Annotated in this window: 50 protein-coding genes (2 of these 50 cut by a window edge); 26 read left to right on the top strand and 24 right to left on the bottom strand. The window is 71.7% G+C overall.

Translation table 11 applies throughout. The annotated features are described in order from the left end of the window. Positions 1 to 953, bottom strand: partial view of a serine/threonine protein kinase gene (locus M1L60_RS25610; protein ID WP_253240058.1) — the start only. The gene continues 1,057 nt to the left of window position 1, outside the view; only the first 953 of its 2,010 coding nucleotides appear in the window; the start codon lies at positions 951 to 953; its stop codon lies beyond the left edge, outside the window. Between the two features lie 67 nt (positions 954 to 1,020). On the opposite strand from M1L60_RS25610, the gene M1L60_RS25605 reads away from it, so the two are divergent. Genes M1L60_RS25605 through M1L60_RS25595 form a run of 3 tightly spaced genes read left to right on the top strand, consistent with a single transcriptional unit; the run spans position 1,021 to position 3,880 of the window. Then, the gene (locus tag M1L60_RS25605) at positions 1,021 to 1,647 is read left to right on the top strand and encodes a type IV pilus modification PilV family protein (protein WP_253240057.1); all 627 of its coding nucleotides are present in this window, start codon (positions 1,021 to 1,023) and stop codon (positions 1,645 to 1,647) included. Further along, positions 1,644 to 2,273, top strand: coding sequence for a type II secretion system protein (locus tag M1L60_RS25600; RefSeq protein ID WP_253240056.1), 630 nt, complete (start codon positions 1,644 to 1,646; stop codon positions 2,271 to 2,273). The genes M1L60_RS25605 and M1L60_RS25600 overlap by 4 nt, the downstream gene beginning before the upstream one ends. Next, positions 2,270 to 3,880: a ricin-type beta-trefoil lectin domain protein gene (locus tag M1L60_RS25595; RefSeq protein WP_253240055.1), complete on the top strand. Its 1,611-nt coding sequence runs from the start codon at positions 2,270 to 2,272 to the stop codon at positions 3,878 to 3,880. The genes M1L60_RS25600 and M1L60_RS25595 overlap by 4 nt, the downstream gene beginning before the upstream one ends. A gap of 61 nt (positions 3,881 to 3,941) precedes the next feature. On the opposite strand, the gene pgfA is transcribed toward M1L60_RS25595, so the two are convergent. From pgfA to M1L60_RS25575, 4 genes are all read right to left on the bottom strand, one after another. Then, positions 3,942 to 5,009 (bottom strand): cell envelope lipid trafficking protein PgfA, encoded by a 1,068-nt coding sequence (pgfA, locus tag M1L60_RS25590; RefSeq protein ID WP_253240054.1) that lies wholly within the window; start codon positions 5,007 to 5,009, stop codon positions 3,942 to 3,944. Positions 5,010 to 5,109: 100 nt separating this feature from the next. Next, the gene (locus tag M1L60_RS25585; protein ID WP_253240053.1) at positions 5,110 to 5,862 is read right to left on the bottom strand and encodes a class I SAM-dependent methyltransferase; all 753 of its coding nucleotides are present in this window, start codon (positions 5,860 to 5,862) and stop codon (positions 5,110 to 5,112) included. Continuing rightward, on the bottom strand, positions 5,786 to 9,955 hold the full coding sequence (locus tag M1L60_RS25580) for an alpha-(1->3)-arabinofuranosyltransferase (RefSeq protein ID WP_253240052.1): 4,170 nt from the start codon (positions 9,953 to 9,955) through the stop codon (positions 5,786 to 5,788). Before M1L60_RS25580 ends, M1L60_RS25585 begins: the two co-directional genes overlap by 77 nt. Beyond that, entirely contained in the window at positions 9,952 to 11,637 is a 1,686-nt protein-coding gene (locus M1L60_RS25575) for a substrate-binding domain-containing protein (RefSeq protein WP_253240051.1), read from the bottom strand. Before M1L60_RS25575 ends, M1L60_RS25580 begins: the two co-directional genes overlap by 4 nt. Positions 11,638 to 11,726: 89 nt before the next feature. Between M1L60_RS25575 and M1L60_RS25570 the strand changes: the two genes are divergently transcribed. Further along, the gene (locus M1L60_RS25570; RefSeq protein ID WP_253240050.1) at positions 11,727 to 12,908 is read left to right on the top strand and encodes a glycosyltransferase family 4 protein; all 1,182 of its coding nucleotides are present in this window, start codon (positions 11,727 to 11,729) and stop codon (positions 12,906 to 12,908) included. On the opposite strand, the gene M1L60_RS25565 is transcribed toward M1L60_RS25570, so the two are convergent. From M1L60_RS25565 to M1L60_RS25550, 4 genes are all read right to left on the bottom strand, one after another. Further along, complete coding sequence (locus tag M1L60_RS25565; RefSeq protein ID WP_253240049.1) at positions 12,893 to 13,054, bottom strand: hypothetical protein; 162 nt, start codon at positions 13,052 to 13,054, stop codon at positions 12,893 to 12,895. The genes M1L60_RS25570 and M1L60_RS25565 overlap by 16 nt on opposite strands. Before the next feature lie 34 nt (positions 13,055 to 13,088). Then, positions 13,089 to 15,005 (bottom strand): MmpA family trehalose lipid delivery protein, encoded by a 1,917-nt coding sequence (locus M1L60_RS25560; protein ID WP_253240048.1) that lies wholly within the window; start codon positions 15,003 to 15,005, stop codon positions 13,089 to 13,091. Positions 15,006 to 15,144: 139 nt separating this feature from the next. Continuing rightward, the gene (locus tag M1L60_RS25555; protein ID WP_253240047.1) at positions 15,145 to 17,016 is read right to left on the bottom strand and encodes a hypothetical protein; all 1,872 of its coding nucleotides are present in this window, start codon (positions 17,014 to 17,016) and stop codon (positions 15,145 to 15,147) included. Then, complete coding sequence (locus M1L60_RS25550) at positions 17,013 to 17,771, bottom strand: FkbM family methyltransferase (protein ID WP_253240046.1); 759 nt, start codon at positions 17,769 to 17,771, stop codon at positions 17,013 to 17,015. The genes M1L60_RS25555 and M1L60_RS25550 overlap by 4 nt, the downstream gene beginning before the upstream one ends. 92 nt (positions 17,772 to 17,863) lie before the next feature. Here M1L60_RS25550 and M1L60_RS25545 point away from each other — a divergent pair, with 92 nt between their 5' ends. From M1L60_RS25545 to M1L60_RS25530, 4 genes are read left to right on the top strand one after another with little or no spacing between them, the layout of a single operon-like run. Further along, the gene (locus tag M1L60_RS25545; protein WP_253240045.1) at positions 17,864 to 19,042 is read left to right on the top strand and encodes a nucleotide sugar dehydrogenase; all 1,179 of its coding nucleotides are present in this window, start codon (positions 17,864 to 17,866) and stop codon (positions 19,040 to 19,042) included. Then, entirely contained in the window at positions 19,039 to 19,818 is a 780-nt protein-coding gene (locus tag M1L60_RS25540) for a glycosyltransferase family 2 protein (RefSeq protein WP_253240044.1), read from the top strand. The genes M1L60_RS25545 and M1L60_RS25540 overlap by 4 nt, the downstream gene beginning before the upstream one ends. Then, complete coding sequence (locus M1L60_RS25535; RefSeq protein ID WP_253240043.1) at positions 19,815 to 20,840, top strand: NAD-dependent epimerase/dehydratase family protein; 1,026 nt, start codon at positions 19,815 to 19,817, stop codon at positions 20,838 to 20,840. Before M1L60_RS25540 ends, M1L60_RS25535 begins: the two co-directional genes overlap by 4 nt. Continuing rightward, positions 20,804 to 22,045, top strand: coding sequence for a lipopolysaccharide biosynthesis protein (locus M1L60_RS25530; protein WP_253240042.1), 1,242 nt, complete (start codon positions 20,804 to 20,806; stop codon positions 22,043 to 22,045). The genes M1L60_RS25535 and M1L60_RS25530 overlap by 37 nt, the downstream gene beginning before the upstream one ends. On the opposite strand, the gene M1L60_RS25525 is transcribed toward M1L60_RS25530, so the two are convergent. Together M1L60_RS25525 and M1L60_RS25520 are read right to left on the bottom strand one after the other, a co-directional pair. Next, on the bottom strand, positions 22,002 to 22,391 hold the full coding sequence (locus M1L60_RS25525) for a nitronate monooxygenase family protein (RefSeq protein ID WP_253240041.1): 390 nt from the start codon (positions 22,389 to 22,391) through the stop codon (positions 22,002 to 22,004). The genes M1L60_RS25530 and M1L60_RS25525 overlap by 44 nt on opposite strands. Positions 22,392 to 22,442: 51 nt before the next feature. Then, positions 22,443 to 23,426 carry an SLAC1 family transporter gene (locus M1L60_RS25520; protein WP_253240040.1) on the bottom strand — a complete coding sequence of 328 codons (984 nt, stop codon included), beginning with the start codon at positions 23,424 to 23,426 and terminating at the stop codon, positions 22,443 to 22,445. A 155-nt stretch (positions 23,427 to 23,581) separates the two neighbouring features. On the opposite strand from M1L60_RS25520, the gene M1L60_RS25515 reads away from it, so the two are divergent. The 4 genes from M1L60_RS25515 (at position 23,582) to M1L60_RS25500 (ending at position 33,200) form a co-directional block, all read left to right on the top strand. Continuing rightward, positions 23,582 to 26,308, top strand: coding sequence for an ATP-binding protein (locus M1L60_RS25515; protein ID WP_253240039.1), 2,727 nt, complete (start codon positions 23,582 to 23,584; stop codon positions 26,306 to 26,308). An 89-nt stretch (positions 26,309 to 26,397) separates the two neighbouring features. Continuing rightward, on the top strand, positions 26,398 to 28,995 hold the full coding sequence (locus M1L60_RS25510) for a helix-turn-helix transcriptional regulator (protein ID WP_253240038.1): 2,598 nt from the start codon (positions 26,398 to 26,400) through the stop codon (positions 28,993 to 28,995). A gap of 16 nt (positions 28,996 to 29,011) precedes the next feature. After that, entirely contained in the window at positions 29,012 to 31,540 is a 2,529-nt protein-coding gene (locus tag M1L60_RS25505) for a helix-turn-helix transcriptional regulator (RefSeq protein ID WP_253240037.1), read from the top strand. Next, entirely contained in the window at positions 31,533 to 33,200 is a 1,668-nt protein-coding gene (locus M1L60_RS25500; RefSeq protein ID WP_253240036.1) for an FAD-dependent oxidoreductase, read from the top strand. The genes M1L60_RS25505 and M1L60_RS25500 overlap by 8 nt, the downstream gene beginning before the upstream one ends. Here the strand turns inward: M1L60_RS25500 and M1L60_RS25495 are convergent. Further along, the gene (locus M1L60_RS25495) at positions 33,161 to 33,424 is read right to left on the bottom strand and encodes a hypothetical protein (RefSeq protein ID WP_253240035.1); all 264 of its coding nucleotides are present in this window, start codon (positions 33,422 to 33,424) and stop codon (positions 33,161 to 33,163) included. The two genes, M1L60_RS25500 and M1L60_RS25495, sit on opposite strands and share 40 nt — an antisense overlap. Positions 33,425 to 33,433: 9 nt before the next feature. Here M1L60_RS25495 and M1L60_RS25490 point away from each other — a divergent pair, with 9 nt between their 5' ends. The 8 genes from M1L60_RS25490 (at position 33,434) to M1L60_RS25460 (ending at position 40,672) form a co-directional block, all read left to right on the top strand. Further along, positions 33,434 to 33,994: a YciI family protein gene (locus M1L60_RS25490; protein WP_253240034.1), complete on the top strand. Its 561-nt coding sequence runs from the start codon at positions 33,434 to 33,436 to the stop codon at positions 33,992 to 33,994. A 138-nt stretch (positions 33,995 to 34,132) separates the two neighbouring features. Next, positions 34,133 to 35,788: an ABC transporter substrate-binding protein gene (locus tag M1L60_RS25485; protein ID WP_253240033.1), complete on the top strand. Its 1,656-nt coding sequence runs from the start codon at positions 34,133 to 34,135 to the stop codon at positions 35,786 to 35,788. A 58-nt stretch (positions 35,789 to 35,846) separates the two neighbouring features. Then, positions 35,847 to 36,854, top strand: coding sequence for an ABC transporter permease (locus M1L60_RS25480; protein ID WP_253240032.1), 1,008 nt, complete (start codon positions 35,847 to 35,849; stop codon positions 36,852 to 36,854). Further along, positions 36,851 to 37,810, top strand: a complete 960-nt coding sequence (locus M1L60_RS25475) for an ABC transporter permease (RefSeq protein WP_253240031.1) — start codon at positions 36,851 to 36,853, stop codon at positions 37,808 to 37,810. Before M1L60_RS25480 ends, M1L60_RS25475 begins: the two co-directional genes overlap by 4 nt. A gap of 5 nt (positions 37,811 to 37,815) precedes the next feature. Then, on the top strand, positions 37,816 to 38,802 hold the full coding sequence (locus tag M1L60_RS25470; protein WP_253240199.1) for an ABC transporter ATP-binding protein: 987 nt from the start codon (positions 37,816 to 37,818) through the stop codon (positions 38,800 to 38,802). Beyond that, positions 38,799 to 39,896, top strand: a complete 1,098-nt coding sequence (locus M1L60_RS25465) for an ABC transporter ATP-binding protein (protein ID WP_253240030.1) — start codon at positions 38,799 to 38,801, stop codon at positions 39,894 to 39,896. The genes M1L60_RS25470 and M1L60_RS25465 overlap by 4 nt, the downstream gene beginning before the upstream one ends. 10 nt (positions 39,897 to 39,906) lie before the next feature. After that, entirely contained in the window at positions 39,907 to 40,035 is a 129-nt protein-coding gene (locus tag M1L60_RS47155) for a hypothetical protein (protein ID WP_256517064.1), read from the top strand. Between the two features lie 151 nt (positions 40,036 to 40,186). Beyond that, positions 40,187 to 40,672 (top strand): SRPBCC family protein, encoded by a 486-nt coding sequence (locus M1L60_RS25460; RefSeq protein ID WP_253240029.1) that lies wholly within the window; start codon positions 40,187 to 40,189, stop codon positions 40,670 to 40,672. A gap of 25 nt (positions 40,673 to 40,697) precedes the next feature. On the opposite strand, the gene M1L60_RS25455 is transcribed toward M1L60_RS25460, so the two are convergent. Then, complete coding sequence (locus M1L60_RS25455; RefSeq protein WP_253240028.1) at positions 40,698 to 42,737, bottom strand: amidohydrolase family protein; 2,040 nt, start codon at positions 42,735 to 42,737, stop codon at positions 40,698 to 40,700. Between the two features lie 175 nt (positions 42,738 to 42,912). On the opposite strand from M1L60_RS25455, the gene M1L60_RS25450 reads away from it, so the two are divergent. Further along, positions 42,913 to 44,490, top strand: coding sequence for a methyl-accepting chemotaxis protein (locus M1L60_RS25450; RefSeq protein WP_253240027.1), 1,578 nt, complete (start codon positions 42,913 to 42,915; stop codon positions 44,488 to 44,490). Here M1L60_RS25450 and M1L60_RS25445 read toward each other — a convergent pair. Together M1L60_RS25445 and M1L60_RS25440 are read right to left on the bottom strand one after the other, a co-directional pair. Then, the gene (locus M1L60_RS25445; RefSeq protein WP_253240026.1) at positions 44,475 to 44,870 is read right to left on the bottom strand and encodes a protein kinase family protein; all 396 of its coding nucleotides are present in this window, start codon (positions 44,868 to 44,870) and stop codon (positions 44,475 to 44,477) included. The two genes, M1L60_RS25450 and M1L60_RS25445, sit on opposite strands and share 16 nt — an antisense overlap. Positions 44,871 to 44,971: 101 nt before the next feature. Then, positions 44,972 to 46,126 (bottom strand): epoxide hydrolase family protein, encoded by a 1,155-nt coding sequence (locus M1L60_RS25440; RefSeq protein WP_253240025.1) that lies wholly within the window; start codon positions 46,124 to 46,126, stop codon positions 44,972 to 44,974. A gap of 62 nt (positions 46,127 to 46,188) precedes the next feature. On the opposite strand from M1L60_RS25440, the gene M1L60_RS25435 reads away from it, so the two are divergent. Continuing rightward, a complete protein-coding gene (locus tag M1L60_RS25435) occupies positions 46,189 to 47,139 on the top strand; it encodes a helix-turn-helix transcriptional regulator (RefSeq protein ID WP_253240024.1) in 951 nt (316 codons plus the stop codon). Between the two features lie 107 nt (positions 47,140 to 47,246). After that, positions 47,247 to 47,381, top strand: coding sequence for a hypothetical protein (locus M1L60_RS47150; protein WP_256517063.1), 135 nt, complete (start codon positions 47,247 to 47,249; stop codon positions 47,379 to 47,381). On the opposite strand, the gene M1L60_RS25430 is transcribed toward M1L60_RS47150, so the two are convergent. After that, positions 47,378 to 47,806 (bottom strand): SMI1/KNR4 family protein, encoded by a 429-nt coding sequence (locus M1L60_RS25430; protein ID WP_253240023.1) that lies wholly within the window; start codon positions 47,804 to 47,806, stop codon positions 47,378 to 47,380. The genes M1L60_RS47150 and M1L60_RS25430 overlap by 4 nt on opposite strands. Positions 47,807 to 47,817: 11 nt before the next feature. After that, positions 47,818 to 48,273 carry a hypothetical protein gene (locus M1L60_RS25425; RefSeq protein ID WP_253240022.1) on the bottom strand — a complete coding sequence of 152 codons (456 nt, stop codon included), beginning with the start codon at positions 48,271 to 48,273 and terminating at the stop codon, positions 47,818 to 47,820. 275 nt (positions 48,274 to 48,548) lie between these two features. Between M1L60_RS25425 and M1L60_RS25420 the strand changes: the two genes are divergently transcribed. The 3 genes from M1L60_RS25420 (at position 48,549) to M1L60_RS25410 (ending at position 51,601) form a co-directional block, all read left to right on the top strand. Further along, a complete protein-coding gene (locus M1L60_RS25420) occupies positions 48,549 to 49,139 on the top strand; it encodes a hypothetical protein (RefSeq protein WP_253240021.1) in 591 nt (196 codons plus the stop codon). A gap of 220 nt (positions 49,140 to 49,359) precedes the next feature. Then, the gene (locus tag M1L60_RS25415; RefSeq protein ID WP_253240020.1) at positions 49,360 to 50,646 is read left to right on the top strand and encodes a hypothetical protein; all 1,287 of its coding nucleotides are present in this window, start codon (positions 49,360 to 49,362) and stop codon (positions 50,644 to 50,646) included. Between the two features lie 85 nt (positions 50,647 to 50,731). Beyond that, positions 50,732 to 51,601, top strand: coding sequence for a DUF8757 domain-containing protein (locus tag M1L60_RS25410; protein ID WP_253240019.1), 870 nt, complete (start codon positions 50,732 to 50,734; stop codon positions 51,599 to 51,601). Here M1L60_RS25410 and M1L60_RS25405 read toward each other — a convergent pair. From M1L60_RS25405 to M1L60_RS25375, 7 genes are all read right to left on the bottom strand, one after another. Further along, on the bottom strand, positions 51,591 to 51,902 hold the full coding sequence (locus M1L60_RS25405) for a DUF4326 domain-containing protein (RefSeq protein ID WP_253240018.1): 312 nt from the start codon (positions 51,900 to 51,902) through the stop codon (positions 51,591 to 51,593). The genes M1L60_RS25410 and M1L60_RS25405 overlap by 11 nt on opposite strands. A gap of 529 nt (positions 51,903 to 52,431) precedes the next feature. Next, the gene (locus tag M1L60_RS25400; RefSeq protein ID WP_253240017.1) at positions 52,432 to 52,701 is read right to left on the bottom strand and encodes a YciI family protein; all 270 of its coding nucleotides are present in this window, start codon (positions 52,699 to 52,701) and stop codon (positions 52,432 to 52,434) included. After that, complete coding sequence (locus M1L60_RS25395) at positions 52,698 to 53,618, bottom strand: amidohydrolase family protein (RefSeq protein WP_253240016.1); 921 nt, start codon at positions 53,616 to 53,618, stop codon at positions 52,698 to 52,700. Before M1L60_RS25395 ends, M1L60_RS25400 begins: the two co-directional genes overlap by 4 nt. Next, positions 53,605 to 54,768: a vWA domain-containing protein gene (locus tag M1L60_RS25390; RefSeq protein ID WP_253240015.1), complete on the bottom strand. Its 1,164-nt coding sequence runs from the start codon at positions 54,766 to 54,768 to the stop codon at positions 53,605 to 53,607. Before M1L60_RS25390 ends, M1L60_RS25395 begins: the two co-directional genes overlap by 14 nt. Then, positions 54,755 to 55,624 (bottom strand): AAA family ATPase, encoded by an 870-nt coding sequence (locus M1L60_RS25385; RefSeq protein ID WP_253240014.1) that lies wholly within the window; start codon positions 55,622 to 55,624, stop codon positions 54,755 to 54,757. The genes M1L60_RS25390 and M1L60_RS25385 overlap by 14 nt, the downstream gene beginning before the upstream one ends. Then, positions 55,621 to 56,625 (bottom strand): xanthine dehydrogenase family protein molybdopterin-binding subunit, encoded by a 1,005-nt coding sequence (locus M1L60_RS25380; RefSeq protein ID WP_253240013.1) that lies wholly within the window; start codon positions 56,623 to 56,625, stop codon positions 55,621 to 55,623. Before M1L60_RS25380 ends, M1L60_RS25385 begins: the two co-directional genes overlap by 4 nt. Continuing rightward, positions 56,622 to 57,671: the 3' portion of a xanthine dehydrogenase family protein molybdopterin-binding subunit gene (locus M1L60_RS25375; RefSeq protein ID WP_253240012.1), read on the bottom strand. Its footprint extends 330 nt past the window's final position; the window shows 1,050 of its 1,380 coding nt (coding positions 331–1,380); its start codon lies beyond the right edge, outside the window; it ends in the stop codon at positions 56,622 to 56,624. The genes M1L60_RS25380 and M1L60_RS25375 overlap by 4 nt, the downstream gene beginning before the upstream one ends.

Below are 57,671 nucleotides of genomic sequence, written 5' to 3'. Positions count from 1 at the left end.
GCCGTCAGCGCCGTCGCCACCGCGGTCACGGCGGCGGCGACCGCCCAGCGCCGGCGCCGCCGCGGCCGTTCGGGGCGGGTGGCGAGCCGGGCCGCCTCCGCCGCTTCCCGCAGGGGGCCGCCGATCCCGCCCGAGCCGGTGTTCTGGGCGAGCAGCAGGTTGAGCAGTTCGGGGGCAGTCGGCCGGTCCTCGGGCTCCTTGGACAGCGCGAGCGCGACCAGCTCGGCCAGCGGCCCGGTCAGTCCGGTCAGGTCGGGCGGCTGGGTCAGGATCTTGGCCGCGGTGGCGACCGGCGAGTCGGCCCGGAACGGGGTGCGGCCGGTCCCGGCGTACGCGATGACCGCGCCCCACGCGAAGACGTCGGCGGCCGGGGTGATCTCGCGGTCATCGCCGTCGAAGCGTTCCGGGGCCATGTAGGCGACCGTGCCGACCATCTGATCGGGCCGCGTGTGCCGGCTGGTCACCTCGAGCGGCCGGGCGATCCCGAAGTCGATGACCTTGGGCGTGCCCAGCGCGAACAGCACGTTCTGGGGCTTGAGGTCGCGGTGGATCACCCCCGCCCCGTGGATGGCGGTCAGCGCGGTGGCGACCCCGACGGCCACGCCGTGCAGGCGGCTGTCGGCCAGTGGGCCCTCGCGGTCCACCACCTCGTCCAGGCTCGGGCCGTCGACATATTCGACCACCAGGTACGGCGTACGGTGTTCGGGGTCGGCATCGAGCACCGCGGCCGTGCAGAACGGCGGCACCTGCCAGGCCCGCTTGACCTCGCTGCGGAACCGGCCCCGGAACTCCTCGTCGTGGGCGTACTCGGGCTTGATCATCTTGATCGCGACGAGCGGGCCGTCGTCGCGCCGCCCGAGGAAGACCGATCCCATGCCGCCCTCGCCGAGCCGAGCCAGCAGTCGGTAGCCACCCAGTGACGGCGGGTCGGCCGGGCGCAGCGGGCTCTTCATGGCCGCCTACAGTACGGCGCGAACGCTCGGCCTAAGCAAAGTGCCGGCCCCGGCCGAATCTTCAGGAGTGGGGTCAGGCGGGCGGCGCGTACGGGACGACGGGTTCACGCTCGTCGAGGTCGTGGTGGCCATGGGGATCATCACGCTGGTGATGACGTCGCTGACCGTGTTCCTGGTCGGCTCGCGCAAGGCGGCCCGGCACGCGGCGCAGCGGGACACCGCGGTGCGGCTCGCCCTCGACGGCATGGAGAAGGCCCGGGGTCTGCGGGGCTCGGCCCTGCTCGGCGGGCGGCAACAGTGCACGGCGACGTGTGTCGACGCCGTGTCGACGCAGGTCGACACGTTGCTCGGCGCGGCCACGACCCGGTGGGACGCGGCCGGTCCGGGCACCCTGGCCGTGCCCCAGGCCGGCGCTCAGCCCGACGGCTCGACGGTCGCCGCGCCGGGCGATCCCGAGGTCGTGCTGCTCGACGGGGTGCCGTTCAAGCGCTACTACTACCTCGGCGCGTGCTGGCAGCCGACCGTCTCGTTGGCCTCGAGCCTGGCCTGCGGCGCGACGGCCACCGCGGCGCCGCTGGTCCGGCTGGTCGTGGCGGTCGCCTGGCGGGACGGGCAGTGCCCGGCCGGCACCTGCGCCCACGCCGAGGCGGCCCTGTTCAGCACGGCCATCGTCGACCCCTTCCTCGTCGGATGAAGAAGGACGCCGGCTACAGCCTCATCGAGATGCTGGTCGTGCTGGGGATCGTGTCGGTGATCGGCTCGATCTTCACGACGGCGGTGCTGCAGATCTATCGCACCGCGTCCGCCATCGAGGCCGAGTCGACGGTGCAGGCCCAACTGAGCAACGCGTTGCTGCAGCTGGACAAAACCATTCGCTACTCGTACTCGATCTCGGCCGTGCACACGGAGAACAGCATGCCGTACGTCGAATATCTGGTCCTGGCCATCGCGCCGGGTGGGACGGCGCCGGTGAAACGGTGCGTCCAGCTGCGCCTGACCGGTTCGGATCCGCAGAGCCTGCAACTGCAGTCGCGGTCGTGGACGGTGGCCTCGTCGATCAGCCCGAGCGCCTGGACCCCGCTCGCCTCGAACCTCATCACCCCCACCAGTGGCGCGGTTTTCGCCCGCACCCAGCCCACCACCGCGCTCAACCACCAGATGCTCGGCATCCGGCTGTCGGCCAAGGCCGGAACCTCGAATCGCACCAGCGCCGTCACCTACACCGCGCTCAACACGTACGCCAGCACAGCCCTGGACGCGGCCGGCCAGCCCTTCCCGCCGGCCGCGGAACCCTGCTACCACGCGTCGGCCCGCTCATGATCCGGCTCCGGGACTCCCGCGGCTCGCTGCCGCTGGCCATGCTGCTGAGCCTCGTCGGCGTCGGCGCGGCCGCCCTGCTCGGCGCGGTCGTGGCCAGTCAGGTCAGCACCACCCGGTACGACATCAACCGCTCGGCCGCGATCAGCGCCGCTCAGAGCGGGATCGAGACCAGCCTGGCCCAGATGCGAGCGGTGCCGGTCAACGCGTCCGGCGACGCCCTGCTGGCCACCGTGCCGTGCGCGGCCACGGTCACCGGCCCCAGCCTCAAACTGGCCGGGACGGTCAGCCCGGGCCAGCTCGCGAACTTCGCCGTCAACATCTACTACCTGACGTCGACCCCGCCCGCCGGAACCGATCCGGAGACCTGGGCCCGCAGCAACCGCCTCGGCTGCGGCGGCGCGGGCGGGCCGTCGATCGTGCCGATGTACGCCCTGATCTCGTCGACCGGTACGGCCGGCGGCTCGACCCGCACGCTGCTGGCCACCTATCTGTTCCAGAGCCGGACCAAGCCCAACGTGCCGGGCGGGACCATCAAGGTCTACAACAGCGACCAGTGCGTGACCGCCCCGCGCGAGGCCACCGGCACGACGCCGCTCACCGTCGGCGCGCCCGTGGTCCTGGCGACCTGCGACGCCTCTGACCCGAAGCAGAGCTTCACCTACAACCCGACGCTGCAGGTGCAGTTGAAGGGCAGCGAGGGCTCGCCCAACTTCCCCAACGGCGCCTGCGTGTCAGCGGTCAGCGTCAACCTGACCCCGGTCACGTTCGCCGACTGCGACGCGACCAAACGCGTGCAGATCTGGAGCCTGAACAACCGCGACAACTTCGAGGGCACCACCGACGGCATCAATCCGAACGGCAAGTGCTTCAACGTCGACTGGACGACCGTGCCGCCGAGGGTGCTCATCAACAACGTCATCGCGGGCAACGCCAACCGGGTCGCCGGCACCCAGGGCGACGGCACCGACGGCACCCCGTGCAGTGGCACCTCGGGCGACTACACCAAATACAAGACCTTCTTCCCGGACGCCAGCGCGGGCACGGGCGCCGCGGGCGACGTGACCAAACAACTCGTCAACTACGACCAGTTCGGCCGCTGCCTGGACGTCACGGCCAACACGTGGACCTACGCGTTCATGGTCATCTTCCCGTGCAAGCAGGCGCCCAACAAAGTCATCCAGTGGAACCAGGTGTGGTTCCTGCCCCAGGTGGCGGTGGGCGGCACCTCGGCCACGGGCCGCGTGTACGTCAAGGGCAGCGACGGCGTCACCACCTACTGCCTGTACAGCCCCGGCTCGACCGCGTGGGGCCAGTACGTCAAGCTGGCCGTCTGCAACGTGAACAGCGCGATCCCGGCCAACCAGCTGTGGACGCGCACGGTCTTCACCGGGATCAGCCAGAACTCGTACCGGATCGAATCGACCTTCAACACCTCGGCCGCCGCGCCCTACTGCCTGATGCCCTCCCCCACCGACTACTGGGACCAGTTCACCGCCATGCACATCAGCAAGCTCGTCCTCGGCGTGTGCAGCGGCATCAACCTGCAGAAATGGAACGCGTCGCCGAGCATCCTCAGCTCAGTAGTCTCCGACTACCAGGAGAAGTAGACCGCGGACAGCAAGACGCTCCGGTCCACGAGGGACCGGAGCGTCGAGGGAGAGCGTCAGGTCAGGACTTCTTGCTCGTGTCGACCGTGGTGTCCGCGTCCGCGTCCGCGTCGGCGTTGGTGTCGGTGGCTGAGTGGCGCGGGTTGTGCTTCGGGGCCGCGGTGGTGGTGGCGGTGGACGGGCGGCGGGCGAGCAGGAACAGGGCGGCGATGATGAGGATGGCGCCGAGGACGGCCAGGACGATCGGGCCCCACAGGCCGACCAGCTGGAGCTTCTGGCGGTTGGCGCCGGCGGTGTCGGCCGCCTTCTTGATCGTGTCGTCGGTGTAGGTGAAGGTGGCGTCGAGGATCGACACGGACTGACCGTTGTCGCCGACCAGGTTCTTGCTCTGCTTCTCTTCCACCTTGAGGTACTGGCCCGTGGTGGGCTCGACCCACACCGTACGGGTGTTGTTGTAGTGGACCTTGCTGGTGGCCGCGCCGTCGAGGAGCTGGCTGGTCAGCACCGACAGCCGGTCCTCCGGGATCTCCTGGATGCCGTCACGGATCTCTTGCGTGAAGACGTAAGTCTCGAGGCCCTCGATCTGCTCGGTCCGGACGAACCGGGCCGGCTGGGTGGCCAGGATGTCCCGGTCGTAGATCTCGTAGTCCTTCTTCTCGGTGCCGAAGGGGAACTTGTAGATCTGGCCGGAGTACTTGACCGGTTCCTGGTTGTTGCCGGTGTCGAGCCAGTGCTTGTCCCAGTCGGCGGCGGCGCCGGTCTCGCGGTCGAGGGCCAGGGACGTGCTGTACGCACTGATCAGGGCGTTGGTGTCGGTGCGCATGACCTGCTGGCCGACGAGCCACACGACCGCCTCGCCGTCGAGCGGGCCGGTCAGCTCGCTGGTGGCCTTGGCGTCGGGCGTGACGGTGATCGTCGAGCGCAGCTCGACCCCCTCGACGACCTCGGCCTTGCCCGTGGTGATCTGCAGGAAGCGCGCGTTGGGCGCCACGGCGACCGACTGGGTGGGCTTCAGGTCGTAGGGCAACTGCTCCACTGTGGGTGCCACGACGTAGGCCAGGCCGCCGGCAAATACCAGCGCCAGGACGCCGAGAGCGAAGAGGGCGGCGCCGAGGACGCGGGACTTCATATGTTCCTCCACGAACGGGGAAGGGAGGTCGGCAAAAGACGGGGGGTTGGCGGAAGGTTACTACTCAGTAGGCCTGGAAGCGACCCCTGAGCGGCATCATTTATTCATCTGCGGCACGGCGTCGTAACACAACGGTGAAATTCCACGTCAGGGCCTCACGCAGCCCCGGCACCCGGGCCACCCAGCAGGCCCAGCCGGGGTGGTAGCGCGGCAACACATCGACGACGGTCACCTCGCCCGAGCGACGGGCGGTCCGCACCCAGCGCATGGTGCGCGCGGCGCTGATCGCGAACAGCGTCTCGCCGATGCGGTTCTTGGGCTGGCGGCCGTGGCGGCGCACGTAGCGGCGCCGGGCGCCCTCGCCGCCGAGCAGCAGGTGCCACGGCCCGGTCTCGTGGCCGCCGTGCGGCGACAACCAGGGTGTGTACGAGACGAAAACCGTGCCCCCGGGCCGGGTCACCCGCACCATCTCGGCCAGCATCGCCTCGGGGTCGGGCACGTGTTCGAGCACGTTGGACGAATAGCAGACGTCGACCGAGCCGCTCCGGATCGGCAGGGCGGTGCCGCTGCCCCGGATCATGCCGCGCACCTCGGCCCCGGACGCCGCGAAGTCGCCGACCGCCGGGTCGAGCCCGTGGTAGGTGGCGCCGGCCTTCGCGAACTCCTGGCCGAAGTACCCCGGCCCGCCGCCGACGTCGAGCACCACGGCCCCGTCGAGGTCGACGTACGACCCGAGCTGGCGCACCGAGTCGCCGGCCAGCTCGGAGTAGAACCGGTCAGGATCGCTCTGCTCCACCAGGAACGCTTGGAAGAGCGAGATCGACCGGCTCAGCGTCGCCTCGTGCACTGCCACCTGGTTCCTCCACGTCGCTCTCGGTCTTCGTTGCGGTCGGCGCGGACGGCCGTCGACTGGTCGGCGCGGCGGTGGCGGCGACCGCGCACACGGCGGCCAGCATGGCGATCTGCACGCCGGCCCCGTACGCCCATTCCTGCCCGTGCCCGAGCAGGCGCCCGCCGACCGCGACGGCCAGCCCGGTGGCGGCGCTGACGAAGGCGATCGCGGGCAGCGCGCGCGGGATCAGCTGACGCACGATCAGCGCGGCCAGCAGCAGCGCCACCCCGGCCACCCCGCCGAGCGCGATGATCAGCACCAGCAGCGGCAGGACGATCCACCCGGCCCCGCCCGGCACCCCGCAGAACATCCAGGCCGGGGGCGGCTCAATGGTCGGCATCCGCCGCTTGCGCACCGGGATCAGGGCCGTCAGCAGCACGAGCAGGATGCAGGCGGCCCCGGCGGCGAGACCGATCCGGTACGGCCGGTCCGGCGTGAACTCGAGGGCCACGGACCCGCCGGTGCCGGCCGGCACCACGAACGCCTGCTGCCAGCCGTCGACCCGGACCGCGCGCAACTTCTGCCCGTCCAGCGTGGCCGTCCAGCCCGCGTTGTAGTTCTCGTGCACCAGCAGCAGCGACTCGACGCCGTCGCCGACCTCGACCTCACGGTCGGTGGCGTTCCAGCGGGCGACTTCGACCGGCCGTGACGTCACCGCCGCGGGCTTGCCCCGGGCGAGGGTGGCCGATTCGATGACGTACGCCGCTGAAGGCACTGTGCGCAGGCGGTGCTCCCCTGCCGCGAGTTGCACCGACTCGCTCACGAAGTCGTCGCACACGGTCACCGCGAGCGCGCGTCCGGCCCGGACGTCGCCCAGCGTCCCGGCCACCGAGGTCGGGTAGGACACCCCGTCGATCTCCACACTGGGCCCGGTGCCGCAACGTGCGATCAGCGGCGCGCTGTCGGTGACCTTGGTGAGCAGACCGGCCAGGCCGGGCACCTCGACCTCGGCCACCCCGGCCGGCGCGGGCCAGCTGTTGCCCCGGGTGTCGGCGACGACCCCGCGGGTGCCGGTGATCGCGATGCTGAGCTGCTTCGTGGTGACCTTCGGGAAGCGGGCCCAGCCGTCGGCGTCCACGGGGACGACGGCGTTCCCGGTCGGAGCGGTCACCAGCACCTGGGTCGGGATGGCGGCGGCGGGAGTGGCCGGCACGACCAGCCGCACCCGGTCGATCGGGCGGGGCGTGGCCCAGGACAGCCGCAGGGTCGGGGCTTCGTCGGTCGGTTCGGCCAGCCAGGCCGTCGCCGGGTCGCCGTCGACCGCCGCGTACGCGCCGACCGTGGCGTCGCCGGTCAGCACCGACGAGGCCGAGGACGACACCTTGCCGGTCAGCGGCAGGGTGCCGCCGGGCCGGGGCCGGGCGGTCAGGCCCAGGTCGTACGTCCCGGCGGCGGCGGTCGTGAAGAACCGGTCGAGGCCGAGCGGCTCCTCGCCCGCGCGGGCCAGGAACTGGTCACAGCGGACGGTGCCGCCGGCCGGGTAGCACGCGCCCCGCTGCTGGGGCGAGCGCTCGAACGCGTACACCGCGGCCGCGCCGGCCGGGACGTCGGCCGGCGCCCGCAGGCCCCGCTGGGCGCTCAGGCCGGGCAGGCCGAGCTCGCGCAGGGCCACCCCGCCCTGGTAGCCCGGCTGCAGGGCGAGCACGGTGACCCGTACGGTCGTGGTGAGGCCGGGCAGAGTCGAAAGCTTGTGCTGTCCGGGGCCGGCCGGCACGGCCCGGTCGACCACTCCCTGGTCGGTGGTCAGCCGCACCGCCGCCACCGGGGCCGCGATCCGCAGGTCGTCGGCGAAGTCGACGGTCACCTCGGTCACCCGCTGCGGCGTCTCCAGCACCACTTCGAGCCACTGCCCGACGGCCCGCTGGTAGGCGTCGGAGCGCCACGCGGTCGAGGCGTCGCCGTCGAGCGCCGCGAACGGCAGCCCGGACGGGTCGCTGGGACCGAACGAGTCGGCGAAGCTGGCGCTGCTCGACGCGCGCACCGAGCGCACGCCCTGGTAGGCGGCGACCGTCTGGTGGCCGTCGGCGTCGAACGGCAGCAGGTCGCTGCGGACCCGGCCCTGCCGCGTCTTCTCGTCGGCGGTCAGGGTCTGGCTGACGTTGTCGCGCATCCGGCCGATGTTGAGCTCGCGCCGCCGCAGGCCGTCGGTGACGATGTGCTTTTCTGCACCCGCGACACCAAAACCGTCGCCGGCCAGCACAGCCGGCTGGGCGCCGTCGATCAGGCCCTGTTCGAGCGCCGGCAGCAGCGACTCCGGGCCGCCGCTGATCGTCGGCACGTCCTTGACCGCGGTGGCCGACACGGTCGGCACCGGACGGTCCACCTCGAAGATCTCGACGGCCGGCACCGACAGGCCGGCATCGACCGGGCTGGTGGTCGCGCCCGTCGCCCCGACCTGGGGACCGAAGGTGGCCGCCGGCTTCAGGCCGGGTGAGCCGGTGACGGCCCGGCGCACCACGGCGATGGGCGGGGCGCCCGAGGCCGAGCGGTCCAGATCGTTGCGGACGAGCAGGTAGCGGTAGCCGGCGCGGGCCAGGAAGTCGGCCAGGGCCGGGGAGCCACGCCCCTGGGCGAGCACCTGCTCGACCGTGTCCATGACCCGGATGTTGCCCTCGGAGCCGAGCGGGATCTGATGCCGGGTCGACCAGGGCGCGTCGGCCAGCGGCTGGATCGGTTCGTCGACCGTACGACCCCAGGAGTGCTGGGCGAAGCCGGAGCCGGGCACGACCAGGGTGCGGGCCTGCGCGTCCTGGTCGGCCAGCCACGTGGTGGCCTGGCTCCAGTAGCGCGGCACCTCGCTCCAGCCCGGCCCCGGGCGCAGCACGAACAGCCAGGCCGGAGCGATCGCGGCCAGCAGCAGCGCGGCCACCACCGGCGCTGCGGGCAGACGCAGGCGCAGGCGCGGCACGACCAGGGCCCGGCTCGCGGCGTACGAGAGACCGAGCACGATCGGCAGCCGGAGCACCGGCTCGAACTTGTGCACGTTGCGCAGCGGGGCCAGCGGCCCGTCGAGCAGGTCACGCATGAGCGGCGCGAACGGGCTGTCCATCGTGCCGACGTAGCCCATGGTCAGCAGGGTCAGGCCGGTCAGCGCGCCCAGCACCAGGAAGCGCCGCTCGGGCAGGCCGCGCAGGGTCAGGCCGAGCAGCCCGACCGCGGCCACCACGGCGGTGGCGGCCATCAGCACCGGCCGGTCGACCAGCATCCAGCCCGCCGGCCACCACGGCTCGCCCTGGACGATGTAGCCGCTCCACTGGTTCGTGCCGCGGACGGCCTGGAACAGCGACGTGATCGCGGTGGTGGTCGCGGACGACTCGATGTAGTCGAGGAACGGCAGGCTGTACTGGCCGAACAGGAACAGCGGGATGATCCACCACAGGCTGGCCAGCGTGACGAAGAGCGTCCACCAACTGAGCAGCGCCAGCAGTTCCCGGTTCCAGCGCCGGGTCAGCAGATAGACGCCCGGCAGCACCAGGGCCATCACCACGGCGGCGGCGTTGATGCCGCCCATGAACACCACGGCCAGCGCGGAGAGCGCGGCGGCGCGGCGGGCCGACCCGATCCGGCGTACGGAAACCAGCGGCAACAGCACCCACGGGAGCACGACGACCGGCAGCATCTCGGACGACAACGGCCCGATCTCGGTCAGCATCCGCGGGGCCAGCGCGTAGGCCAGGGCGCCGAGGATGCGCCCGCGGTCGGAGCCGATGCGCAGGGCCCGGGCCAGCAGCAGCACACCGAAGTAGGCGGCGCAGAACAGCACCGCGCACCAGACGCGCTGGGTGATCCAGGGCGGCACGCCGAGCAGGTCGCCGGCCGCGAAGAACGGCCCCATCGGGAACAGGTAGCCGTACGCCTGTTGCTGCAGTTCGCCCGAGGTGGCCCACGGGTTCCACAGGTGCAGCGAACGGGCCATGAAGCCGATCGGGTTCTCGGCCAGGTCGAGCTTGGTGTCGAACGTGGTGCGGCCCGGGCGTTGCAGGAACGCGAGCACGATCAGCAGCAGGGCCCCGGCCCCGACGGCCAGGCGCCGCCGGACGGCGACGGCGCTCACCGGCGGCACTTCGGCGGCAGGCAGCTGAACTCGGCCAGCGCGGTGAAGAAGATCTGGCGGATGCCCGACGGCTCCTTGGTCAGCGCGACCTGGCCGCCGGTGGCCCCGGCGATCTGCTGCAGCTCGTCCGGGTCGATCTCGGGGCCGACCCCGATGAACAGGATCGGCACCGGGCGCTTGCGGTCGACCAGCTTGCCCAGCTCGCGCAGCAGCACCTCGCGCTTGATGCCGCGTTTGTTGTCGTCGCGCCCGTCGGTGAGGATCAGGACCATGTTGATCCGGCCCGGGGTCCAGTTGCGGGTGGCGTCCCGGTACGCGGCGAGGGTCGTGTCGTAGAGCCCGGTGCCGCCGTTCGGCTTGACCCGCATCTCGCCCAGCCGCTCGATGATCTGCGCACGGCGCGAGCCGACCGGGCCGACCGGCACCATCTCGCGGTAGTCGCGGCCGCCCTCGAGGTTGGTCGAGAACTCCCAGATGCCGATCTCGGTCGTGCCCAGCAACAGTTTCGCCCCGCCCTGGGCCGCCTCGACGGTGGCCGACAGCCGGGTCGCGCTGGAGCCGGGGACCTGCGCCGCCATCGAGCCGGAGATGTCGAAGACGGCCAGCATGCGCGCGCTGATGTGGACCCCTCCCCAGGCGTTGAGCAGTTCGGTCGCCGCGCTGTCGGCGGGCAGCCGGGCCGGCGGGTAGACCACCTTACGGATCCGGGTGGCGGCCGTGATGCCGGCCGGCGCCTGCCCGTCCGGGGTCCGCAGCCCGGCGCCGGTCATGGTCTGCGCGCCGTCGGTGGTGAGCAGGGCCCGCAGGTACGCCGTGGCGCCCGGCTGCTCGCCCGAGCCGAGCACCGCGTACGGGTAGTCGGGGCCGGGCAGCGCCGACGGCGGATACAGCGCGACCTGCCCGGTGGCGCCGAGCACGGCCTGCTCGGTGCTGATCGTCGCGCCCGGCCCGGCCGGGGCGGGAACGCTCTCGCCGCTGACCGGCACGGTGTTCGGGGCCAGGCGGCGCATGATGGCGGCCGCGCCCGCCGCCGGGTCGGCCGGCTGGAGTTTGGCGGCCAGGCCGCGGATGCCGACCAGCGTGGCGAAACCGAGCGGGCTGGTCGCCGGGTCGGGCAGGGCGACCGGCGCCGCGGGTGCGGCCGCGCCGATCAGCTTGGTCCAGCTCAGGTTGCCGCTGCGGCTGAGCCGGCTGGCCGAGGCGCTGGTCAGGGCCAGCACGACGGGGGTGGTGGCGACCGAGACGCCCTCGGCCGGCACTTGGAACGCGCCGGCCGCGCGGGCCCGCCGTAGCCACAAAGTCGACTCGGGCAGCCAGACGTCGGGCGCAGGCGACACGGCCGGTTCCGAGGACGGCGGCGCTGACGCCGGCGCGGGCGTGCTCCGGGCCAGATCGCGGAGCACGTCGGCCGATTCGCGGGCCTCGACGACGACGGTCTGGCAGGTCTCGCGGGTCGCGAGCCGCTCGGCGACGGTCCGGGCCGCGGTGGCGATGCTCGGCGCGACGGCGACCCGCGTCGTGATCCGTTCGGCGCAGCCGGGGTCGCTGCGGGTGCGGTCGAGATAGGTGACCGCGCTCCAGCCGCCGAGCACGGCGACGAGGGCGACGCTCAGCAGGGCGACCGGCCAGAACTCGGGCCGGGCGCGCAGACTCCCCTCGGCCACCGGTCTCCCCTCCTTCATCGATGAACCATTGCGGTTCGTCGGCAGGCTGCCCTAATGTGACGCGATCGTGAATCGTACTCGCCAGTAGGGGTGTGAACGAGTAGACCATGACCGATGTCTTCGGCACCCACGTACTGTTCCTGAACTGGAGGGACACCGCCCACCCGGAGGGGGGCGGATCGGAGGTCTTCCTCGAGCGGGTGGCCGCCGAAATGGTGTCCCGGGGCTTCCGCGCGACCCTCGTCTGTCAGGCCTACGGCATCGCACCGGCCGAGGAGACGAACCCGGACGGACTCCGGATCGTCCGCCGCGGCGGCCGGCACACCGTATACCTCTTCGCCGCGTTGATCTACCTGGCCGGGGTATTCGGAATCGGACCACTGTCGCGGGGGCGGCTCGGCCGTCCGGACGTGATCGTCGACGTCGGCAACGGCATCCCGTTCCTGAGCAAGCTCTACGCCCGGCGGCCGGTGATCACGCTGGTCCACCACGTGCACCGGGAGCAGTGGCCGGTGCTGTTCGGGCCGCGGATGGCCCGGATCGGCTGGTGGATCGAGTCGTGGCTGGCCGTGCGGGTCTACCGCCGGTGCCGCTACGTCACGGTCTCGGACTCGACCCGGGGCGAGCTCGCGACGCTGGGCGTCGACCCGGCCCGGATCACCGTCATCCACAACGGAACGACCGCCGTGACCGGTCCGGCGGTGCCCCGCACGCCGCACCCCAGCCTGATCGTTCTCGGACGTCTAGTTCCGCACAAGCGGGTCGAGCTGGCCATGCGGGCGACCGCGCTGCTGGCCACCGAGATGCCCGACGTCGAGCTGGTGGTGGCCGGTCAGGGCTGGTGGGACGAGCCGCTGCGGCAGCTGGCGGCCGACCTCGACATCGAGAAGCACGTGCGGTTCGCCGGGTACGTCACCGAACAGGACAAGCACGAGCTGCTCTGCGGGTCGTGGCTGATGCTGCAGCCCTCGATCAAGGAGGGCTGGGGGCTGACCATCGTGGAGGCGGGCGCCCGGGGCACGCCGTCGGTGGCGTTCCGCTCCGCGGGCGGCGTGGTCGACGCGATGGCCGACGGGGAGTCGGGGGTGCTCGTCGAGGACGAGTTCGAGTTCTTCCGGTCGATCCGCGACCTGCTGCTCGACGCCGAGCGCCGGACGGTCATGGGATGCGCGGCCGCGTCGTACTCCCGCCGGTTCACCTGGGCGATGGCTGGTGAGGCCTTCGCCCAGGTGGTCGCCGGACACCTTCCCGCGGCGCAGCCGGGGAAGTCGAATCAGCGAGTGCCGTAGACGCTCGTCGAAGCATCGACGATCTCGGTCGTCTGGGCGACATGATCGGCGGACGGGTTGACCGCGCCCATCATGGCGATGATGCCCACGGCGCCGAGGACACCCCCAGCGACCAGGGCTACAACAATTGTTGCCAGCTTGGCCATGCTTACTCCCTTCCCCGGTACGAGTTGGCGGACATTACCACGGAGTAGCCTTCACCCGCAGCAGGGTGAGGGCATAGAAGATCACGAGTACGGCGGCGAGGCCGTGAGCGGTCAGAGCCATCAACCGCCGGTCGGCGCCGGCGGTGGCCGCGGGCGGTGCCGCCGGGTTCTCCCAGAGCTGCAAGCCGGGGCCCGCGTAGGCGAGCCGCAGTCCGGTCAGGACGTCCGCCGGGGGCTCGTTCCCGCTGCCCAGGCGCACCAGCACCCAGCGGAAGCCGAGCTCGGCCGAGGGTTTTCCGGCCGCCAGATGTTCGCCGACCATGGCGGCGCGAGGGCTCTCGCCGTCGACGGTCACGGCGCCGACCCGCAGCGCGTCGTTGATCAGCACCGGGGCGTCCAGGTAGCGAGGGGCGGGGTCGCGCACGACCACGCCGTCGGTCCACCGGTAACGCTGATAGCCCTCGAACGGCAGCGACAGCACCTCGCCCGGCCGGGCGTCGACCTGTTTCGCGACCGCGTTCCAATCCGCCGGGTACGACACCGGTCGCAGCGCGCCGAGGGCGCCGAACGCGAGGTCGGGCAGCAGGGCGACCGGCAGCAGCGCGGCCCCGATCAGCAGCATCCGGCCCGCGGGGGCCTCGAAGCGGCGGGCCAGCGCCCCGGCCAGCCGTCCCGCTCCGGCCGCAAAAGCCAGGGCCAGGACCAGCGCGTACGGGATGAGGAACTTCTGCCCGTCGCGCAGTAGTCCCCCGCCCGGGACGTTTCCGACTATCCATTCCAGCAGCGGCTCACCGGGGCCGGCGCCCGCCGCGGCCAGCAGGAAACCGCCCGCGGCCAGGATCAGCAGGCGGTCGCCGAGGGCGCGGCGCAGAGCGGACAGGCCGGCGGCGGCGATCGCGAGGACCAGCAGGGTCGCCAGCGGGGTCAGCACCGAGGCCCGGCTCTCCGGGACGGTCTGGGCGTTCCAGATGCCGCCGGTGCCGGCCAGCGACCACCACGCCCCGGCCCAGTTCTCGGCCCGGGCGGCGAACGCGGGCACACCCTCCGGATCGGAGACTCCACCGGCCGGCCCGGTCAGCGCGGCGACCAGCCACGGCGCGTTGAGCCCGACGACCGAGGCAACGGCGATGGCCGTCATGCGCGAGCGCAATGGCAGCAGCACCAGAACGGCGGCCAGCGCGATCAGGCCACCGGTGGGCGTGACGGCAGCCGGGGCGGCCGCCAGGACCAGCCGAGCCAGCGCGCCCCGGCCCGGCCGACCGACGTATCCGGCCTCGGCGTTGCGGGTGCCGGCTTCGGCGTTGTCGGCGTCGGCCGTGCGGGCGTGAGCGTTGCGGGCGCCGGCTTCGGGGTTGGGGGCATCAGCTTTGCGGTCGTCGGCGTCGCGGGTGATGGCATTAGGCGGGACGGCGACACCGGACGCGCGGTCCCGGCCACCGGCGCGCAGGTCGCGGGCGGCCAGGACCAGCCAGGGCAGGGTCGCGTAGGTGAGCAGCAGGGCCCACTGGCCGAGCAGCAGGCGCTCGGCCAGGAAAGGAGTCCACGCGTAGGCCAGGGCCGCGACCACCCGGGGGCCGAGGCGCTCGGCCGGCATCAGGCGGGCGGCGCCCAGCGCGGCCAGGTAGACGACTGCCACCAGGGCGATCCGCTGTAGCAGCCAGCCGGGGACGGCCAGGTTGGCCACCGAGACCAGCGCGTCGAGCGGCACCGCGCGCGGCAGCGAGTCCGCGGGCGCGAGCATCTCCCAGTTCAGCGGCTGCCGCGGCACGAACACCATGTCGTAGCGCAACACGTAGCCCGGCCGCACGAGAGGCGCCAGCACAACTGCGGTGACCAGGGCGGCGACACCGTGCAAAGCCATCGTCGGCCCGGCGAAGGCACCGCCTGCCGCCTTCACCCGACCAGCGGCGCCACGCAGCGCTCTCCCCCGGCCGGCGGCCCGCGCATTCATTCGGCCCGCGTCTTCATCCGGCCGGCTGGAGCGCGCGCGACCCGGCCGGCCGCGACCAGCGTGATCCCCCCGGCCGCGGCCGGCGTTCTCATCCGGCCGGCTGAGACGCGAGTGGCCCGGCCGGCTGCGGTCGGCGCTTTCATCCGGCCGGTTGGGGCACGAGGGGCCCGATCTCGATCTCGTCCGTGCAGATGTTGGCGGCCGGGTCGTCGGCTTTCAGGGTCACCTTGTCGCCGCCGGCCAGCATCAGGATGAACATGGCGTTGAGGCCGCGGCGGACCGCGAACGAGCGGGCCGGGCGGTCGCCCGACTGCACCGTCGCCGTAGTGTCCTTGTCGCTGAGGTAGCCGATTCGCAGCACCTGCCAGTAGTCGACCACGGCCGATTCGAGGGGGATCGTCACCGTACGCCCGCGGGTGACCTGGTAGCCGCAGCCCTTGACCGGGCCGGGCTCGGCCCTGACCCCGTCGACCCAGGCCGGGCGGACGTGGCCCGACTGGTCAAAAATGGACAGCCGCTGGGCCTCGGTGACGAACGTCGGTCCGTTCTCGACGGGGCCGAAGAACCGGGATTGCATGTTCCACGGGCTCGACATGCTCGGCACCACCTCTTCGGGCACCGGCTGGTCCATGAAGACCGTGCCCGCTCCGGCCACGGCCAGGTCGGCCTGTGCGGTCCGCAGGTAGTCGCGGCCGGCCTTCCCGGACCAGTCGCTCGAGAAGTCGACGCTGCTCCAGGCGCTGCTGGCGACGAAGAGGGCCGCCGCCGCGACTGTGGCGACCGAGAGGCGGGACGCGGTGATCGCGCCCGGCCGGCGGGGCGCGGTGGTTGCGCTGGGAGAGGCGGCCGGTGGGTTCGCCGCGTCGGCCGTGTCGTCCAGTTTGCGCAGGCCGCAGATTGCGATGCCGACGCAGAGGGCCGCGACCGGCATGACGTCGCCCAGGTAGCGCGGCACCAGGCCGGCCACCCCGCTCAGGGCCGAGCCGAGCCGGGTCGCGGCGATCAGGCCGCCGGCCAGCAGGGCGAAGATCAGCAGCAGGGTCCAGGCCCGCACGGCCACCCACCGTCGCCACCAGATCGTGCCCGTGACCAGCGCGGCGAGCAGGATCCAGGAGATCCACCGGGCCGCGTCGGTCGGGGCCACCACCGCGGTGCCGTCGCCGGCCGCCAGCCAGCTCCACGGGCCGCCGATCAGGCCGGGGGCCAGGGTCTCGCCGAAGTACTGGCCGAAGAACGTGCCGACCTCGCCCGCCGACGACGGCTCGCGCACCGTGGACGCGGTCGACCGGGCCAGGTAGGCGCCGAGGTAGACGAGCACGATCACGGTCAGCAGGGCCCAGGCCGGCCACCAGCGCCGGACCGTGGTGACCACCGCGCGCACCGGGCCGCCGGGCGCGTACAGGCAGAGCGCGACCAGGAAGACGAGCGGGACCGCGAACAGCACCTTCTCGAAGAACAGCAGGCCGACCAGCACCGCCGCGGCCAGCGAGATCAGGTGGTGGCGGTCGCCCGTACGCAAGTATTTGACCATCGCTCCGACGGCCATGATCATCGCGAACTGCATCGGCAGCAGGTTGACCCCGACCGCCCACCAGGCCGTGATCTCGAGGGTCAGCGGGTTGAAGACCAGCAGGCAGAGCGGCAGCAGCAACGCCCACCCGGCCGGCAGCATCAGCTTCAGCAACCGGTAGAACGCCACCCCGACGGCGGCCTGGGCCAGCAGCATGAGCACGAGCAGCGGGGTGTAGTCGTACCCGGCGAAGCGCTCGACGATCAGGCTGGTGATCCGGCCCAGCGGCATGAAGTGGTTGTTGTAGAGCCCGAAGAGATGCTCGAGGTCCCACCCGTACGCGTCGGCCTGGGACACGATCGGGAAGTCGTCGATGGCCAGGAAGCCCCGCCGCGCGACCACGGCCCGCCAGAGCACACTGAGCAGGATGAGCACGCCGGCGACCGCGTCGACCGGATCGATCCGGGCCGTCCGGACCGCGGGCGCCGTCGCCGCGCTCACGACCGCCGCTCCGGCCGGAACAGGACCATGTTGACGTAGCGCGGGTGCGGCCAGACGACCCGCCGGGCGAAGCTCTGCTCGACCCGGGCCAGGGCCGCGCGCTGGTGGCCGATCAGATCGAACTCGGACAACGGGATCCAGCGGCCGGACGGCATCACGTACGGCTGGTAGCCCCACCCGCCGAGCAGCTCGAGCACCGGCTCGACGGGCTGGATCCGCTCCTCGAGCTCGACGATCAGCAGCGGCCGGTCGCGGCGCAGCGTCTGCTCGGCCCCGCGCAGGGCGGGCATCTCGTGCCCCTCGACGTCGATCTTCAGGAACCGGACGTCGGTCAGCCCCAGCGCGTCGAGCGTGATCCGCTCGACCGTGACCGCGCGGCCGGTCGCCTGCTCCAGCGACGAGGTGCCGGTGCCGGGCCCGCCCGAGGGCAGGTAGAGCTCGGCCGTGCCGGCGTGGTCGGACGCCACCGCCTCGACCACGCGCACGTCCGGGAACGCGCCGGACACGCACCGGGCCAGTTCGGCCGTCGGCTCGATCGCGACGACCCGGTCGGCGATCGCGCGCAGGCCGCGCGTCCACGGCCCGTACCAGGCGCCGACATCGACGGCGGTGCCGCCTCTCGGGGCGTAGGAGGCGAGCCGGGCGAGTTCGGGCTCGACCCGGGGATAGGCGAAACGAACCGCCGCCGCGACGGCGTTCGGCGGGAGGGCCGCGGCGATGCGCGAGCTCAGTCGGGTGGTCAGCGTGCCGGCCATGGTGACGAACCATAGTGCCTAGATCGCGCATGGGTAGACCCGAAGTTGACTCGCGAGTAACCTCCACGTTCCAAAGACGAACGGAGGGTCGTGTGGACGTCTGCGTGGTGGGTGGTTGCGGCCGGGTCGGCCTGCCCTTGGGCATCGCGCTGGCCTCCCGTGGCCTCTCCGTCGTGCTCTACGACATCGATGCGACGGCGGTCGATACCGTCAACGCGGCAGTGATGCCCTTCGCCGAACACGGTGCCGCCGAGCTCCTCGCCGAGGCCGTCACGGCCGGGCGGCTGCGGGCCACGACCGATCCCGCGAGCGTCGGCCTGGCCGACGCGCTGATCGTGGTCGTCGGCACCCCGGTCGACGAGCACCTCAACCCCGACCTGGGCGCGGTGCCGCGGGCCATCGAGCGCGGGGCCGAGCACCTGCGCGACGGCCAGCTCATCGTGCTGCGCAGCACGGTCTACCCCGGGGTCACCGCGCTGACCGAGCGGCTGCTGAGCGGGCGCGGCCTCGACGTCGACGTGGCCTTCTGCCCGGAACGGATCGCCGAGGGCAAGGCGATGACCGAGCTCTTCGCGCTGCCGCAGATCGTCGCCGCCCGTACGCCGCAGGCCCTGGACCGGGCCGAGAAGCTGTTCCGCCACCTCACCGACTCGATCGTGCGGCTCGAGCCCGAGGAGGCCGAGCTGGCCAAGCTGTTCACCAACACCTGGCGCTACCTGAAGTTCGCGGCGGCCAACCAGTTCTGGATGATGGCCAACGACTTCGGGCTCGACTTCGCCCGGATCCGGCACGCGGTCACGTTCGACTACCCGCGGGCCGACGACCTGCCGATGCCCGGCTTCGCGGCCGGCCCGTGCCTGCTCAAGGACACGATGCAGCTGGCCGCGTTCAACCGGAACAACTTCGTGCTGGGCCACTCGGCGATGCTGATCAACGAGGGCCTCCCCCTCTATCTGGTGTCGCGGCTGGAGGACAGGTTCGACCTGAGCGAGCTCACCGTCGGCATCCTGGGCATGGCGTTCAAGGGTGGCAGCGACGACTCGCGCGACAGCCTGGCCTACAAGCTGCGCAAGATCCTGACGCTCAAGGCTCGCGAGACGCTGTGCACGGATCCGTTCGTGCCCGACGATCGCTTCCTGCCGCTCGACGAGGTGCTGAGAAGGGCCGACCTGCTGATCATCGCGTCGCCTCATCCGCAGTACGCCGATCTCGACACGGACAAGCCGCTGATCGACATGTGGGGCCTGACCGGAACGGGCGTGCTGGTGTGAGGCCCCGCGTCTCGGTGGTGATCCCGGTCTACAACGAGGGGTCCGACGTCGTCCGGCACCTCGAACGCATCCTGCGCGAGGTCATGCTGCCGGCCGAGATCCTCGTGGTGCACGACATGCCCGAGGACACGACGGTGCCGTACGCCCTCGAACTGGCGGAGCACGATCCTCGGGTCCGGCCGGTCCTCAACACGTACGGGCGGGGGCCGGCCAACGCGATCCGGTTCGGCATCGACGCCGCCGCGGCCCCGGTCGCCGTGGTGACGATGGCCGACGGCTGCGACGACCCGCGGCAGATCGACGACCTGGCCCGGCTGGTCGACCGGGGCGTGGTGGTGGCCGCGGCGTCGCGCTACATGCCGGGCGGGCAGCAGGTGGGCGGGCCGCGGTTCAAGCGGATGGCCTCGCGCTGGGCCGGGCGCACGCTGTGGTGGTTCGCCCGGGTCGGCACCCGGGACGCGACCAACAGCTTCAAGGCGTACGACACTTCCTTCGTACGGGAAGTGGGCATCGAATCGAACACGGGGTTCGAGATCGGCATCGAGCTGACCGCCAAGGCGACCCGGCTGCGCCGGCCGGTGGCCGAGATCCCGACGATCTGGCTCGACCGGCAGCTCGGCCAGTCCAACTTCGACCTGGGCCGGTTCATGCCGAGCTACCTGCGCTGGTACTTCTTCGCGTTCGGGCCCCGGCTCGCCGCGGACGTGCTGGCCGTACGCTGGGCCGCCCGGAAACCATCTTCGGTTGATCGCGACAGGGAAGGCACGCCGCAGTGACGAAGGTCTTGGTGACCGGCTCGGCCGGATTCATCGGCGGGTACCTGGTCGAGGAGTTGCTCGGCCACGGGCACGAGGTGGTGGGCCTCGACGACTACTCCAAGTACGGCAAGGTCGCGCACGCCTACGACGACCACCCGAACTTCCACTTCACCGAGGGCGACGCCCGCGACCCGCGGCTGGTCGGCGAGCTGCTCGACGGGTGCGACCACTTCATCGCGGGCGCCGCGATGATCGGCGGCATCTCCTACTTCCACGCGTACGCCTATGACCTGCTGGCCACCAACGAGCGGATCATGGCCTCGTCGTGCGACGCCGCGATCGCCGCCCACCGCGACGGCCGGCTCAAGAAGGTCACGTACATCTCGTCGTCCATGGTGTACGAGTCGACCGACCACTGGCCGAGCAAGGAGGGCGACGAGAAGGTCGTGCCGCCGCCGCGCTCGTCGTACGGCTTCCAGAAGCTGGCCGTGGAGTACTACGCACGGGCGGCCTGGGACCAGTACCGGCTGCCGTACACGATCGTCCGCCCGTTCAACTGCGTCGGCGTCGGCGAGGGCCGGGCCCTGGGCAACGCCGAGGTGCTCTCGGGCAACGTGAAGCTGGCCATGTCGCACGTCGTCCCCGACCTCGTACAAAAAGTGCTCAAGGGGCAGGATCCGTTGCACGTGCTGGGCAGCGGCGAGCAGGTGCGGCACTACACGTACGGCGGCGACCTGGCCCGCGGCATCGTCACCGCGATGGAGCACGAGGCCGCCACCAACGAGGACTTCAACCTCTCCACCGCGCAGTCCACGACCGTGCTCGAGCTGGCCGAGCTGATCTGGCGCAAGGTCAACGGACCGGACGTGCCCTTCCGTCACGTCAGCGACGAGCCGTTCGCGCACGATGTGGCGATGCGCGTCCCCGACGTGACCAAGGCCCGCGACGTGCTCGGCTTCACCGCCGCCACCACGCTCGACGACATGCTCGACGAGGTGATCCCGTGGATCACCCGAGCGGTCGCGGAGGGCCGGCTCTGACGACCCGGTCGCGCCGCGCCATCGGCCTCTCCGGCGTCGCCGTCACGGTCGCCGGCGCGATCACCAACGCCTTCGGGTACGTCGTACCGGTGCTCGGCGCCCGCCGGCTCAGCGCGGGCGACCTCGGCGCGCTGGCCACCGTCCTGGCCATCGTCGCCATCGCCTCGGTGCCCGGCACCGGGCTGCAGATCGCGATGGCCGTACGCCGGGCCCGTCACCCGGGGGCCACCGCCGGGCGCGTCGCCGTGGTCACCGCGCTCGTCTGCGGCGGCGCGGTGCTGGTGCTCGCACCGGTGGCCGGTCCGCTGCTCGACCTGCCGCCCGTGCTCACTCCCTTGCTCGCCGTCTACACCTTCGCCATCGTCCTGAGCGGGCGGCGGCTGGGCGAACTGCAGGGGGACGAGCGCTTCCTGCGGCTCGCCATGGGCATGTCGCTGCTGGCCGCGGGCCGTTACGCCGGGCTGGTCGCGGGTCTGCTGCTCGGCCTCGGGCTGACCGGCTCGCTGCTGCTGGGAACCGCCCTGGCCCTGCTCGTGCCGCCGGCGCTGGCCGTACTGGCCCGCACCCCGGGCGAGGCCGGCGGCGGGCACAGTATTACGGCCCGGCAGGTGTTCACCGCGGGCTCGGCGACACTGGCCATTCTCGTCGTCTCGTACGCCGATGTGATCCTGGCCCGGCACGTGCTCCCGGCCGACGCGTCCGGCGCCTACGCGGTCGGAACAGTGCTGACCAAGGGCGCGATGTGGGCCCCGCAGGTGGTCACCGTGCTGGCCCTGCCCAAGCTGGCCCAGGGCAGCCGCCGCGCCCTGCTGATCGCCGTCGGGCTGGTCACCGGCTGCGGCGCGGTGCTGGTCGCGGCGTCCGCGCTCGCCGGCGGGCTCGCGTTCCGGCTGGCCGGCGGGGCCGACTACACCGAACTGGGCCGGTACGCGCCGGTCTTCGCCACCACCGGCGCCCTCTACGCTCTGGTCTTCGTGCTGGTCAACGCCCAGGTGGCGGCGGGTGGACGCTGGCCCTCGGCGCCGCTGTGGGCGGCCACCGCGGTGCTCGTGGTCTCGACCGAGTGGCTGGTACCGCCCACCCTGCCCGCGATCATGTGGTGCGCGACGGCCACCGCGGCCCTGGCTCTGGCCGGCGCGGCCTTCTCGTTGCGCCGCGGACTCAGGGCCGGTAGCGGCCCAGCATCGCCACCGCCTGCGCCGTGATCGCGTCGATCACCGAGGCTGCGCTCGTCACCCTGTCGACCAGACCGATCCCCTGACCGGCCAGCAACGGCATCTCGTCCGGATCACCGGTGGTCGCGCGCATCGGCACGAAATTCGAGAAGCGCGGGATCTCGACCTTCTGACCGCCCAACTCGGTCCGCCCGATCACGGGCCGTTCGGCTCCGGCTCCGGCTCCGCGGCCGCGCGGTTGCGCAACACTCGCATAGGGTTGAAGTCCGGCATTTCTGGACCGAACAAACGAGGTCCGGACGGTAGCCGTCGCCGTGGCCGCGACCAGCCGCTCCTTGTAGCCGTCGTGGGCACCGGACTCGTCGGTGCCGCGCACAGGTTCAGCGCGGTGGGGCGGCACTGTTCGACGGGGCGTCGCGTACGGCGGTCAGCGCACGACGACCGGGACGGCGTCCTTCTCGTTGGCTGCGGTCAGCGTACGCAAGGCGGTGGTTCGGGCTTGGATCGAGCGGACAGCGAGAACACCGACGAAGGCCGTCAGCGCGATCAGCAGTACGGCAGTGATCGCCTGACGGCCGGGAGCAGTCTCGATCTCGAGCCACTCGAAGGTGAAGGCGGCCGCGGCCGCCGCCGGGAAGGTGAACGACCAGAAGCCCAGCGAGAACGTCAGCCGCCGGTAGCGCGGCAGCAGCGCCACCTGGGTCAGGGCGAGCACCACGCCGAGCCCGGCCAGCGCGGCCGGGGCGGCCCCGGCCGACGGCCCGGCCAGGGCGAACCAGGCCAGCCCGGCCACCGGGGGCGGCGCCAGCAGGATGGCCAGGGTCGGCGTCAGCGCGTCGGGCAGCGCGGGCCGGACGATGATCCGCAGCACGATCAGCGTGGTCATCATGACCCAGAAGAAGACGCCGACCCCGAACGCGGCCCAGCCGACCAGCCGCAGGTCGACGGCGGCCGCGGCGTCGGCCCCGACCAGCCCGGCGGCCACGGTCGGCAACAGGTAGCCCCCGTGCACGGCTTCCAGTTCCAGGTCGCCCTGCAACCAGGTGCCGATCAGCCACCCCGCGAACAGCGCGGCGGCGACGAGCGCGACCACCACGACGATGCGGCCGGCGGTGAAGGCGTACCGGCTCAGGTCGGCCCCCAACAGCAGGGCGATCACCGGCACCAGCGCGGCCAGCGGGCCCTGAGCGGGGTGGCGCAGTTGATCGCGCAGGCGCTGGGTCGCGCGGAGGCCGCGGACCAGGTGCGCGGTCAGCAGCCACAGCCAGGCCACGGCGGCGATCGACCAGAACACCTGGGGCAACCAGCCCGGCAGGGCGAGGGTGGGCGCCGCCGCGCTCCACGCCTCGGCCAGTCCGGCCAGGCCGAACCCGATGGCGAAAGTGTTGAGCGGAATGCGCGGTGAGGTCACGATCCGATCGTCCGGCGGTTCCGGCCCGGGGCCATAAGTCAATCGACGGGTTCGCTGCGGCGGGAGTGCAGCACTGAACGGCCGGAAGGGCATAAGTCGCATGACTGGCGCTCGTCCCGCGGTCGCGCTCCCAAGATCGCCGTACACTCCGATCCGTGCCGGCTCCGACCCCCTCGTTCATCGGCCGTGAGCAGGAACTTTCCCGGTTGGGTGAGCTGCTCGGCGAGGTCGGTCCGGGCGGCCGGGCCATTGTCGTCGAGGGCGAGGCCGGCATCGGCAAGAGCACGTTCGTCGACGCGGTGGCCGCTCTGGCCGGCGGGCGCGGCTTCCGGGAGCTGCGCTGCACCGGCGTGCACAGCGAGACGACGTCGGGCTTCGCCGGCCTGCACGAGCTGCTGCACCCCGTGCTCGACCGGCTGGACACCTTGCCCGCGAAGCAGCGGCAGGCGCTGGAGGTGGCGCTCGGCCAGGCCGACGGACCCACGCCGAGCCGGCTGATGACCGGGCTGGCCACGCTCGGGCTGCTCGAGGAGTACGCGTCCGAGCAGCCCACGCTGGTCGTCGTCGAGGACGCCCAGTGGCTCGACGCGTCGAGCGCCCAGGCCCTGGCCTTCGCGGCCCGCCGTCTCACCCAGGCCCGGATCCTGCTGATCGCGACCGTGCGGCCCGGCTTCGAGGTCTTCCCGTCGATCCCGGTGCTCGCCCTCGGGTCGCTGACCCCGGACGAGTCCGAACGGGTGCTGCGCGACCAGCATCCGGTCCTCGACGCGGCCACCCGTGCGCTGGTGCTGGCCGAGGCGGTCGGCAACCCGCTGGCGCTGCACGAACTGCCCCAGGCCCTGGCGACCGGGACCCGGCCCGACGGCGAGCACTGGCTGCCGATGACCCGGCGTCTGGAGCAGGCGTTCCTGGCCGGGGCGGCCGACCTGCCCGCGTCCAGCCGCCGGATGCTGCTGCTGATCGCCGCGGCGCCCGAGTCGTCCCTGCGCCATCTGCTGGCCGCCGCGTCCGGGGCCGGGCTCAACCTCGGCGACCTCGGGCCGATCGAGCAGGCCGGGCTGGCCACCGTCACCGGCGACCGGATCCTGCTCCGGCATCCGCTGGTCCGCTCGGCCGTCTACGGCGCCGCCTCGTTCGCCGACCGCATGGCCGCGCACCGCACGCTGGCCGCCGCGGCGACCGACCCCGACCGCGCCGCGTGGCATGCGGCCGCGGCCACGCCCGATTACAACGACGAGGTGGCCGCCGCCCTCGAGGCGAGCGCGAACCGGGCCCGGGACCGCAGCGCCCTGATCGAGGCGGTCGCGGCCCTGCGCCGGTCGGCCGCGTTGTCGGCCTCGGTGACCGACCGGGCCCGCCGCCTGGCCGCCGGGGCCGAGATCGCCCGGCAGGCCGGCGAGGTCGCCGACAGCGTCCTCCTGGTCCGGACGGCCTGGCCACTGGCTGACGACCCGGACGTACTCGCTCAGTTGATCCTCACCGAGGTCGCGCTCGGGGCCAGCGCCGCGGTGCCGGGCCACACCACCGACGAGCTGCTCGACCTGGTCGACCGGATGGCCGGCCCGGACGGGGACGCCCACCGCACCCAGCGGCTGCGGGTGCTGGCCACGGCGGCCACCGCCCACGCGATCCACATGCTGCCGGGCGACCTGCGCGAGCGGCTCGACCGGGCCCTGGCCGACGCCGACGGCGGCACGGGCAGCCTGCACGCGCTGGTCGGGCACGTGCTGATCGACCCGGCCCGGTACGCCGCCCGGGCCCGCGAACAGCTGCCGGACCTGGCCCGCCGCGTCCGTGAGTTCCTGTCGGCGAGCCGGTCCCCGAGCCGCTCGCAGATGATCATCGGGGCCGGGCTGCTGGCCGAGGCGCTGCACGACCTCCCGGCCGCGCTCGACTGCTGGGACCTGGGCGTGGACCACTTCCACCGGGCCGGGGCGCCCGGCGACGAGGCCTGGATCCTGCGCCAGCGGGCCCTGGTCCGGGTCGGGCTCGGCCGGCTGCGCGACGGCTTGTCGGACGCCGAGATGGCGCTGCGGCTCAGCACCGACCTGGGGCTGCGGGTGACCACGGCCGACGCCGGGACCATCGCGGCCCGGGCGTACGCCTGGCAGGGCGACAACGACCGGGCCCGGGCGGCGCTGGAGCACGCCGAAGGGCTCGACGTCACCTTCATCCGGGCCCGGTCGAGCTGGGCCGCCGGGCTGGTCGCGCTCAACGAGCACCGGTACGAACAGGCCTGGACCGCGCTGAGCGCCGCGCAGGCCAGCGCCACCACCGGGCTCTGGTCGCTGGCCGATCTGACCGAGGCGGCCGTACGCACCGAGCGCGGGTCCCAGGTGCTGCCGCTGCTCGAGGCGGCGGCGCGGCAGGCCGAGGCGTTCGCCCGCCCCTACCTCGACAATCTGGTGCGTCGCGGCCTGGCCCAGGTCGAGCCGGGCCCGGAGGCCGAGGAGCACTACGAGGCCGCGCTGGCCGGGAGCGCCGGCAATCCGGGACGGCTGGAGGTGGCGCGCACCCGGCTCGCGTACGGGTCCTGGCTGCGCCGCCGCAAGCGCATCGTCGACGCCCGCGAGCACCTCGGCGCGGCCCTGCGGGCGTTCGAGACCGCGGGCGCGCTCCCCTGGGCCGAGCGGGCCACGATCGAGCTGCGCGCGGCCGGCGTGGCGCCCGCGGCATCCCGGCCCGCCGGTCCCGCATCGGCCCAGCTCACCCCGCAGGAGCTGCGCATCGTCGAGCTCGCGGCCGAGGGCCTGACCAACAAGGAGATCGCCGACCAGCTCTACCTCTCGCACCGGACGATCGCGACCCACCTCTACAAGGTTTTTCCCAAGCTGGGCATCAGCAACCGCAACCAGCTCCGGAGCGCCCTCGTCACCGAGTAGTGGCGTACGTCGCTGCTGCTTACGTCATCGCACTTATGCCGGTCCCGTCACCTCCGTGCCGATGATGGCGGCGGACGGAGGTGACGGGCATGACGAATTCGACGGATGGCCCGGCGTTGCTGGGGCGGGCCGCGGAGGAGCGTTCGATCCGCGACGCACTTTCCGGTAGCGCCGGCGGGCCGCGAACGCTGGCCCTGGTCGGCGACGCGGGCATCGGCAAGACGGCGCTGTTGCGGCACGGCGTCGCGCTGGCTCGGACCGAGGGCTTCCGGGTGGTCGACGTGCCGCCCGCCCCCGGACCAACCCTGCTGACCTCGTTGTTCGAGGCGGCGGGGCGCCCGGTCGACGAGGCCCGGCTGCGGGCGCCCGGTCCGGTGGCCCGGCGCATGGCGGCGCTCGGCGTCGTCGAGCAGTTGTGCCGCCCAGGACCGGTGCTGATCGCCCTGGACGACATCACCCCCGACGACCGCGAGACGCTGGCCTTCGTCACGCGCCGGCTGCCCGGACGGCGGCTGGTCGTGCTGATGACGTCGCGCAGCGCCGAGGTGATCGGCCGGCCGGACGACCAGATCGTGGTGTGTCCCGTCCCGCCGCTGTCGGTCACCGCGGCGGCGGGACTGCTCGACGGCGTGCCGCATCCGCCGGTCGGCCGGGTCCGGGCCGAGATCCTGCGGCTGGCCCGGGGCAACCCCGAGGTGTTGTCCGCGCTGGCCCGAAGGGCTGCGGGCTTCGGCGACGACTTCCGCCCGCCGGCCGACCTGCCGGCCGCCGCCCACCGTCTCCTGCTCGTCGCGGCCGCCGGCGAACAGGACGATCTCGGTCTTCTGCTCGACGCGGCGGGCGCCGACCGGCGGGACTGCCGGGCGGCCGAGGTGGCCGGTCTCGTCACGGTGGCGGCGGGCCGATTGACCTTCCGGCATCCGCTGACCCGGGTCGGGTACTACTTCACGGCCACCTCCGAGGACCGCCGCGACGCGCATTCCGCCCTGGTCCGGGCGCTGCCGGCGGATGCGCCGGGGCGTGCCTGGCACGTCGCCCAGCTGGTGCGGCCGACCGACGACGGCGCGCCGGCCGCGTACGAACGGGCCGCGGAGGCCTCCGCGAGCCGGGGTCAGGGGTGGGACGCGGCGGCCATGTTCGAGCGGGCCGCCGAGTGCAGCCCCGACGACCGCGAGGCGGCCCGGTTCTACGGCCGGGCCGCGGCCGAGGCCGACCGCAGCGGCGACATCGGCTGGACGCTCGACCTGTGGCGCCGGATGCTGAGCCGGACCAGCGATCCGGTCGTGCGGGCCACCACCGCCGCCGCGCTCGGCAACACGGCGATGTTCCGGCCGGGCCGCACGGTGCTCGGACCGCTGAACCGGCTGCTGACCGAACCGCTGCCCGACCCTGACCTGGTCGCGCGTCTGCTGTCGCTGGCCGCCCGCACTGTCCTGAGCGACGGGCACCCGGCCGATGTGGCCACCTTGCGCAAGCTGATCAACCGGTCGACCCCGCCGGGACTCGGCGTAGCGCTGGCCCACGCCGTCGCTGACCCGGCCGGCTGGACCGGTCGGTACGGCTCCCTGCCCGGCTCACCGCTGATGCGGCCGGCGAGCGATCACACCGAGCGGTCCCGGCTCATGTCGGTGGCCGGCATCGCGTGGGTCGTCGACGAGACCGAGATCGCCGCCGACTACTACCGCCGAGCACTGGACCGGGCGCGGGAAGAACAGTCGTACGGCGGCTCGGCCCTGGCCACGGTGGTGTTCACCGAGGTGCTGCTGGAGGGTGGTCAGCTCGACGAGGCGGCGGCGGTGCTGCGGGACGCGACCGAGTTCGTCGGCGGCAACCGCTCGGCCGTGATCCGTCACGCCCTGGCCGCTCAGCAGGCCACGGTGCTGATCCGCCGGGGCGAGCTGGACGAGGCGGCGGCCCGGCTCGACCGGGACCGGGCGGCCGGCCCGCCCGCCGGCCGGCTGGTGCGTTACCTGCGGCAACGGGCGATCGGGCAACTCGCCGCGGCGAGCGGCGACCACGACGCGGCCTGCACCGCCTTCCGGCAGATGTTCGAAGCGGACGGCACCCCCGTGCACTTCCTGATGTCGCAGCGCTCGGTCGTCGAGCTGGCCGCCGCCGCCCTGGCCTCGGGCCGCCGGGCCGAGGTCGACCGGATGGTGCGGACGGCCCGCGCCCGCGCCGCGCGGCCGACCGGGCGACGCGAATGGTCCTGGCGGGTCGCCGCGGCCCTGCTGCATCCCGACGAGGACGCGGCCCGCCGCCGTCTGTCGGCCCTGCTGGCCCACCCGGACGCGGCCGACCGCTGGCCGCACGAGTACGCCACCGCCCAGGCCGCCTACGCCGATCGGTTGCGGGCGGAACGGCAGTCGGCCCCGGCCCGGCCGTTACTGGTCTCGGCCCTCGACATTTTCGTCCGCGTCGGCGCCGAGCACGAGGCCGCGGGCGTACGGGAGAAGCTGCGCGCGGCCGGCGTCCGTGCGGCCGGCACCGGCGAGCCGACTTTCGCCGAACTGACGCCGCAGCAACAGATGATCGCGCGGTTGGCCGCGGACGGGCTGTCCAACCGCGACATCGCGACCCGGATCAGCATCGCCCCGCGCACCGTCAGCTTCCACCTCTACAAGATCTTTCCGAAGCTGGGCATCTCCCGCCGCGCCCAGTTGCGCGGCGTCGTGATGGCCGCGTGAGACCCCGGAGGCCCCTGTGGACGGAACAGACCTGCTCGGCCGCGACCAGGAACAGGCGGCGCTGAGCGCGATCCTCGACCGGGCCCGGGCCCAGGCCGTGGCCCTCGTGGGTGAGGCCGGCGTCGGCACGTCGGCCCTGCTGAAGTACGCGGCCGCGGAGGCCCGGGAGCGGGGCTTCCGCGTGTTGAGCACCACCGGCCACCACGACGAGAGCGAGCTCGACGGCCTGGCCGCCCAGCAGTTGCTGATCCCCCTGCGGCCGCACATCCACGAGCTGCCCGACCCGGACCGCTCGGTGGCGGTGGACGCCCTGAGCCTGCGCTCGCGGGGACCGGCCGAGCTGACCGCCGCCCTGGTCGCGAGCCTGCGCGCCCTGCTGCGGCGGCGGCCCGGGCCGACGCTGATCGTCGTCGACGACCTGCACCTGGTCGATCCGGTGTCGGCCCGGGTGGTCGCCGACCTGATCGCCTCCCCGCCCGGACCGGTCGTCTTCCTGCTCGGTCTGCGCCGGTTCCGGATGCCGGGGCTGCTGCCGCCCGGCGCCGGCGTCCTGCCCCTGGCGTCCCTGCCCGAGCCGGTCCTGGCCCGGCTGGCCGCGGCCCGGCTCCCGCAGGTCACCGGGCGGGGCCGCCGGCATCTGCTGCGCCTGGCCGGGGGCAAGCCGCGGGTGATCGCCGACGTCGCGCGCCTGTTCCCGGCGGCCACCACGGCGGACGTGCTCAGCCCGCCGCCAACCTGGGCGGTGCGACTGCAGCAGCGGTACGCGGCACTGTTCGCCGGACTGGACGGCGCCACGATGGAGCTCGCCGGGCAGCTCGGCGGCGAGGACCCCGGGCCGGTCCCCACGCCGGTACTCGATCGGGCCGTCGCGGCCGGACTCCTGGAGCCGACCGGCTCGACCGTGCGCCTGGCCGATCCGCTGGCCGGGCTCGCGGCGTACCTGTCCCGGACCGCCCTGGACCGGGCCGACCAGCACCGCCGTCTCGCGGCCGCGCTGCCGGCCGGATCACTCGTCCAGGCCCGGCACCTGGCCGCGAGCACGACGGGACCGTCCGAGCCGGTCGCCGCTGCTCTCGAGAGCACCGGCGAACAGGCTCGGCAGCGCGGGGCGTACGCCGATCACGCCGAGGCGCTGCACCGGGCGGCCGAGTTGTCACCGGCCCCGGCCGACGCGGCCCGCCGCTACGCGGCGGCGCTGCTCAGCGCGGGGGCGATGGGTCAGACGAGCTGGGTCCGCGAACTCTACGCGGAGGTGCAGCACCGGGACCCCGCGGCGATCACCGATGCCCTCGCCGCCGAGGCCGCGGTCGGGCTGTGCCGCAGCGCCCGGCAGCGCGAAGCGATGGATCTGCTGCTCGACCACGCCCGCGACAGCGTCTCGGAGCCGATCGCCGCCGCGGCCGACCTGGTCGCGCAGCTGTCCGGTCTCGACGAGCACCATGCGGTCGCGCGGCGGCTCCGGCGCCGAGCCGGGTCGGGCGCGGTGGTCCCCGCCGCCCACGCCGCCGACCTCGCCGGGGACACGGCGACCGCGATCGAGCTGCGCCAGGCGGCGCTCGCCCGGTCCGGGCCGGGAAAGCTGGGCGAACTGCCCGAGCTGTTCCTGCCGCTGGCCAGCAGCCTGATCGACGCCGGTCGCTGGTCCGAGGCCGACGCGCTGATCGCCCGGGCCCGGGCCGCCTGCGACGGCGCCGATCTGCGCCTGCTCGAGGTCGAGGTCGTGGCCATGCAGGCGTCGCTGGCCGGGTTGCATGGCGACGGCCCCGGCGCCCGCCGCATGGTCGAGTCGGTGTGGACCCGCATCGACCTGCAGCAGAACCGCCGGGTGGGGGCGCGGCTGCGCCAGAGCCTGGGCATCTCGGCCTTCGCCGAGGGCGACCACGAGGCGGCGTACCGGCATCATCGCGCCCTGTTCGGGCCGGACGGCACCGCCCTGTATCCGGACTTCACCGGCCACATGCTGCTGGGCCTGGCCGTGACCGCCGTCCGTACCGGGCGGGCCGAGGAGGCCCTGCGGATACTCGCGGCCACGGTGGGACCGGACAACCCGCGCGGCCGGATGCGCCGGGCCCAGATCGGGGCCATGTTGACCGACGACGAGACGAGCGAGGCCGGCTTCCGGGCCGCCGTGGACGATCCGGCCGGCGCGGCCTGGCCGTTCGAGCGGGCCCTGGCCCGGCTGCACTACGGCACGTGGCTGCGCCGGCGGCGCCGGGTCGTGGACGCCCGGGTGCACCTGGCCGAGGCGGTGACGCTGCTCGAGAACCTGGGCGCCGAGGGGCTGGCCGCGATCGCCCGCATCGAGCTGACCGCGGCCGGCGACCCGCAGGCCGAGGCCGGGCCGCTGCGCGCGCTGAGCCCGCAACAGCGACAAGTGATTCTGCTGGCCGCCGACGGCCTGTCCAACAAGGAGATCGCCATGCATCTGCGCATGTCACCCCGCACGGTCGGGACACACCTCTACAACGCCTACCCGAAGCTCGGCATCGGCGGCCGCCGTCAACTCGACGCCCGGCTGCGGGAGGTGGGCGCTCGTGGTGAGTAGTCCGGAAGACATCCGCATGCCGTCCTCGTTCCCCGAGATCGGGAACCGGAGCTCCGACGTGGTGGCCGCCGCCACCTACCGGCTCACCGACAAGCAGTACCACCGGGCCGCCGCGTACGGGGTGCCGGAGGAGGTCGAGGCCGGGCAGGTCTTGTTCGAGCTCGGCGACAGCAACACCGACCTGCTGCTGTGCCGCACCGCGAGCCTCGAGGCCGTGCACGCCCCCGGCGGCGCGGTGTTCCTGCGCTACGGGCCGAGCCAGTTCGCCGGTGAGCTCAACCTGTTCACCGGCCAGACCCGGGCCCTGGCCATCCGGGCCGGGGCCGCCGGCGTCGTCGACCGCATCGACCCGGAGTCGTTCCGCCGGCTGATGGGCCGCGAGTCCGACCTCGGCGACGTGTTCCTGCGGGCCGCCCTGGCCACCCGGCGGCTGCTGCGCCGGGGCGCGGCCCAGGATCTGCGCATCATCGGCGCGGCCGGGTCCGGGCGAGGGCTGGCCCTGCGGACCTTCCTCAACCGGCAGGGCGTGGCCCACGCCTGGCTCGATCCGGCGTCGCCCGAGGCCGTGGCCACGATGGCGGCCGCCGGCCTGAGCCCGGCCGATCTGCCCGCCGCCGTCACCGACCGGGCCGTCCTGCGGTCGATCTCCACCGGCACGCTCAGCGAGCATCTCGGGCTCAGCTACCGCCGCACCGGGCGGGCCGTCAACGATCTCGTGGTGGTCGGGGCCGGACCGGCCGGGCTGGCCGCCGCCGTCTACGGGTCGTCCGAGGGGCTGGCCACCGTGCTGCTCGACGCGGTGGCCACCGGCGGTCAGGCCGCGACGAGCGCCCGCATCGAGAACTTCCTGGGCTTCCCGTTCGGCCTCAGCGGAGCCGATCTGACCGCGCGGGCCGCGGTGCAGGCGCTCAAGTTCGGCGCCCAGATCGCCACCCCGTGCGGCGTCACGACCCTGCGGCCCGGCGCCGAGCTGCACACCATCACGCTGGCCGACGGCACCGACATCCGGACCCGGGCCGTCGTGATCGCCACCGGCGCCGAATACCGCTCGTTGCCGCTGGACCGCTGGGACGAGTTCACCGGGGCCGGCATCTACTACGCGGCGACCGATCTGGAGGCGCAGTCGGTGGCCGGGCTGCCGGTGGCCGTGATCGGCGGCGCCAACTCGGCCGGGCAGGCCGCCCTGCAACTCAGCCAGTACGCCGAGTCGGTGACGCTGCTGGTCCGCGGGCCCGAGCTGGGCGCGGCCATGTCGTCCTACCTGGTCGACCGCATCCGCGCCGAGCCGGCCATCACCGTGCGCACCGGCACAGAAGTGTCAGCCCTGCACGGCCCGGACCGATTGACGGCGATTTCCGTACGCAATGAGAAGGACTCGGAACGGCTCGAGTGCGCCGGTCTGTTCTGTTTCATCGGCGCGGTTCCGGCCACGTCCTGGCTCACCGGCGTCGCCCTCGACCCGGACGGTTTCGTGCTGACCGACCGGCAGCTGGACGGCGACCGGCTGCCGCTGGAGACGAGTGTGCCCGGCATCTTCGCCGCCGGTGACGTGCGGTCGGGATCGATGAAACGCGTCGCCGCCGCGGTCGGCGAGGGCTCCAGCGCCGTCCGGTCCGTGCATCAGGCCTTGGCCCGCCACACCCAGTTGTCCCGCTCGTAGAGGGGTGTCAGGCCGGCTCGGAGCAGGTTGGCCAGCGCCGGGTTGGGCGCGCCGTCGGCCGGTTTCCACGTCTCGGCGTGCACGTGGCGGCAGCCGGCTTCGGCGGCCGCGGCGGCCCGCGCCGCGATCAACGCCGACTGCGCGCCCCGGCCGCGGTGCGAGGGCAGCGTGGCCGCCGCGTTCAGTCCGGCGTCGGCGCCGTCGAGGTACCGGGCCGGTGCCATCCTCGGCGGGTGGACTACTTCTTCTACGGCCGGGACCGGGACGACTCCGCTGAGCTGCGGCAGCGACTCGTCGAGGCGCACTGGTCGTTCATGGACCGGTACGCCGACGGGATGATCGCGCGCGGGCCCACCCTCACCGACGACCGTGAGCGCGCCACCGGCAGCGTGCACATCGTCGAACTGCCCGACGCCGAGACGGCTCACGTCTTCGCCTTCGACGAGCCCAACTATCGGGCCGGGGTCTACCGCCACGTCACGATCAGGCGGTACGTCGACCTGCTGGGCCGGACGATGTGGGACTTCCCGGGCGGGCGGGCCGAGAGGTTCCTGATCCTCGCGCACGCCCGGCCGCTGATGGACTGGCCCGGGGCCGAGCGCACCGAGCCCGCCCTCGACCGCGACCGGCTCATCGCGTTCGGACGGTTGCTCTCCTCCGACGGCGAGGACTGGGAGGGGACAGTCGTGATCGGAGAGTTCGACGATCCCGCGCGGATCCGGGACCTCCTGGCCCTGACCGGCGCTTACGACAAGATCGAGACGCATCGCTGGACGTTCGGCGGTCGCCGGTAGGACACGATCCGGTACCAACCCGCGCCGGGCCTGGCCGGAACTGGTTAGTGTCTCGCCAAACGGTGACCAGCGTCACCGCGTTTGTCCGTACCCATAGGACACGGCGATGGTCCGTACCCATAGGACGAGGTGGACAGGATGCGTGCATCAAGAATGCAGGTCATCGCGGCCGGCGCGATGGCGGTGGCGATGATCGGCGTGGCCGGCTGCGCGGACAGCGACCGCGACGGCGGCGGCAGCGAAGCTGCGACCGGCGGCACTTTCATCTTCGCGGGGGCCGGGGACCCGAAGAACTTCGACCCGATCTTCAACGACGACGGTGAGTCGTTCCGGCCGATCCGGCAGATGTACGACACCCTCATCACCCACAAGCCGGGCACGGCCGAACTGGTCGGCGGTCTGGCCGAGAGCTGGGAGAACGACCCCACCGGCAAGGTGTGGACGTTCAAGCTGCGCCAGGGGGTCAAGTTCCACGACGGCACCCCGCTCGACGCCACCGCGGTCTGCGCGAACTTCGACCGCTGGTTCAACATGAAGGGCGAGGCCGCCCAGTCCCAGATGATCTATTACACGGACGTCTTCGGGGGCTTCGCGGGCAACAAGGACGCCCTCTACGACAACTGCAAGGCGTCCGACGCCAACACCGCGGTCGTCACGATGACCAGGTACAAGGGCGCCTTCCCGGGGGCGTTCACGCTCACCGCGTTCTCGATCGCCAGTCCGGCCGCGATGAAGCAGTACGACTCCGACACGGTGACGCAGAACGGCGACTCGTTCTCGTACAGCGCGTTCGCCAACGAGCACCCGACCGGCACCGGCGCCTTCACGTACGGCGGCTGGAACAAGGCCACCGGCGAGATCACGCTGAACAAGAACCCCGACTACTGGGGCGACAAGGCCAAGGTCGACAAGATGATCATCAAGATCATCAAGGATGAGAACACCCGCAAGCAGGAGCTGCGCGCGGGCACGGTGCAGGCGATCGACTTCCCGGCCCCGGCCGACCGCAAGGCGCTGGCCGACGAGGGCTACAAGGTGCTCGACCGGCCCGCCTTCAACATCCTCTACCTGGGCATCAACCAGAAGAACCCCAAGCTCAAGGACCTTCGCGTACGCCAGGCGATCGCGTACGCCCTGAACCGCGCTCAGCTCGTGCAGACCAAGGGCCCGGGTGGCGCCGCGGTGGCCGACGAGTTCCTGCCCAACACGGTTTCCGGCTACGCCAACGACGTGCAGAAGTACGAGTACAACGTCGACAAGGCCAAGCAGCTGCTGTCCGAGGCGGGCGCGACCGGTCTGACGCTCAACTTCTACTACCCGACCGAGGTGTCCCGGCCCTACATGCCGAACCCGCAAGAGATCTTCACCGTGCTCGCCAACGACCTGCAGGCGGCCGGCATCAAGGTCAACGGCGTCCCGCGCCCGTGGAACGGCGGCTTCAAGGACGACGTGCAGCAGTTCGGCAAGCAGGACCTGCACATTCTCGGCTGGACCGGCGACTACAACGACCCCGGCAACTTCGTCGGCACGTTCTTCGGCCGGGCCAAGGCCGAGTTCGGCGACGACGCCATGACCGAGATGTTCACGGCCATCGGCAAGGCCGACGCGACGGTCGACCAGGCGGCCAAGAAGTCCGCGTTCGAGCAGGTCAACCGCGACCTCGCGGCCAAGTGGCTGCCGGCCGTGCCGATCTGGCACGCCCCGCCCGCCCTGGCCACCACCAAGAACGTCGAGGGTCTGGTGCCCAGCCCGCTGACCGCCGAGGAGTTCAACACGGTCTCGCTCACCAAGTAGGTCTTCCCGCGGCCCGGCCCGTCAGGGCCGGGCCCCGGCGTGCACAAAGGAACTCCTCATGGTGAGAATCATTTCGCGCCGCCTGGTCCAGCTGGTCGTCACCCTGCTGGCCCTGATGACCCTGGTCTTCTTCTGGCTGCGCAGCCTGCCCGGCGGGCCGGTCGACGCGCTGCTGGGCGAACGCGCGACCCCGCAGACCCGCGAGCTGCTGACCCGTGCCCTCGGCTACGACCAGCCGATCTGGGTGCAGTACGGCCGCTTCCTCAAGAACGTGGTGACCGGCAACTTCGGCAACTCCATCCGCACCGGCGAGCCGGTGACCGACGTGATCAGCCGGTCCTTCCCGGCCACGGTCGAGCTGGCCCTGGCCGCGATCATCATCGCCATCGGGCTCGGCGTCCCGCTGGGCTACCTGGCGGCCCGGCACCGCGGGCGGCTGCTCGACAACGCGACCATCATCGTCACCCTGATCGGCATCTCGATCCCCATCTTCTTCCTGGGCTACCTGCTCAAGGACTGGCTGACCCAGGGCGTGCACATCTTTCCGCCGTCGGGCCGGATCAGCACGGGCCTGGACAACACCGACGTCACCGGGTTCTTCGTGCTCGACGGGCTGCTGACCCGGGAGCTCGACGCCTCGGCCGACGCCCTCTGGCATCTCGTGCTGCCCGCGCTGACGCTGGCCACGATCCCGCTCGCCATCATCATCCGGATCACCCGGGCCAGCGTGCTCGACGTCCTCGACGAGGACTACATCCGGACGGCCGACGCCAAGGGCCTGCGCAACCCCACGATCCGCAAGCGGCACGTGCTGCGCAACGCCCTGCTGCCGGTGGTCACCATCATCGGCCTGCAGACCGGGGCGCTGCTGGCCGGCGCGGTGCTGACCGAGAAGGTCTACAACTGGGGCGGGCTGGGCACGCTGATCACCGACTCGATCAGCGGCAGCCGCGACTACCCCGTGCTCCAGGCCCTGATCCTGCTCGCCGCCGCCGTCTTCGTCGTGGTCAACCTGGTGGTCGACCTGTCGTACGCGGTCATCGACCCGAGGGTGCGTGTGCGATGACCCGACCCGGTGGACTGGCCACGCTGGCCGACCACAAGCGCAAGCGCATCGACGAACTGATCGCCCGCACCACCGAGCCGGGCGGGGTCAGCCTGATCCGCGACGCCGGCCGCCGGCTGCTGCGCAACCCCACGGCGATCGTCGGGGCCGTGCTCATCCTGCTGTTCCTGATCATCGCGATCTTCGCGCCGCTGGTCGCCCCGCACGACCCGGTCCAACGCTTCCCCGAGCTGACCAAGGACCTCACGGTCGACAGCATCCCCGGCGCCACGGCCGGGCATCCGCTGGGCAGCGATCCGCTGGGCCGCGACTTCGCGTCCCGCATGATCTACGGCGCCCGGCAGACGCTGTTCGTGGGCGTCCTGGCCACGCTGATCGGGCTGCTGCTCGGGGTGTTGCTGGGCGCGCTCGCGGGTGCCATCGGGGGCTGGGTCGACGCCGTGGTCATGCGGCTGACCGACGTCATGCTGGCCCTGCCCAGCCTGTTGCTGGCGATCACGCTGGTCGCGCTGGCCCGCCAGTCGACCCAGTGGACGGTGATCGTGGCGGTCGCGGTCGTCAACGTGCCGATCTTCGCCCGATTACTGCGCGGGTCGATGCTGGCCCAGCGCGAGAGTGACCACGTACTGGCGGCTCGGGCCCTGGGGGTGAAACGCCGCGACATCGTGCTGCGGCACATGTTGCCGAACTCGCTGACCGCGGTCATCGTGCAGGCCACGCTGACGTTCGCGGTGGCCATCCTGGACGCGGCGGCGCTGTCGTTCCTCGGCCTGGGCGACCCCGACATCAACCGGGCCGAGTGGGGCCTGATGCTGGGTGTGGACGGCGTGCGCTATTTCGAGGTACGACCGGAACTGGCCTACTTCCCGGCCCTGGCGATCATTTTTGTGGCCCTCGGCTTCACCCTGCTCGGTGAGAGCATCCGCGAAGCGCTCGACCCGAAGAACCGGCGGTGACCCGAATGCCTCCTCTGCTCGACGTCCGCGAACTGTCGGTCGTCTTCCAGCGCAAGGGCACCCGGCCCGTCACGGCGGTGGACGGGGTCAGCTTCACGGTGGAACCCGGCCAGACGGTCGGCCTGGTCGGCGAGTCCGGCTGCGGAAAATCCGTCACCAGCCTGGCCATCATGGGGCTGCTCCCCCGCCGCGGCAACAAGGTCACCGGCGAGGTCCGCTTCGAGGACACCGACCTGCTCCAGCTGCGCCCGCGCGACCTGCGCGACTGGCGCGGCCGGGACATCGGCATGATCTTCCAGGACCCGTTGTCCTCGCTCAACCCGGTCATCCCGCTCGGCGTGCAGGTGGCCGAGGTGCTGGAACGCCACCAGGGCCGCACCCGGCAGGCGGCCCTGAAACAGGCCCGCGAGCTGCTCGACGCGGTCGGCATCCCCGACCCGGCCCGGCGGCTCAAGGAGTTCCCGCACCAGCTCTCGGGCGGCATGCGGCAGCGGGCGCTGATCGCCATCGCATTGGCCTGCAAGCCCCGCCTGCTGATCGCCGACGAGCCGACCACCGCGCTCGACGTGACCATCCAGGCCCAGATCCTGACCCTGCTCAAGGAGCTCGTCGACGACTCCGGCACGGCGCTGGTGATGATCACGCACGACCTCGGAGTGGTGGCCGGGCTGTGCGACACGGTCAACGTCCTGTACGCGGGCAAGGTCGTCGAACGGGCGTACCGGCACGACCTGTTCGCCGAGCCCCGCCATCCGTACACCCACGGGTTGTTGCAGTCGGTGCCCCGCCTCGACGTCGACCGGGGCGAGCGGCTGCACCAGATCCGCGGCTCGGTCAGCGACAACATCCCGTGGCCCGAGGGCTGCGCCTTCGCCCCGCGCTGCGACCGGGTGGTCGACGACTGCATCGGTGAGACGGTGCCCCTCGAACCGACGTTCCGCGCCGGTGCGCTGCGGTGCGCCAACCCCGTACCGAAGGAAGTGGCGGTATGACCGAGGCACTGGTCGAGATCGACGATCTCAAGGTTCACTTCCCGATCAAGAGCGGACTGCTGTTCGACCGTACGGTGGGCTATGTCTACGCCGTCGACGGGGTGTCCCTGACAATCAAGCGGGGCGAGACGTACGGCCTGGTCGGCGAGTCCGGCTGCGGCAAGTCGACGCTGGGGCGGGGCCTGCTGCGCCTGGTCGAACCGACCAGCGGCGGGATCACCTTCGACGGCACCGACGTGCGCGCGCTCAAGGGCGAGCAGATGCGCCAGTTCCGCCGTCGCATGCAGATGGTGTTCCAGGACCCGATGTCCAGCCTCGACCCGCGCCAATCGGTGGAGTCGCTGCTGGTCGAGGGGCTCAAGGCGCACGGCCTGGGCGCCTCGGCGGGCGAACGGCTGCGATCCACGCTCGACTCGGTCGGCCTGCCCGCATCCGCGCTCACCAAGTACCCCCACGAGTTCTCGGGTGGCCAGCGTCAGCGCATCGGCATCGCCCGGGCCCTGGTGCTCGGCCCCGACCTGATCGTGGCCGACGAGCCGGTGTCCGCCCTCGACGTGTCGATCCAGGCCCAGGTGGTCAACCTGCTGGGCGACCTGCAGGACCAGCTCGGGCTGACCTACCTGGTGATCGCGCACGACCTGGCCGTGATCCGGCACATCAGCGACACCATCGGCGTGATGTACCTGGGCGCGCTGGTCGAGGAGGCCGAGGCCGGCCAGCTGTACGAGCGGCCCCTGCATCCGTACACTCGGGCTCTGCTCTCGGCCGTGCCCATCCCCGACCCGCAGGTCGAGGACAGGCGCGAGCGCATGCTGCTGGCCGGCGACCTGCCGTCCCCGGCCAACCCACCGAGCGGCTGCCGCTTCCGGACGCGCTGCCCGTGGTCCCAGCCGCGCTGCGCCGAGGAACGCCCCGCCCTGCGCGTCTTCGACGACTCCGGTCAGCGCGTGGCCTGCCACTTCGCCGAAGAGATCCTGAGCGGTTCGCTCCTGCCGCACGAGGTCCGCCCCGAACTGGTCCGCCCCGACGCCGACACCGCAGCCGGGGTCGAGGCCGAGCTCATCCCGACCCGGAACGACATACCGACGCCCTAGACCTCCGCCCGTGTTCACGGGCAACCTACTGGTCGGCGTCACCGGAACCGGCGGAGACCAGTACTGGCGCCTACGCCTGACCAGCGGTGCCTGGACCCCGTCGTGGACCAACTTCAAGAACGCCTACCCCAACTGCTAGTTGCAGTCGGCTTGGACGGCGCCCTCGAGCTCGGCGGTCGGGGTGATCCGTCGCCTGCTCCCACTTCTCACGCGTGATCAGCGTTGGCGGCCCTAGGCTGGGCGGCAGGGCCCGGCCCGAACACGTAGCCGCCGACGATCTGGAGTGCGCCATGGCCCGTTTCACTGTGGTTCAGGAGGTTCAGGCGCCCGCCGCCGAGGTCTGGGCCGCGCTGGTGGACTGGCCCCGGCACGGCCGATGGGCGCCGATGACGACCGTGCGAACGGTGACGGACCGCGCGGACGGGGTCGGTGCCGGGTTCACCGCTCGCACCGGCATCGGGCCACTCGCCTTTGACGACCCGATGACCGTGGTCGTCTGGGAGCCCCCGCACGGCGACCGGCTCGGGCGGTGTGAGGTGACGAAATCGGGGCGGGTCGTGCACGGCCGGGCCTGGTTCTCGGTGACGCCGTTGCCCGGTCCGCGCTGCCGCGTGGTCTGGTTCGAGGACGTCACTGTCGTGCCGCACGGGCTCACCCGCTTCGCCGGCCCGCTGCTGTCACTCGCCGGTCGGATCGGCTTCGCGGCCACCCTGCGCGCACTGGCCCGGGACGTCGAGCGCAGCCCCGCCGCGCCGGATCAAGCGGGTTCGGCCTGATTCGGCGCGGCGGCTGGCCGGACCACTACGATCTTGCCCGCTCCCACATCACGGTGTAGGCCTCGGCGCCGTTGAGCAGGTCGCGGCGGAGGGCGGTGGCGTCGGGGCCGGCCTGGTTGATCAGGTCGACGATCCAGTCGGCGTAGAGGCCGTACTGGGCGACGCCGTCGGTGTTGAGGTCGAAGGTGCGGGAGCCGTAGACGTGCTTGGCGACCTGGGTGCCGTTGGTCGCCGTGAACGGGTAGACGAGCGGGCTCGAGCCGGCGTTCAGGCGCGGCGCGGCCTGGGGGCCCAGGCCGTTGACATCGGAGCCGACGCCGTACCCGGTGATTTTGTTGCCGTTGGCCAGGCCCTTGTTGGTGCGCCACTCGTCGAGGAAGGTGCCCGTGTCCTGGCCGTCGTCGGTGGCCGAGAACGCGTAGCCGGCGACGAAACCGCCGACGCCGAGCATCCGGTTGACCATGGTCGGGTCGGACCAGCTGTGCACCGAGGCCACACCCGGATAGTTGGCCTGCGAAGCCATGTCGAGCACGGTCGAGGCGGCCTTCACGCTCATGTGGTCGATGTGGATGATCATGCCGCGGTCCATCATCCGCTCGACCAGGTAGCGGCCGAGGTCGGTCAGGCCGCGGACGTTGCAGATCTTGCCGCTCGGGTAGACCGGCAGGATGGCACCGGCCGGCAGGCCCACGCCGAGCTGCAGCAAGCGGGCGAAGTCGTCGCTGACGATCGGCTGCTCGTTGTCGGAGGGGCCGGTGCACGAGGTCGCCTGCCACCAGTGGCCGGTCGAGATCAGGTTGCCCACGTTGACCGCGGCGCCGGTGACCCCCTCGTCGAAGCGGGTGCCGCCGAACGCGTTGTCGAACTTGTGGACCGGGTAGATGCCGCTGACACCCATCGCGGTCAGCTCGTCCAGCCCGGCGTCGATCTGGGCCTTGGTGCACTGCGGCACGTCGTTGACCTCGCGGCAGCCGAAGATCTCGGAGTTCTCGACGCCGATGGTGACGGCCAGCTTGCCCTGGGCGGCGATCTGGCGCACCTGGGCCGGGGTGGTGGCGAGCCGGAACCAGCCCTTTCCGGGGCCGCCACTGCGAGCGTCCACGTAGTCCTGCATCTTGCGCAGGTACTGGGACTGGGCCCGGATCTGGTCCATCTCGTCGCACGAGGTGTGCTCGAGGGTCAGGCCGCAGATCACCCGGTTGGCCACGAGCAGCACGTTGAGCACCCGCTGCCCGGACTTCCAGGACCGTTCCAGGCTGCGGAAGTACGAGGCCTCGTGCAGCATCGTGTCGTTCTGCGGCCAGTCGCCGAACGTGGGCCAGCCGTCCTCGGCCGAGTTGATCGGGTCGGTGCCGGCGATGATCGCCTCGAGCAGGGCACCCCAGCCCAGCGTCGCGTGCGAGGCGCAGCCCTTCAACGCGACCGGTGCGCCGCCGGGGGCGTACGCGTCCCCGCAGTGCAGTGATCCGCCGAAGGCCTCGGCCGCGGTGATGTGGGCGTGCGCGTCGATCCAGCCGACCAGCTTGCCGTTGGCGTCCACGCCCGGGGCCGGGGTGCCGCTGACCCCGGTGGCGATGTCGGGGACGGCGGCGCAGCCACTGGCCGGGGCCAGCGCGACGGTCGAGTTGCTGTTGCCCGCGCCGAGCCCACCCAGGTAGACGCCCAGCTGCTGCCCGGTCGCGGTCGACACGAACCGGTACCGGCCGTCGGCGACACTGACGGTCCAGTCGGCGCGCTCGCCGTACTCGTCGCCGGTCCAGACCCAACCCAGAACGCTTTGGTACGGGGGTTTGCCCGCGGAGTCACGCAGGAGATAGCGGCCGAGCTGGGTCGCCTCGAACCGGAACGGCTCGGCGGCCGACGCGGTGTTCGTGAAGCCGTACCCGACGGAGTCCTTCCGGACGTAGCCGCGCGACGTCGTACCGTCGTACACCTGGAGCGAGACGCACGCGCCCTCCAGATTCTGGGCCGGGGCCCAGGCCGGAGCCGCCGACGCCGGTAACGGCGCCCCTCCGACCAGCCCGAGCACCAATAAGCCCGCCAGCGCTGTGCGCAGTCTCGCCATCCCAACCCCCAGCTTGATCACCGTGGGGCGAGTGTAAGAAGAGTCACACGTCATTCATAGATGTAAATGTGAAATTTTCTCTCAGCCGCGGTTTGCCGTGCCCAAGATCCTTCAGTCGTCGCTCCGGCGTCCGAACAAGGTGGCGTTCACTCCCCCTGGAAGGATCTCCCCGAGCATGAGCTGGCTGCATCGCATCACTACGCGGATGGTCGCCGCGTTCGCCGTCCCCCTGCTGGTGCTGTGCGTCGTCGGCGCGCTCGCCTATCGCAACACCAGCACGCTGGAACAGAACAGTGGCCAGGTCGTGCACACCTACCAGGTGCTGGAGGGGCTGGAGAAGATCACTGGTGCGCTCAAGGACGCCGAGACCGGCCAGCGCGGCTACCTGATCACCGGTGAGCAGTCCTACCTCGCGCCCTACACCGCGGCCACCAAGGCCATGACCGGCCTGATCGACGACGTCGCCGGCCTGACCGCCGACAACGCCGAGCAGCAGAAGCGCATCGCCCAGCTCCGCCCCCTGGTCCAGGCCAAGCTCGACGAGCTGGCCGAGACGATCGAGCTGCGGCGTACGGAGGGTTTCGGCGCGGCCCGGACGGTCGTGCTCACGAACAAGGGCAAGGCGGTCATGGACCAGATCCGGACCGTGCTCACCGGGATGGAGGAGGCCGAGTCCAGCCTGCTCGCGGTGCGCGCCGCCTCGACCGAGCGGACCGCCGACACCTCGCGGATCGCCGTCATCGCCGGCGTCCTGCTGGCCGCCCTGCTGGTCATGCTCCTGGCCTGGCTGCTGGGCCGCAGCATCCTGCGCCCGCTCAACGCCCTGACCGGCCGGATGTCCGAGATCGCGGACGGCGACGGCGACCTGACCCACCGGGTCGACGAGTCGCGGCGCGACGAGTTCGGCGTCCTGGGCGCCACCTTCAACCGGTTCGTCGTGAAGCTGTCCGGCATCGTCGCCCAGATCGGCGACCAGGCCAACTCGCTGGCCGCGGCCAGCGAGGAGCTCTCCGCCGGTACGCGCCAGATCTCCGGCTCGGCCGAGCAGACCTCGCGCGAGGTCGGCGGCGTGGCTCACTCGACCGAGGCCATGAGCACCGCCCTGACCACCGTCGCGGCCGGCGCCGAGGAGATGGGCGCCTCCATCCGCGAGATCGCCAACAGCACCTCCGACGCCAGCCAGGCCGGCGTCGAGGCGGTCCGGGTGGCCGAGGAGGCCAGCCGCACCGTCACTGCGCTCGGCCAGTCCTCGGCCGAGATCACCAACGTCGTCAAGTTCATCACCGCCATCGCCGAGCAGACCAACCTGCTGGCCCTGAACGCCACGATCGAGGCGGCCCGGGCCGGCGAGTCGGGCAAGGGCTTCGCCGTCGTCGCCAGCGAGGTCAAGGAGCTGGCCACCGAGACTGCCCGCGCCACCGAGGACATCAGCCGCCGCGTGGCCGACATCCAGCTCAGCGCGACCGCCACCAGCGAGGCGATCGGCCGGGTGAGCGAGATCGTGGCCCGGGTCAACGACTACCAGACGACGATCGCCTCGGCCGTCGAGGAGCAGACCGCCACCACGTCCGAGATGTCGCGCAACGTCACCGAAGCCTCGTCCAGCAGCCGCGAGGTCTCGACCAGCCTGTCCACGGTCTCGACGGCCGTCTCCGAGACCTCGACCGCGATCGTCGCCTCCGAGACGGCGGTGGCCGACCTGGCCCGGATGAGCTCGACCCTGCACACCCTGGTCGGTCAGTTCAAGTACTGACGCAGGACCGCACGCGCCCGGTCGACACAGTCGCGGTCGTCCGGGTTCATCAAGGCCTCGATGGCCGGCCGCAGCAAGCCCGGGCGGCCGGCCACCGCCGCGAACAGGGTGGCGCCCAGCGCGAGCAGGTCGCCCGCGCGGGTGGGCTCGGCGACACCGCCCGGGGCGCTGAGCAGCAGAATCACCCGGCCGTCGTCGGTCAACTGGATGGCGCCGGGCTGGACGTTGCCGTGGACGATGCCGGTGCCGTGGGCCGCTTCCAGGGCGTCCAGCAGCTGCAGGCCGATGGCGCGGACCAGGTCGACCGGCAGGCGGCCCTCCGCACGGATCGCGTCGGCCATCGTGCGGACTCGCGGTGGCGCGTACGGAACAGCTGTCATGCCCTGACGATGCCGTCCGCCGGCCCGGTTGTCGTCACGGCAGGCGCCCATCCCCGATACCGGCTAGCCGGTAGTGCGCACGACATGTTCCGCGGTGGTGTTCAGCGCAGCTTGGCGAAGAACTCGCGGACGTCGCCGACGAACAGGTCGGGGGCTTCCATAGCCGCGAAGTGGCCGCCGCGGTCGAACTCGGTCCAGTGCACCACGTTGTGTTCGAGCTCGACGGTGCGCCGGATCGACACGTCGTGGGGGAACACCGCGACGCCGGTCGGCACCGGGGACCGCTCGCTCGCGCCCCAGGCGCCGGAGTGCGCGGTCTCGTAGTAGCTGTTGGCCGAGGACCCGGCCGTGCCGGTCAGCCAGTACAGCATCACGTTGGTGAGCAGCAGGTCCCGGTCCACCGCGTCCTCGGGCAGGTCGGCGGCCGGATCGGTCCACTCCTTGAACTTCTCGACGATCCAGGCCAGCTGCCCGACCGGGGAGTCGTGCAGGCCGTGCGCGAGAGTCTGGGGGCGGCTGATCTGGATCATCGCGTAGCCGGACTGCTCGGTGTTCAGGTACTCCAGGTGCGCCAGCCGCGCTCGCTCGGCCTCGGTCAGCTCGGCCACCTCGTCCGGATCGATCTCGGTGAACCCCGACAGCCCGTTCGCGTGCACACCGACGACCCGGTCGGGATTGAGCCGGCCGAGTCCCGGTGAGATGACAGCGCCGGTGTCGCCGCCCTGCGCGCCGTAGCGGTCGTAGCCGAGCCGGTCCATCAAGGCGGCGAACGCCCGGGTCACCCGGTTGGTGTCCCAGCCGGCCTCCCGGGTCGGCCCGGAGAACCCGCTGCCCGGGATCGACGGAACCACCACGTGGAACGCTTCCGCCGGGTCGCCGCCGTGCGTGCGGGGATCGGTCAGCGGGCCGATGACGTTCAGGAACTCGACGATCGAGCCGGGCCAGCCGTGGGTCAGGATCAGCGGCAGCGCGCCCGGCTCGGGCGAGCGGACGTGCAGGAAGTGGACGTTCTGCCCGTCGATCTCGGTGGTGTACTGCGGGAAGCTGTTCAGCTGCCGCTCCCGCGCGCGCCAGTCGTAGCCGTCGCGCCAGTATTCGGCGAGCCCCTTGAGGTAGGACACCGGCACGCCGCGGCTCCAGCCGGCGTCGGGCAGGTCGGCCGACCATCGGGTGCGGGCGAGCCGATCGCGCAGGTCGTCCAGATCAGCCTGGGGGATGTCGACGGTAAAGGGCCGGATCTTGCTCTTGTCCTCCATGCCTTCAACGCTAGAAGCCGCCTAGGACGAAAATCGTCCTAACCGGATGTCAGACTTCAGGTATGTGGGAAACACCGGCCCGACTACTGCGACTGCTCTCGCTCCTGCAGACCCGCCGGGACTGGTCCGGTGCGGAACTGGCCGAGCGTCTGGAGATCACGCCGCGGACCGTGCGCCGCGACATCGAGCGGCTGCGCGCGCTCGGCTACCCGGTGCTGGCCAGTGCGGGCACCGCCGGCTATCGGCTCAGCGCCGGCGCCGACGTCCCGCCCCTGCTGCTGGACGACGACGAAGCCGTCGCGATCGCGATGGGCCTGCGCACGGCGACCGGCGGCTCGATCACCGGCATCGAGGAGACCTCCGTGCGGGCCCTGGCCAAACTCGAGCAGATCCTGCCGTCCCGGCTGCGCCACCGGATCAACGCCCTGCAATCGGTGACGGTGCCGGTGGCCCACAGCGGTCCCACCGCCGACCCGAACACCCTCACCGCCATCGCCGTCGCCTGCCGCGACTCGCACCGGCTCCGCTTCGACTACCGCACCCACGAGGGAACCAAAGTCACCCGTACGACCGAGCCGCACCGACTGGTCCATGCCGGCCGGCGCTGGTACCTGGTCGGCTGGGACGTCGACCGTCAGGACTGGCGCACCTACCGGGTGGACCGCCTCGAACCGCGTACGCCCACCGGGCCCCGCTTCACCCCGCGCACCCCACCCGAACCCGACCTCAGCGGCTACACCTCGCGGTCGATCTCCACCTCGGCCTACCGCTACCAGGCGCGGTTCACCATGCACGTCGACGCCGAAACCGCGGCCGAACGGATCTCGCCCACCACCGGCACCCTGGAGCCGATCGACGACCACACCTGCACCCTGCGAACCGGGTCCAACTCACTCGACGAACTGGCCATCCACGTGACGACCATGGGCTTCGACTTCGAGGTCCACGAGCCACCCGAACTGGTGACCCACATCCGAACCCTCGCGGCACGACTCGCCGCCGCAACGAAGTAGCCGAACGGGCGGCCGGCAAATCTCGCGCAGCAAGACGAATACATGCTGGTTTACTACGTCCTGCCTGAGGCCGGTTCTGGGTGGCCTGGCCGAAGCGGGCGTCGAAGGTGCCCACGGATGTCACCGAGGACGTCGTCCGCGAGATCGCGCTGCCGACCGGGTTGGTCGACAACAAGGTGTGCGCGATCGACGAGATCTGGTCGGGGTTGCGGCTGGTCATCCGCCGCGAGAACCGGTCCTAGGGACGCAGCATGGCCAGGAAGGCGGCGAAGTCCGGCGCCAGCGGCACCACTCCCCAGTCGACGCTCCAGAAGACGACCGACGGGTCGTCGTTGCTCGCGCGGTAGTCGAAGCAGAAGAAGTCGCCGCCCACGTCGGCGGCGAACGGGATGATGCCCTCGTCCAGCACGTCCAGCAGGGGAAATATGGCGGCGACGATGTTGCTGGTGAACGGCGAGTCCTCGAAGTGCAGCAGGTGGTCGACCGCGGTGCCGAAGCCGTTGGGCAGATCGACCCCGGCCGGAACCGGTGCGGCGCCCTGATGAATGCGGGCCACCGCCACGAACTCCGCCGGCAGCTTGACCTCCAGTTCGTCCTCGGCCTGTCGCACCGCCTCGTCCGACGCCGGCCGCGGGTCGTCGATCGCCTCGTCCACCCAGTTCACCACGGCTCACTCCCTCATCGGCCGGTCACGTCGCGGGACCAGGACGGGCTCCGCCTCGGCCCCACCCGTACGCTCGCGCCGGCGCCGGCCAGGACGGCGCCGATCCGGTCGGCGCTTTCGCGGGTCAGGTCGTCCCATACCGGCCGAGAGGGATCGTCGGCCCGTTCGGAGGCCTCGCCGTAACTCAAGCCACCGTGCTCCCTCAGATGCGCGATCACCTGCCAGCGTTCCGGCCCGGGGTCGATGACGAACAACGCGGTGTCGCCCCCGTGGTCGATCCGCCACGATGCCGGTTTCCCGAGCTTCACATAGCGCCACCAGTCCTTGGACGCGAAGGCCGCGACGATCACGACGAAACCGGACGACCGCACGGCATGAGCCACCACACCCGTCGACAGGGCTGACCAGAGGGCGCTCCCGGCGCTCAGCACGAGCACGACGACGACACGCGGCGCAGCGCGGCGAACCATCCCGCGAGCTGGGCTTTCTCGTACATCCGGATGATCATCAGCCACAGATCTCGGCCCTTCCGCCGGTGCTTCGGCCGACATCGTACGGAACGAACGCGCGCTCGGCCGCCCGGTGCGGGGGCGGGGGCGAAGCACCGCGAATCGAGTCAACCGTTCGGTTGTCGGGGGCGGGCCGTTCTGCTTCACGAGGTGGCCGCGAGATCCACTTCCCGCGTCGGTAAACCGCCGTTTTCAGGGGGCAAGGCACGCAAAGCACGGATATGAGGGGAATCAACATGAACAAGCTCACCCGCGCCCTGACCCTGGGCGGGTTCGGCGTTCTCACCGCCATGACCGTCGGCATGGGTCCGGCTCAGGCCGCGCCGGCTGCTCCTGTGGCCCCGGAGAGCAAGACCACGGTCAGCCACAACGTGTGGCGGGGCGAGAGCCAGATCGTCGGCTTCTACCGGTCGCTGCGTGACTGCCAGCTGGCCGGCGTCTACGGCGAGCGTAGCGGCGCCTGGGACGACTTCGACTGCAACATCGTGCCCGTCGGACCGCGCCGGGGCGCCTGGGCCCTCGAGGTCGCTGACTACGACAACTGGGGTCCGTTCGGCTTCGGCCGGCCGTTCCAGGTCGTGCGGGGCTTCCCGACCCAGTTCCGTCCCGTCTGGGCCGGTCAGTTCCGGCAGGTCCGCCCGGGCCAGTTCCGGCACTTCCGTCCGGGCTCGCACCGTAACGACTGGATGCGGGACCGGGACCGTCGCCACGGCGGCTTCGACCACCGCGGTCGGGACGGCCGCAACGGTCACGACCACGACCGCCGGGGTGGCAACGACCGCCGCGGCGGCGGCGACAACCACCGCGGTGGCCCGCACAACCGCTAGATCTGACCTGGATGCGCGAGACGTCCCAGGCCGAGCACCGGCAACGCCGGACCCGGTCAGGACAGCACGAGGCGCATGAACCACCGAGCTGACTGGTGTCTTACACAACCCTCGGGCCGCCGGGCAATCATCCGCCTGGCGGCCAGAGGGCTGCGGCCGAATGTGACGCAGGCCACCGCCATCTGAGATCCGCGAGCCGCCGGGAAGCGTCTTAACCGACGTGAGCCGAATCTTCCTCATCGAGCTGCGCCGGACCCCCGCGCTGTGGACGGCCCTGGCGTTGCTGGCCCTCGGAGCCGGGCTGCTGTATTACGCGCCCTTCCGGTGGACCTCCGGCTACATGCTGCTGGCGATGGACCAGCGGTGGTACCTCTCGTTCTTCCTCGGTCTCGCCCTGGCCGCCGGGGCCGCGCAGGGCCGCCGCGAGCACCGCTCCCGGGTCACCGAGATGTTCGCCGGCGTGGCTCGCCCTCCCCTGCTGCGGGCGGTTCCGATCCTGCTGGTGTACGGCCTGGCCATGGCCGTCGCGTACGCCGGCGCCACCCTCGCGGCCGCCGCCCGGCTGGCCGGCACCGTGGAGTACCTGCCGCTCGGCGCCGTGGCCGGCGTGGTGGCGGTCGGCGTGGCGGCGATGGTCGCGGCCGTCTGGTTCGGCCTGGCCGTGGGCCGGTTGCTGCCGTACCTGGTGACCGCCCCGCTGCTCGCGATCGCCTCCATCGCGTCGCCGCTGGCCGCCCGCGAGATCACCGGGCGCCGGGAGTGGCTGAGCACACTGCTCTTCCCCGCCTACGGTCTGGGCGGCCCGAGCGACTTCGTGACCATCCCCGTACGCCTGAGTTCGGCCCAACTGCTCCATCTGGCCGGCCTCGCGGTCACGGGCGCGCTGCTGTTCGCCGCCTTCCGGTGGCGCGCTCTGCTGCCCGCAGTGGCCGGAACCACCGCCGCGATCCTGGTGATGCAGGGCGGCTCGGCTTTCCGCCACGAGCCGATCGACCCGGTCGCCCGCGAACTGGTCTGCACGACGGACACGCCCCAGATCTGCGTGGCCCGCATGCACAGTGGACTGCTGGACGAGGTGACACCCCAGGCCCGCGCGGCGCTGGCCCGCTTCGCCCGCCTGCCGAACGCCCCGACGAGGGCGATCGAACACTTCGACTACGAGAGCATCCACGGCCAGCAGTCCACCGACGTCCTGCTCATCCCCCTGGCCATCGGCGACGACGGGCACGCCCTCTACCGCGACCGCCTCGAAACCCTCATGACCGACAACCTGGGCGTACGCCCGTTCGTCTGCCCCGACGAGAAGCCGGGCACCGACCCCGCGGTGGTCGAGGCCGCGTCGGCCTGGCTGCTCGGCACGAAGCCCGAGCACCGCGACGCCCAGCTCCTGCTGCAGCGACTGCACCAACTCGACGAACGCACGGCCGCAGCCCGAGTCGCCGCCGTCCGCCGCGCCATCCTGACCTGCGACCCCGGCACCGATCTGATCCCCGCCTCGTCGCGGTAGGACTGTCTCGCGTTCATGAAAGACATCTGTCAGCATCACTGTAGCTAGGAGTTACTGCGTAAACACTCTTCGCACAGGTGGTGCCGTGACCCAACTGTCTTTCTGGGGGCCCGACGACCAGCGCAGCCCTGAGCCCAGAACCGGTACGACCGTGACGCTGCGACTGTTGATCACCGTCAAGGCAGCGCCGAACCCCTCGGCGAGGCACGGCGAGACCGTTTGCGTGGGTGCGCTGAGCGTGGACCCGGGCCGGCGCAGCTGGATCCGCCTGTACCCGATCCATTTTCGTGACCTCGACGACGACAACAAGTTCCGCAAGTACGACATCGTCACCGTCGACGCGCTCCCTGCAGTCCAGGACCAACGCCAGGAGAGCTGGCGGCCCGTCGTCGGCAGCGTCCGGCCCGAGCACCATCTCAACACGGGCAACGCCCGGCGTGACTACCTCGACCCGTACGTCGAGGACTCGATGTGCCAACTCGTCGAGCACGCACGCGCCGCATCCAGCGCCCGATCGATCGCTCTGATCCGCGTCCACGACGTCAGCAGCCTGAGCATCACCCGGCACCGCGGATGGACACCCGAACAGCAAGCCAAAATCAACGGTTACCTCAGTCAGCTCGACATCCTGGACGACCATGACCGCGCCCCGCTGCAAGCCCCACGCTTCACCGGCGCCTACCGCTACCGGTGTGCCGATCGCCGTTGCCGCGGACACCGGCAGAGCCTGCTCGACTGGGAGTTCGTCGCCCTCCAACGCCGTCTCGGCGGGCTGACCGACGCCGAGGCCGCCGATCAACTACGCACCAAGTTCCTGGACCAGTTGTGCGGCGCCGACCGCGACGTCGCGTTCTACGTCGGCAACCAGGCCGCCCGGCCGCAGGCATTCAGCATCGGCGGAGTCTACGCACCGCGACGGCCCACCGGCCGGCACCGGCTACGACTCAGCCGATGACCTCCAGCAGCACGTCGGCATGGCAGTCCACCGTCAACGGGCACCAGCACGCCAGCACACGTCCCGGCAACTCCTGACGTGCCCGCTCGACCAGCTCAGGTTGCTCATCCAGCCACTGACGGTAGAGGAGCAACGCTTCGGCCCGGCCGTGCAAACGGGCGCTGTAGGGGTTGGCCCACGGCGATCGCCGCAGCCCGAAGCCCTGCCGACCCACGTAAACCGCGTCCGACGGGATCACCGGATGATAGAGATCGCCGGACACCCGGACCCGGGCCGAGCGTGTGCTGGGATCCGAACTCACGACGGCACTCTACGACCCACGCCGAGTCAGCACGGCGCCGCCGTCGACCGGCAGCGCGCCGGCCGACGGGAGCAAACCTGAGCCGGGCGTCGGAAAACCGAGGTCGGGGGAACACTCGGTTGCGGCTCAACCGTGGCGTCGCCAGGAACGTTCCACCCGTCAGGCCAGCAGAACGTCATCATCCGATGAGACTCGGGCACGCCGTCAACGGTGATCCAGTAGCAACCGGCGGGGTCGCTCGGGAAGGCTCGCAGGGCGAAGACGTTTGATCTGGATTCCCGGATCGACTCGTGGACCGCGGTGGTGACGGCGCGAGCCCCGGAGGCGGGCCGCTCCGGTCGCCCGGGACGGCCGTACCCTGCGCCGGACGAATCCCTGGGCCGAACCGGTCCTGCGCGTCGCCACAGCGGGCACCGGCTGGCACCTGACCAGCTACGACGACCCACCACACCGGTTCCACGCCGTCGCCGTCCGCCGATGAGCGGGGCCATGGCGTGGTCCCGGGCCGGCGCCATCACCCGCGGCCGCTTCACAGGCCGACGGTGATTTTCCATTCCTTCAGCTCGCGGTTCTTGGTCACGTCGTGGCGGGTGTACGGGTCCTGGTCGACCAGGGCCTGGGCCGCCGCGGCGTCGTCGGCCACCAGGACGATGATGCCGCCGCTGAGGTCGGCCAGGGGGCCGGCCAGTAGCAGGGAGCCCTCGGCCTGCAGCTTGGCCAGGTGTTCCAGGTGCTCGGGGCGGCGCTCGGCCCGCGCCGGGGTGTCGTTGTAGCCGTACGTGAGAACGAAGTGGCTCATTGGTCTGCCCTTTCCACTGTTTGCAGGCCGTAGACCCGGCGGGCCGTACGGGAGAAGACGTCGGCTTGCTCGTCGTCGGCGCGATGCTGCAGCGCCTGTTTCCACGCTTCGGTCAACTCGGCCGCGTCAGTCCACAGTGTTTCGACCGGCAGGTTGGTGCCGAACATCGCGCGGGCCGAACCGAACTGGTCGAGGATCTCGTCGGCCACGAGCCGGATCAGGGTGGGGTCGACGCGGTGGACGAAGGTGCCCTGGCCGGTCAGTTTGACGACGACGTTGGGGAGAGCGGCCAGTTCGCGCAGACCATTTCGCCATTCCGCGACGACGGCCGGGTCGGTGTGGTCGGTCAGCATTCCGGCGTGCACGAGCACGAAGGTCACGTCCGGGTGTTCGGCCACGAGGGCGGCCGCGTCAGGCATCTGGGGCGCGAAGACCTGCAATTCGAACAACCAGCCGAGGTCGCCGAGGGCCGCGATGTTCGTACGGAAAACCGGGTCCTTCATGCGGTCGGGGCCGTCGGCGAAGCGGAATTCGGGGCGCTCGTGCCAGTGCAGTTGCAGGCGGGTGCCGACGACGAGCGGGCTGATCGCCTTTTGTTCGCGCATGATGTCGACGGCGTTCTCGGCGAACAGGTTCGCGCACCCGACAACGGCCGTCGGCCAGCCGGTGCTCTCGTGCAGTCCGGCAACCCAGCGGACCTCGTCGACTACTCGGTCGAGGGGCCAATTCGGTTGCACATAAACGGATGCGGAAATGCCGGCCGACCGCGCGTCGCGCATGTATTCGTCGATCAGGTAGTCACGCCGGATCGGCTCGTACGGGCCGAAGATGCGCGGGACCATCGGGCCGGAGAGCCACGGCATGTCGGTCTGCCGCCAGACGTGATGGTGCGAGTCGACGATGTCACCTGTGTACACGGGGATCCCTTCCGAAGGCCGAAACGACGGCGGCGAGCGCGGTTTCCAGGTCCCGCACCCCGGTCAACGCGTCCAGCTCGGGGCGGACGGCCGACATGCCCCGGGTCAGCGGCCGGTAAGCGGGATCGCAGGCCAGCGGCGACCACCAGCACAGGCGATGGGCGAGCTGCGACAGCCGCCGGGTGGCCGCCACCATGCCCGTGCAGTCGCCGCGCTCGAGCCCGTCGGAGAGCACCAGCACGAGCGCACCGCGGGACATGGTCACGAAACGGGCGCTGCCCAGGAAGGTCCGCAGGCTCTCGCCGATCTGGGTGCCGCCCTCGGCGTCGAGCACCAGACCGGCCAGCGCAGCCAGCGCGGTGTCGGTTTCCGGCGTACGCAGGGCAGGGGTGACCCGGGTCAGCCGGGTGCCGAAGGTGAACACTTCGACCCGAGCGCAGGTGGCGACCATAGTGTGCGCGAATCGCAGGTAGTCGGCGCTGTACTGCTTCATCGAACCGGAAACGTCCACCAACACGAGCACCCGGCGCTCATGCGGCGGTCGGTGCCGCCAATGCAACCGCATCACTTCCCCGTGCGTACGCAGGGATTGGTGATACGTGGCCCGCAGATCCACCCGCCGCCGACGTCCACCGGGCCGGCTGCGCCGCGACCGGGTCGTGGGCACCGCCCGGGGCAGCTCGCCGGCGATCCGCCGCAGAATCTGCCGGGCGTCCGGCGAAGTGGCGGGGAACCGGACGACGGATTCGGGGCTGAGCCGGCCGGCGGCGAGACCGTTGCGCCCACCGTGCTCGAGGGCGATGTCGGCCGCCTCGCGCTCACCCGGAGACCCGGTCGGTTCGTTGTCGTCGTCCGGTGGTTGCTCGGGCCGCTCGTCGAGAACGGGCACGGCTTCGTCGGCCCGTCCGAAGAACTGCTGGAACACCCCGTCGTAGACCAGCAGGGCGGGCTCCGACGTCACGAGTGTCGCGACACCGATCCAGTACAACTGGCCGGTTGTCGTGGGCGGCAGAGCGTCGATCGCGGCGAAGAAATCGAGCTGTTTGGGAGTGGAGACCACGAGCCCCCGGACGTGGAGCTGCCGGAGGAAAGCGAAAAGGTGGTCCTCGGCTCGCGACACGAGCCGCTGGTCCGGGTCAGGCCGGGTCATCGGGGAAGACCTCACCGGCGTGGGCCAGCACCAGGACCACGTCCTCCTCGTTCTTGAGCACCAGACCGAGCGCGGCCCGCCGGGCTTCGCTCTCGTCCGCGCCCTCGGCCATCAGCGTCTGCGAGCCCTGGGCCCAGGCGATGGTCTCGGCGATGCCGGGCCGCTTCAGCGGTCCGAGTGCGCGAATGATGTTCACCGACTGCACGAGTCTGGCCGCGCTGCGCGCGCTGAGCCCGGGCGCCTGGGCCTCGACGATCGTGCGCTCACGGTCCGGGTCCGGGAACGGGATCCAGTGGTAGAGGCAGCGCCGCTTGAGCGCGTCGTGCAACTCGCGCGTGCGGTTCGAGGTCAGCACCACCAGCGGCGGGACCGCGGCCGTGATGGTGCCGATCTCGGGGATCGTGATCTGGAAACCGTCGAGAAATTCGAGCAGGAACGCCTCGAACTCGCTGTCGGCCCGGTCGATCTCGTCGATGAGCAACACCGCACCCGTACGACTGCGCAGCGCGCGCAACAACGGCCGTTCGAGCAGGAAGTCGTTCGCGTAAAGGTCGGCCACCGCTTCGCCGCGCACCTCGGCCGCGCGCAGGCTCAGCAACTGCTTCGGGTAGTCCCACTCGTAGAGCACCTGCGAGACGTCGATGCCCTCGTAGCACTGCAAGCGGATCAGGTCGCGGCCCAGGGCGTCGGCCAGCACGTGCGAGATCTGCGTCTTGCCGACACCCGGCTCCCCCTCCAGCAGCAGCGGGCGGCCGAGGGCGATGGCCAGCCGGACGGCGGTCAGCAGTCCCTCGTCCGCGAAGTAGCGCCGCTCCTCCAACTGCCGGCTGAGCGTGGCGCGATCGGGTGCCGTCATGCGCGCAGCGCGTCGAGCCCGCGCAGGATCGACTCCGGGGTGAACGGCATGGTGGTCAGGCGTACGCCGCAAGCGTCGAAAATGGCGTTGGCGATGGCCGGGATCGGGGCGTTGGCCGTCATCTCGCCGATGCCTTTGGCCCCGAACGGCCCGTTGGACGCCGGACGCTCCAGGATCACGCTCGACTGCACGGGGATCTCGGCCGGGCCCGGCATCAGGTATTCGCAGAAGTCGACCGGCCCGTGGTCGCGCGAGGCCGGGTAGTACGGCTCGGTCGACTCGAAGACGGCGTGCGAGACGCCCATCCAGCCGCCGCCCTCGACCTGCTGGGCCGCCATGGCCGGGTTGAGGGCCCGGCCGATCTCGTACGCGTTGTGCAGGCTGAGCACCGTGACGATCCCGGTCTCGTCGTCCACCTCGACCTCGGCCACCGTGCACGCGTGGGCCTGGCACGAGTCGGGGTCCATCTCGCCGGTCTCGGGCACCGGGTAGTTGCGCTCCTTGAGGAAGATGCCCCGCCCCGAGATGGTCTTGCCCTGCTTGAAGTGGGCGGCCAGCGTGATGTCCTGGATGTGGATTTCGGTGGCCGGGCTGCCCTTGAGGCGCACGAAACCCGTACCGTCGGTCTCGAGATCGCCCGCGTCGACCTCGAGCTCGTCGGCCGCGACGGCCAGCATCACCTCGCGGGCCTCGCGGGCGGCCATGATGACCGCGTTGCCGATGCGGTGGGTGCCCCGGCTGGCGAAGGTGCCCATGCAGTGCGGGCCGGTGTCGGTGTCGGCGGTGTCGACGATGACGTTCTCCATCGGCATGCCCAGCGTCTCGGCCGCGCACTGGGCGACCACCGTCTTGAGCCCCTGGCCGAGGTCGACCGACGACAGGCTGATCACGAAGCCACCCATGGTGGTGGCGTGGATCAGCGCCTGCGACGGGTCGCCGCCGAGGTTCATGCCGGTGGGGTAGTTGACCGACGCGTAGCCCCGGCCCCGCAACAGCGTCATGCTCCGGCTCCCCTCGACGACATCGCCTGGTATTCCTCGGGCAGCTCGTGACCGACGAGCGCGGCCGCGCGCTGGATGACCTCGATCAGCGCGGTGCCCTCGGCCACCTTGCGGTGGGCCTTGAGGTCGCCGTCGCGGTAGGCGTTCTTCAGGCGGAACTGCAGCGGGTCCATCTCGAGGGCGCGGGCGATCCGGTCCATCTGGGACTCCAGCGCGAAGTCGGCGATGGTGACCCCGAAACCGCGCATGGCGCTCGACGGCGTCCGGTTCGTGTAGACGCAGTGGCAGTCGGCGTAGACGTTGGGGATCGTGTACGGGCCGGGCAGGTGGGCACAGGCCTTGGTCGTGCCGTACGGCGAGTGCCGCGAGTACGCACCGGAATCGACGTAGAGCATGACCTTGCGGGCCACGATGCGCCCGTCGTTCATGACGCCGTCCTTGATGTAGATGCGCTCGGCCGCCCGCGGCGACGACACCTGCATCTCTTCCTCGCGCGTGTAGACGAACTTCACCGGCCGGTTCGTCAGGGTGGCGGCGATGCAGGCCAGGGGCTCGACCATGACGTCGACCTTGCCGCCGAAGCCGCCGCCGACGGTGCCGCCCTTGACCTGCAGGTCGGTGAACGGCCGGTCGAGGATCAGGGCCGTGTTGTCGAGGGTGAAGAACGCGGCCTGGGTGTTGCTGTGGATGAGCAGGCGCCCGCTGCTCTGCGGCACGACGACACAACCGGTGGTCTCGGTCGGCGCGTGCTCGATCGGGGCCGAGCTGTAGCGCCACTCGAAGATCCGGTCGGCCTGCGCGAAGCCCTGCTCGACGTCGCCGAACCGCAGGCGGCGGGCGTGGTGACCCTCGTACACGAAATAGTTGGTTCCGGCCTGCTTGATGACCGGGGCATCCGGGGCCAGCGCCGCTTCGACGTCGAGAACGGCCGGCAGTACGGTGTAATCGACCTTGACCCGGGCCGCGCCCTCGAGCGCCGCCGCCTCGGAGTCGGCGACCACGGCCACGATCGGCTCGCCCTTGTAGAGCACGCGGTCCTCGGCCAG

Source organism: Paractinoplanes aksuensis (assembly GCF_024137025.1).
GTDB classification, from domain to species: domain Bacteria; phylum Actinomycetota; class Actinomycetes; order Mycobacteriales; family Micromonosporaceae; genus Actinoplanes; species Actinoplanes aksuensis.
The sequence above is the reverse complement of the archived record's forward strand: the minus strand, read 5'-3'. Positions and strand labels throughout refer to the sequence as shown.

Coding starts and splice junctions, on each gene's coding strand:
- M1L60_RS25600 (WP_253240056.1), top strand. CDS start 1,644: ATGAAGAAGGACGCCGGCTACAGCCTCATCGAGATGCTGGTCGTGCTG.
- M1L60_RS25595 (WP_253240055.1), top strand. CDS start 2,270: ATGATCCGGCTCCGGGACTCCCGCGGCTCGCTGCCGCTGGCCATGCTG.
- pgfA (WP_253240054.1), bottom strand. CDS start 5,009: ATGAAGTCCCGCGTCCTCGGCGCCGCCCTCTTCGCTCTCGGCGTCCTG.
- M1L60_RS25575 (WP_253240051.1), bottom strand. CDS start 11,637: ATGAAGGAGGGGAGACCGGTGGCCGAGGGGAGTCTGCGCGCCCGGCCC.
- M1L60_RS25570 (WP_253240050.1), top strand. CDS start 11,727: ATGACCGATGTCTTCGGCACCCACGTACTGTTCCTGAACTGGAGGGAC.
- M1L60_RS25565 (WP_253240049.1), bottom strand. CDS start 13,054: ATGGCCAAGCTGGCAACAATTGTTGTAGCCCTGGTCGCTGGGGGTGTC.
- M1L60_RS25560 (WP_253240048.1), bottom strand. CDS start 15,005: ATGAATGCGCGGGCCGCCGGCCGGGGGAGAGCGCTGCGTGGCGCCGCT.
- M1L60_RS25550 (WP_253240046.1), bottom strand. CDS start 17,771: ATGGCCGGCACGCTGACCACCCGACTGAGCTCGCGCATCGCCGCGGCC.
- M1L60_RS25510 (WP_253240038.1), top strand. CDS start 26,398: ATGACGAATTCGACGGATGGCCCGGCGTTGCTGGGGCGGGCCGCGGAG.
- M1L60_RS25495 (WP_253240035.1), bottom strand. CDS start 33,424: ATGGCACCGGCCCGGTACCTCGACGGCGCCGACGCCGGACTGAACGCG.
- M1L60_RS25485 (WP_253240033.1), top strand. CDS start 34,133: ATGCGTGCATCAAGAATGCAGGTCATCGCGGCCGGCGCGATGGCGGTG.
- M1L60_RS25480 (WP_253240032.1), top strand. CDS start 35,847: ATGGTGAGAATCATTTCGCGCCGCCTGGTCCAGCTGGTCGTCACCCTG.
- M1L60_RS25475 (WP_253240031.1), top strand. CDS start 36,851: ATGACCCGACCCGGTGGACTGGCCACGCTGGCCGACCACAAGCGCAAG.
- M1L60_RS25470 (WP_253240199.1), top strand. CDS start 37,816: ATGCCTCCTCTGCTCGACGTCCGCGAACTGTCGGTCGTCTTCCAGCGC.
- M1L60_RS25465 (WP_253240030.1), top strand. CDS start 38,799: ATGACCGAGGCACTGGTCGAGATCGACGATCTCAAGGTTCACTTCCCG.
- M1L60_RS25460 (WP_253240029.1), top strand. CDS start 40,187: ATGGCCCGTTTCACTGTGGTTCAGGAGGTTCAGGCGCCCGCCGCCGAG.
- M1L60_RS25455 (WP_253240028.1), bottom strand. CDS start 42,737: ATGGCGAGACTGCGCACAGCGCTGGCGGGCTTATTGGTGCTCGGGCTG.
- M1L60_RS25450 (WP_253240027.1), top strand. CDS start 42,913: ATGAGCTGGCTGCATCGCATCACTACGCGGATGGTCGCCGCGTTCGCC.
- M1L60_RS25445 (WP_253240026.1), bottom strand. CDS start 44,870: ATGACAGCTGTTCCGTACGCGCCACCGCGAGTCCGCACGATGGCCGAC.
- M1L60_RS25440 (WP_253240025.1), bottom strand. CDS start 46,126: ATGGAGGACAAGAGCAAGATCCGGCCCTTTACCGTCGACATCCCCCAG.
- M1L60_RS25435 (WP_253240024.1), top strand. CDS start 46,189: ATGTGGGAAACACCGGCCCGACTACTGCGACTGCTCTCGCTCCTGCAG.
- M1L60_RS25425 (WP_253240022.1), bottom strand. CDS start 48,273: ATGGTTCGCCGCGCTGCGCCGCGTGTCGTCGTCGTGCTCGTGCTGAGC.
- M1L60_RS25420 (WP_253240021.1), top strand. CDS start 48,549: ATGAACAAGCTCACCCGCGCCCTGACCCTGGGCGGGTTCGGCGTTCTC.
- M1L60_RS25400 (WP_253240017.1), bottom strand. CDS start 52,701: ATGAGCCACTTCGTTCTCACGTACGGCTACAACGACACCCCGGCGCGG.
- M1L60_RS25390 (WP_253240015.1), bottom strand. CDS start 54,768: ATGACCCGGCCTGACCCGGACCAGCGGCTCGTGTCGCGAGCCGAGGAC.
- M1L60_RS25385 (WP_253240014.1), bottom strand. CDS start 55,624: ATGACGGCACCCGATCGCGCCACGCTCAGCCGGCAGTTGGAGGAGCGG.
- M1L60_RS25380 (WP_253240013.1), bottom strand. CDS start 56,625: ATGACGCTGTTGCGGGGCCGGGGCTACGCGTCGGTCAACTACCCCACC.